Origin of the sequence: Variovorax sp. 350MFTsu5.1, assembly GCF_048302515.1 — a bacterium.
Classification (GTDB): domain Bacteria; phylum Pseudomonadota; class Gammaproteobacteria; order Burkholderiales; family Burkholderiaceae_C; genus Variovorax; species Variovorax guangxiensis.
On sequence record NZ_CP157620.1, the window covers coordinates 6,813,799 to 6,869,564 of the forward strand.

The following is a 55,766-nucleotide window of genomic DNA, read 5'->3' on the forward strand; positions in this document are numbered from 1 at the left end:
AGCGCGAGCACGACGGAAGACAGCGCGGCGACGCCGTAGCCGCCTGCGATAGCGGCTACGGCGCGCGAAGCCACGCTCAGGCGGTAACGAACGCCCGCGGTCACGACGTGCGCCGGACGGCGTGCGAGGTCGTTCGGAGATTCATGGAAAAGGGGAGGAGAGATCCTGGAAGATGAGAATGATACTCATCTGGAAAGAACTTTTCTCTACCGCCCCGCCTGCGATCCGGACATTGCCGCCCGGACGCGTCCGCGCCGCCTACTTCGCCTGCAGCAGCGCCCCCGCCTCCAGCAGCACCAACTCGTTGTCGTCCGCCTTGTTCGGCTCGCGGCTGCTCGAGAACGGCAGGTTGTTGTCGTTGCCGACCACGATGTGGGTGGCGTCGACCACGTCGACGTTCTCGATGGTGAAGAAGGGGAACTTCAGCACGCCGTCGTTCAGGGGCTTGCGTGCGAGCTTGTCCGGGTCGGTGATGTTCAGCAGGTCGATGTAGCCGATCTTGCGCACCGGGCCGCCCACGTTCGCGTCGCTCAGCTCGACCTTGTAGACGCGCTTGAACCTGGCGATGTCGTGGAAGCAGTCGGTGCGCTTCTGGCCTTCGGGGCAGACCTTGTCGCTGGTGCCTTCGCCGTTGTCGCGCTCGATGATGAGGCCCGTGCTGCCGTCGATCATGTTGAAGTCGCCGATGGCGTTGCCGTTGGCTTCGAGCACGTACTGCCAGTGGCGGCCCGTCCAGCGTTCAGCCTTGACGTCGAATTCCAAGACGCGCAGCGCTTCCTTGCCCTCGACCTTCTCGTAGTCCTTAGCCTCGGCGTTCCACACCGGGCCTTCGAGCAGCGCATACAGCTTGCTGCCGTCCTTCGACGAGGCCATGCCCTCGAAGCCCTTGGAGCGCTTGATCTGGAAGTCGACCGCGCCGCCCGGAGCGCCGGGCGTGGTCACGGCCGGATGGTCGGGCGAGCGCACGGCCTTGCCGTCGACCAGCGTGTCGTACACGGCGAGCACCTTGCCCTTGAGGTCGGCCTTGATGAGAAAAGGGCCGAACTCCTCGCCGATCCACAGTGCGCCGCCGGCGAACTGGAAGCTCTCGGGGTCGAAGTCCGAGCCCGTCAGGTAGCGCTGCTTCGTGCCTTCGTGGACGATGCGGAAGGGCACCTTCTTGTCGGGGTCGTGCAGGAAGACGGTCTCGATGCGGTTGAACTTGCCGCTCCTGAAGTCCACCTTGTAGTGGTTCAGGTAGAGCATGAAGTCGGGCGAGTTGGCCTTGGCGCCGGCGCCGTTGTCGGTGAGGATCCAGAAGCTGCCGTCGTCCATCTTCTTGATGCCGGAGTGGCCCTGCAGCGGCTGGCCCTTGAAGGGCAGCGACACGCCGGTGCCGCGGCCGCCCGAGAGGCCTTCGACCGCGCCCACGGCCTCGACGCGCTTGCCCGTGGTGAACTTGCCGCTGACCTGCAGGTCGGCCGGTGCATCCTTGGGCGCCGCGACGAAGCTCTGCGCTGGCAGCACCGCGTGGCCGGCGAGCGTGGCGGGAAAGGCGGTCTGCGCCTGGACTGCGATGCATGCGAGGGCGGCAGCAAGGGCGACGAAGGACAGGGGAGCGAAACGCGTCATGAGCGGGAAAGGTTCCAAGTCGAAAACGCGTGACCATGCCGGCAAGGAGTGACGCGGCCATGACATGCCCCGCGCGACTCAGGGCGCAATGTCGACCGTCACCTCGCGCGACTCGGCGCGCCCCTGGTCATCGACCGCGCGCAGCAGGTAGCGCCGCCCGGATGACGCGAGATCGGGCATCCATGTGATGCCTTCGCCCGGCGCGGCGCGGCCGATGAGCGCGTCGTCCGCGAACCAGTAGATCGCCTGCGTGCCGGCCCCGGCCTCGGCGCGCAGCACCAGCGGCTCGGGCTTCTTCGCGCGCAGCGTGTGGCGCACGCCGCGCAGCGGCGAGGTGATGAGGGGAGCACTTTCCGTTGCGTCACCGTCCGTTTTCTCGCAGCCGTCCGCGGGCGCACTCGCACGCGGCAGCCCGGCCTGCCGGAACAGCCGGCGCATGTCGCTGCCCCATTGCTCCACCACCTGCTGCCGCGCGTTGGGCTGCGGGCCGCAGACGACCTTGCCCGTGGTCTCGTCGACCCACACCGCGCGATGCAGGTTGCTGACCTGGATCGGCGACTTGCCCGCGATGAACCAGGTCATGGTGCGCACCGGGCACAGCGCATCGGGCAGGCCGCCCGTCGCCGCGCAAACCTCCACCTGGCGCAGGTCCGGCGGCCGGCGCGATGCCATCTCGCCCGGGTCCAGCCGCTCGGCGCGCAGCGCGTCGACCATGCGAAGGAAAAGCGGCGCCGCGGCATCCACGCCCACCAGCGCCGGATTGCTGCTGCCGTCGAAATTGCCGACCCACACCACCAGCACGTGGCGGCCGAACACGCCGGCCGTCCATGCATCGCGAAAGCCCCAGGAAGTGCCCGTCTTCCATGCGATGGCCGGGCGCGCGGGCAGCGTGGTGTCGGGGCGCGGCGTGTGGCGCAGCATGTCGAGCGTGATGAACGAAGCCTCTTCGCTCAGCAGGCGCAGCGGCTGCACGGGCTTCTCGTCGGGCTGTGGCTGCGTGTAGCGGATGGGCTGCGAGACGCCGCCGTTGGCCAGCGTCGCGTACATGCCGGCCAGCTCCTCGGGCGTGACCTCGCCGCCGCCCAGCACAAGCGCGAGGCCGTAGTGCTGCTCGCTCTGCAGCTTCTGCACGCCCGCCAGCCGCATGAAGTCGTAGAGGCCGGGCTTCGAGAGCTTCGCGGCCACGGCCACCGCGGGCACGTTGCGGCTGCGGATCAGCGCCTCCTGCGCCGGCAGCGGTCCGGCGAAACGGTGGTCGAAGTTCTCGGGCGTGTAGGGGCCGAAGGAGGTGGGCGCGTCCTTCAGCATCGTCTTCTGGTGCAGCAGCCCCTGGTCGAGCGCCAGCGCGTAGATGAAGGGCTTGAGCGTGGAGCCCGGCGAGCGCTTGGCCAGCACGCCGTTGACCTGACCCGAGATGGCGTCGTTGCGGAAGTCGGCCGAGCCGATCATCGCGCGCACCTGCATCGTCGATGCGTCGAGCAGCAGCGCGCTCGCGTTGTTCATGCCCACGTCGGCATGCGCGCGCAGGTACTGCGCCATCACGCGCTCGAGCGTGGCCTGCATGCGCAGGTCGATGGTGGTGCGCACCTCCTGCACGCCGCGCTCCTGCGCGAGCAGCATGTCGGTGGCGTGAGGTGCGAGAAAGGGCAGGCTGCCGCGCGACTGGGCCGACAGCGCGAGCTGCGCGTCGGGCGCATGCTGCTTCGCCGCGGGATCGCGCTCGGCCCACAGCGCCGACAGGCGCTCGCGCGCGGCCTGCAGTTCGGCATTGCGCCCGCGCTCGGCGATGCGCTTGACGGGGTTCTGCGGAATCACCGCGAGCGTCAGCGCTTCTGGAAGGCTGAGCTTCGCGGCGTCCTTGCGGAAGTAGATGAGGCTTGCGGCCTGCACGCCCTCGATGTTGCCGCCGTAGGGCGCGGTGTTGAGATACGCCTCCAGGATGTCGTGCTTGCTGAAGCGGGCCTCCAGCCACAGCGCCGCGAAGATCTGCGCGACCTTGCCGGTGGGCGTGCGGCTGTCGATGCCGTACACGCGGCGCGCGAGCTGCATCGTGAGCGTGGAGCCACCCTGCCTGCGCTCGCCGCTGGCGATGCGCCATGCGCTGCGCACCAGCGCGGCCGGGTTGACGCCGGGGTGCGCGTAGAAGCGGCGGTCTTCGTACAGCAGCACCGCATCGACCAGCGTGGGCGAGATGCGCTCCAGCGGCACCCAGAGCCGGTATTGCTCGTCGGCGGCGAGCGTGAGGCGCATCAGCTCGCCGCCTTGGGCGTAGACGGCGCGCGAGCTGCCGACGGTTTCGCTCAGCGGGGCGTGGGGCCACAGGCGCAGCAGCGCGAGCAGGAAGACTACGGCTGCGAAAGCGATGACTGCTCTCTTGCTCCCCCTCCCCCTGGGAGAGGGCTGGGGTGAGGGCATCGGCGACGGATCGAGCGCGGGGGTCATGTGAAGCGCCGCACCCTCACCCTAGCCCTCTCCCGCAAGCGGGAGAGGGGACAAGGCAAGAGCGCGTCATGATCAATTCGCCACCACCTGGAAGCGTGCACCCGCCGAGCGCGAGAACACGCGACGGTCGTACATCGCCTCGCCGTACGCCGCCGGCACCACGTAGTCGCCCACGTTGGTGGCGCGGGCCTTGTAGGTCACCTCGAGCAGGTCCTTGCCGACGCCGCCATAGAACACGACGCGGTCTTCGCGGATATCGGCGTACTGCACCTTCCACGATCCGCCGCCGCCCAGGCGCTTCTTCCAGATCGGTGCGTCGGCATTGGCATCGTCGTCGTCGCCCACTGCCTGCAGCACAGGCTCCAGGCCGCCGGGCAGCACGTCGACCAGCGCGACGTCGTTGATCTGCGCGCGCTCCAGGCTGCGCACGCGCACCCGCACCGTGACCTCTTCGCCGAGCTTGGCCTTTGTGACGGAATTGCCCTTGGCATCGAGCACCTCGTGGAAGATCTCCAGGCCCTTGTTCACCGGCGTGGCGGGCAGGTTGCGCTCGAAGCCCTGCTCGGCCCAGCTGTAGTAGAGGTTGAAGTCGCTGTCGTTCGACAGCTTCAGCTTCGCGGTGCCGGCCGGCACCGAGGCACGTGTGATCGGATTCACCGCACCCAGCACGAGCGCCGCGGCCTGGCCCTGGGCATTGACGGTGCTTGCCGAGAGCTTGCCTTCCACGTTCTGCCCCACGGCCTCGAAGTAGGAGTCGACCGCCAGCAGCATCGACGCCGACGACAGGCTGTTGTACCAACCCTCCCGCACCATCTGGGCCATGCCCTCCCACACCGCGGGCTTCAGCGTCTTCAGGCGCGAGGGGAAGTGGCGGCCCACCAGATGCAGCGTCATGCTGTCGTGCACCAGCGGGTCGTAATAGGCGCCCCAGGCGTTGCGGCGCTGCTTCTTCTCGGTGCGCGCGAGCAGATCGGACCACACCGGGTCGAGCAGCTCGTTGGCCACCTGCTCCTGCTTCACGAGCTGGTAGCTCGCGGCGAGGTACACGGCGCCGAGGTCGTCGCCCCAGCCCACGGCCTGCCGCGACATCTGGTTGCGGCGGGCCTCGCGCAGGTTGGCGAGCGCGGCCGGCGCGACGATGCCCTGGCGCGTCAGCAGGTAGGCGGCCTGCGTGCGCTGGCGCCAGCCGTCGAGCGTGTTGTCGCCGCTGCCGAGCCAGCCCTGCAGGTAGGTATTGGCCTTCTGCAACAGGTCCTGCGGCACGGGCAGCTTGTGGTCCTTCGCTTCAACGAGCAGCTGCACCGCGTAGAGCGTGGCGAAGGGGTCGGTGCCGGCACCGGGCCACAGCGAGAAACCGCCGTCGGCCGTCTGCCGCGCACGCAGCTGCACCAGGTAGCGCTCGAAGGTCTTGCGCGCCTCGGGCAATGGACCCTGCTCAGCGGTACGGCCGCGCGACATCTCCTTCACCAGTTCCGGGCGGCCCGACAGCAGCACGGCCGGGAAGGTCTGGCTGGTGATCTGCTCGGTGCACCCGTGCGGGTACGCCTCCAGGTACTGCATGAGGCCGGTCGCAAAGGCCCAGGGCGCGGCCGACACGGCCACGTCGCTCTGGCGGAAGTTCGGGTACAGATCGGCCTGGCTCGAGATTTCTCCCGCACGCTGGAAGCTGCCGGCCTGCACCAGCGTGACGAAGGGCGATGCCGGCCGCACGCTCACCTCGGTGGACAGGCGCGCGCTGTAGTTCTTGTGCGTCGATGTGAACACCAGCGCGGAAGAACCCAGCACCGCCTGCTCGCCCGGCTTGGCGCGCACGTTGAACTTGGTGCTGGCTTCGCCGCGCTCATTGACCTTGAGCGTCTGCGTGGCGTCGCCCACCACTTCGAGGCCGCCCGATGCGGTGAGCGTGAGCGCGATGGGAGCCTCCTTGCCCGAGCCGACGATGTTGTTGGCCAGCCCCACGCCCACCTCGACAGTGTCGCCGGGCGCCATGGCCAGCGGTGCGTTCGGCAGGATCACCATGTCGCCGCGCACCACTGTGCGGGCGCTCTTGGCGCCGGTGGTCTCGTCGTTCACCGCCACGGCCATCACGCGCAGGCTGCCGTTGAAGCTCTCGGGCACGGTGTAGCTGAACTCGCGGCTGCCGTTCACGTCGACCAGGCCCGACCAGTAGGCCACCGGCTTGTCGCGCTTGCGCTTGAAGGGGTTCAGGTGCTTGCCCAGTTCGCCTTCACCGTCACCGCCGGGAGCGGCGCCCTGCATGAGCTTCTTGAACTCCGGCAGGATCAGGTCGAGCGTCTGCAGCGTGCCCACCTCGAGCGCGCGCTTCTGGAAGAAGTGCTTCAGCGGGTCGGGCGTCTTGTAGCGCGCCACCTGCAGGATGCCTTCGTCCACCGCGAACACCACGGCGCGCGTGGGCTTGTCGCTGGTGAGCTTCATCTTCACCGTCTGCCCCGGCTTCACCAGCTCGCTGCTGGTGAGCTGCAGGTTGGCGGTGCGCCTGGCCAGCGCGGTGGCGAAGGGCACCACGCCGTACGACAGCGGGCTCATGTAGACCTCGTCGGAGGCCGGGTCGCGCACGAAGTGCACGTTGATGTAGCCGGTGCCCTCGAAGTCCTTGGGCAGGGTGATCTTCTGCACCGAGGCGGTCTTGTCGGTCTTGAACCATGCATGGGCATAGACCTTGTCGCGCTCGATGGTGATGAGGCCCGCGCCCACATACGGCGCGCGGATGCTCACCGAGATCTCCTGTCCCGGCTCGTAGTCCTTGCGGTCGAGCGTGAGCTGCAGCTCGGCGTTGCGGTCGAGCGAGCGCGACACGTTGGCGTTGCCGGCCACGCTGTACTCCACGCGGTTGAGTTCCAGCCCCTGCGCATTGCGCACCACGTAGGCGAAGTTGCCGGGCGCAGAGGTGTCCAGCGCCACGCTGTTGCCCGCGGCCGCGATGGCGAAGGGCTTCTCGTCGAGCACCATCTCCTTGAGGCGCGACTCGTAGCGGTACAGCCCGTTGTCCTGCTTGATGAGCACCGACAGCACCTTGCGCTCGACGCGCTCGATCTTCAGGTCGGCCACGGCCGTCTTCTTCGCGCGCGGGTCGATGGCGATCACCGTGGCGTTGCGCGTGGCGCCCTTGCTCACGTAGCTGGTGTCGCCATCGACCTTCACGCCGACGAGGTAGGGCAGGTCGCTCACCAGCGTCTGCGCCTCGGCCGACACGCTGCGTCCACCCTCTGGCTCGAAGGCCTTGGCGAGCACGTGCACCTGGTAGGTGGCGGCGTCGAAGCGCGACAGGCGCAGGTCGAACTCGGCCTTGCCGTCTGCGCTGGTCTGCACGCTGCCCAGGTCGTCCACCTGCTTCTCGGTGGCGCGCTGCGGGTCGAAGAAGGCGTAGTCGGTGAAGGCGCGGAACACCGGGAAGCCGGGGCTCAGCGTGAGCGTGCCTTCCACCTTGCGGTCGGGCGCGGGCGTGCCGAAGAGGTTCTGCACGTCGATCTGCGCCTTCAGGTCCTTGGGGCTCACCCAGCCTTCGGCGACTTCACTGCTGAGCTTCGCCGTGACCTTGGTTCGGTCGGGCAGGAACTCCTGCACCTTCACCGTCGTGCTGCCGATCAGCAGGCTCTCCACCTCGGGCGCGCCCGGCGACGACTGCCGCGGCAGGTAGAGGTTGACGGCGTAGTTGCCGGTGGGCGAGGTGTCCTGCGTGGTGTGGGCGATCTCGGCCGCGCCGCCGGGGCCGAGCCTGAGCTTCTCGCGCCGCACGCTGAGGCCGCGCGCGTCGATGATCTCGGCCTCCAGCGGCAGGTCGCGCAGCGAGGTTCCCCAGTTGCCGGCCTTCACCATCATCGCGATGTGCATGGTGTCGCCGGGGCGGTAGATGCCGCGGTCGCTGAAGAGGTAGGCCGTCATCTGGTTCGGCACGCCGGCCGCGCGCAGGCCGCCGACGTCGAAGCGCGAGATGTCCAGCGTGCGGTCGCTGCGGTTGAAGGGCAGGAAGCTCAGGTCGCCGTCCTTGCGCACCACCAGCACCACGGGCGCCTTCTCGCGCTGGTAGCCCGCCAGGTTGGGCAGCTTGGCCGCGCCGGTGGCGTCGGTGGACTGCGACGCGACGATCATCCCGTTGCGGCCCCACACCTCCACCAGCGCGCCCGCCACCGGCTGGCCGCTGGCGATGCTCTGCACGAACACGTCGCGCGTGCCGTCGAGCGACTTCTTGGCGACGATGCCCAGGTCGGTGACCAGCACCAGGCGCTGGTCGATCTGCTGCTCGGGGCTGCCGCCTTCGCCGTTGTCGCCGCTACCGTCCTCTTCGGAAGACTGCTCTTCCTGCTGCTGTGCCTCCTCGGGTCGAGCCTCGCCCTCGGGCTTCTTCTTCGCCTTCGGGTCGTAGCCTTGCACCTTGAGCAGGAACACGCCGCGGCGGTCGGTCGCGTCGCTGCGCAGGTACTCGGCGAAGTCGACGGTCTCGTAGTGCGCCTTGCCGGCGGGAATGCTCAGCGGAATCTCCTTCTGGAAGCGATCGACGAGGTTGTCCGACTGCAGGCCGCCGTAGAACTGCGGATGCGCGAAGTCGCCGCTGGTCTGCGTCACCAGGTGCTGCAGCTGCTGCGGCAGCAGGCGGCCGATTTCCAGGCGGATGCCGGGCAGGTCGCGCACCAGGATCGGCAGCTTGCGCTCGCCAGAGAGCGCGAGCAGCGAGCCCTGGCTCATGATGCTGAGCTCGGGCGCGAAGGTCTTGAGCAGGCGCACGTCCTGGAACGCGGCGCCCAGCTGGTAGCCGCCGGGCGTCTTCAGGCCCTTGGCCACGCGCACCAGCAGGTAGCGGCCGCCCTCGGCCTGCGGCATGCGGAAGCTGACCATCTCGGTCACCTCGCGCTCGCTGGCAATGGGCTGCAGGTTGAGCTTCTTCGCGCGTCGCAGCACGGCGTCGGTCACCTTCGCCGGATCGGCGGACCAGTCGAACTTCTCCTCGGGATCGCCCTTGGCTTCCTCCGTGGCGGGCAGCAGCCAGGCCTGCACCACGCGTGCCATCTCGCGCTCGTGTACCGGCATGGACGCGCTGACCTGCATCACGTGCTCGGGCTCGCCGTTCTCGCCGGTGACGATGGTGGGCTCGATGCCGGAGATGGAAAGGCTGTAGAGGCCGGGGATGTCGACCGCGCGAGACAGGTCGTTGCGCAGCGCCGGTCCGCCCTTCTGCGCGACCGCGCCGGCCGTGAGGCTGAGGATCGCGGGCCGGTTCTTCTCGGGAATCGGCAGCGGCTCCGACTGCAGCGTGGCGATGAGGCGCAGCTTGTCGTAGCTGACGGTGAACTTCTCGCTCGCGCACTTGCCCACGCTGAAGAAGGAGCTGCTGCAGGGCTGGTCGTAGGTCAGCACCAGGCGCTTCTCGAACTCGGCCGTGTTGACGGGGTGCGAGAAGCGCACCTGGAAGAGCGCACGCCGCACGTTGGCCTGGACCGGGTCCTGGTAGAACTCGGCGCCGATGAACTGCGCGGTGAACTCGGGAGAGGTGAACTCGTACTTGCGCTGCGCCAGTTCGATGTGCGGCGCGAGGGCGCTGTCGGCGATCTGCACCTTGTACGGCTGGCCAACGGGCCAGTCCTGCGCGGGCAGGAATTCGAGGCGGCTCTGGCTGGTCCACGTCCAGCGGCCGGCGATGGCGGGCTCGATGGTGACGCCGGTGGCCTCCTGGCCGATGCGAGCGATCGGCGCGACGGAGGCCGAGAAGTTGATGACGTAGGGGTTGGGGCCCTTGTCGAGTTCGATCTGCGTGCGCTGCGGCGCATCGGCCTTCGCGGTGGCGACCACCGGTTCCACGCGGTCGGGCGTGAGGCCGTGCCACCACTTCATCACATGGGGATGGGCGATCCAGCCGGCCAGTGCGATCAACGCGAGGAGTACCAGCCATGCAAGCCGCTGCTGCAGCCACTGCAGGCCCAGCAGAAGGAACGCGCCCACGATCTTCAGCCAGCCCGGTGGTCGCCAGGAACCGATGAGCCCGCGGGCCAGCGGACGCAGGAAGCCGAGCACGCGGCCCAGGCCGGCGAAGAGCGCGTCGCTGATCGACGCGAGTTTTCTGTTGGCGACTTGAAGCATGGAAACTCCCCACTGTTTTTGTTGGCGCCCGCGAGTGTGCGAGCCATCTGTGAAGCAATCGCGCTGTGTGTGAAGTCTTCGTGAAAACCGCACAGGCCCGCGCCAGGCCTTCGTTCATCGATCCGTTTCAGCGGCTCATAGCTGGGGCTTGTTCACCATCAGGTAGAACACGACCACCATGGCCACGAAAGCCGGATAGCCCAGCAGCTCCCACCAGCGCTGGTAGCGGCCATAAAGCGGCGGCAGCGGCACGGCGTCTCGATGCGCCTGCGCCGCGATCGCCGCCATGCGGATCTGCAGCCACACCACCGGCAACCAGCAGGCCCCCGCGAAAACGAACAACGCCAGCGACAGCGCGAGCCACGGCGTGGACAGTGGAAAGCCCGCCATGTGCGCCAGCGCGAAGCCAGTGGCCGGCTGCAGGATGACGGTGGGCGTGGTGAACCACCAGTCGGCGCGCACCACGAGCCGGCTCACCACCGCCTGCGCGGGCAAGCTGCCGCTGCGGTTGGTGAAGAACATGTAGAAGGCCGAGCCCAGCCCCGTGCCGACCATGAGCACGCTGGAGACGATGTGCAGCCACTTGAGGGCGAGATAGGTGTTCATGATGCGGCGCGTCTGTACAGATGCCAGAGCAGGGCGGCGATCGGGATGTTCTTGAGCAGCGGACCGAGCGGGTGCAGCCAAAGGCCGGGCTGCAGCACCGTCGCCACCAGTGTCATGACGAGCATGAGGGCCAGGGCTGCCGCATAGCTGGCGCGCCCGGGCCATCGCCACAGCGCGATGCCGACCGCAAGATCGGCCGCCGCGCCGCCGACGATCAGCCCATGCACCAGCCACTGCGGCGAGGCGATGCCCGCAGCGGCCAGCACCTGACGGCTCTGGCCGTCCAGCTCGGCGATGCTGGCGAGGGCGGTGAAGAGCCACACGGCGACGAGGCTGTAGCGCAGCAGGCGGTCGGTCTCGTCGGCGGTGCGGTTCATCTTGCAGCGGGGCTCAGGCTCTCTTCTTCGACCACGTCGGTCACCATGCCCCAGCGCGCGAACTCCGGCTCGAACTCAGGCAGTGCCAGCAGGCCCATGCAGGGATGCGCACCGACGGGCAGCGTCGCGTCGCCGTTCGCGAGCCGGCGCGCCAGCAGGATCGCGGCCATGCACGGGATTTCCGGCCCATGGTTGTCATCGGCCGCGATGTGCCAGGCGCGCCGCGCCGGCCGGCCTTGCGCATCGGTGCCGTCCACGCGCACGACCATGCCGCCCAGCGCCGTGCCCAGCGCGTCGAACACGCCGCCGGTGGCATGCAGCAGGGGCGCCAGCTTCTGCGGCGCCGGCAGCAGTCCCGCGCGGCGCATGAAGGCCAGGAAGGCGAAGGCGCGCTGCGTCAGTCCGACTTCGAGCGCGGCGCGGAACATCACCGACTGCACGCCTTCGTAGCGCGCGGGAAAGAGCTCCAGGTCGGGAATGTCGCAGAGCGCGCCGCGGCGCGGCTTCATGCGCGCGAACTCCACCCTCGCCGGATCGGCCCAGCCGGGCATATCGACCCAGCGGCCGTCTTGCCAGACGCGGATGGGCTCGCCGCAGTACGCGAGCACGCCCGCCAGCGTGGCCTCGCCGCGCGGCGCGCCCTGCGCGGGGGCGATGCAGATGTCGATGCTCCGGATGTGCTGCCAGCCGTCCGCGAGATGGTCGACCACGGCCGAAGACAGCGCGGGCACGGTGCTGGCGCCGCTCACCGCGGTGCGGCCGGCTTTGCGAAAGGCGGCGTCCAAGGCAGCTGGAAAGTCGCACACGAAGCGCCGTCCGTCGGCCAGGTCGATGTAGTGCGCGCCCGCGGCAGCGACGGCCTGCGGCACGCGGTAGTCCTGGTTCTGGAAGGGGCCTGCGGTATGGATCACGAGCTCCACGCCCAGGCCGCGCAGGGTGTCGGCGAGATCGGCGGCCTGCACGTCGATGCGCACGCCGCTCGCGGCCGCGTCCAGCGATGAGGCGAAGGCGGTGGCGCGCTGCGCATCGCGCCCCGCCACGAGCAGCTCGATGCCGGGGCTGCCGGCCAGCGCGCGGCAGATGCGCGCGCCGAAGTTGCCGTAGCCGCCGAGCACCAGTGTCTTCATGCCGCCGCCGCTGCGTCCGTTCCCGCGACATGCCCGCGCGTGAACGCCTCTTCGAAGATCGAATAGCCCGACCAGTCCGCGTGCGCGAACGACAGCCGGCCCGCCACCACGCTGCCGCGATGCTCGCCATCGGGCGCGCTGCGCTGCGGGCCGATCTGCGCCAGCAGGCCGGGCCTGGGGATGGACATGGCGTGGCCGTAGCGAGTGATCTCGATGCGCGAGACCAGCGAAGGCAGATCAGGGTGCGGCACCGACAGCTCGGCGAGCAGGTCGTCGCGCCAGCCGGTCCAGGGGCGCTCCAGCAGCAGCTTGCGGCCGTCGGCGGTGTCGTAGCCGCTAGGGCCCAGCGGGCGGTACCAGCTCAGCACGGTGCCGCGCGGCGTGGGGTCCAGCGCCTGGTGGCGCGCGTCCACGTAGCCGAGGCCCCGGGTGCCGTAGATCACGTTGTCCCAGCTGGGCGCGGCGCCCGGCCGGTCGGCCAGCGGGCCGCGCAGGTGGATGTTGGCCACCAGCCAGGGGGCGTAGCGCACGTGCTCGGCGGCGTTCTTCAGCACTTCGGGCGGGTTCTCGACTACGCGCGCGGCGATGAACACGGGCAGCGCGACGATGCAGCGCTCGGCCTGCCATCGCACCATGGATTTCGACGCCGCATCCCACGCATCGACCTCGACGCCGTCGCGCACTTCCGCGATGCGCGTGACGACGCTGCCGGTGCGCAGGCGCTCGCCGAGGGGCCTGGCGAGCTGCTTGGTGAGCCAGCCGTTGCCCTCGGGCCAGGTCAGGATGCCGTCGCGCTCGGGGCTCGAATCGTTGACGCTGCCCGTCGGATCGCCGGGCGCGTGGAAGCCGTGCCGGCTCGCGAAGTAATGGATGCCGGCCCAGGCCGATACCTGCCCGATGCCGGCGCCGTAGTCGTCGCGGCAGCAGTAGTCGAGGTACCAGCGCAACTGCGCATCGCTGAAGCCTTCGCTGTCGAGCCAACCCTGGAAGCTGACCGCATCGAGCGCCAGCAGCTCGGGCGTGATGGCGACCTTGAGCGTCGGAATCGCGAAGTGCGCGGCGTGCTGCAGCGCGTCGATGCGCTGCGCGAACTTGCGGTACTGCGCGAGCGTGGCTTCGTTCACGCCGTGCGCGGGCAGCAGCCCGTCCTGCCACTCGCCCTGGAAGAACAGGCGCTCCTGCGGGCTGTGGCACAGCGTGACCTCGTCGTATTCCCAGCGGCCGGCCACGCGACGGCGCAGGCCAAGTTCCTCCAGCAGGTCCTGTACCTCGCGCGCGTCGTCGCCCGGCACCGGCAGGTAATGCGCGCCGAGCGGGCAGGCGATGCCGTTGACCATGCCGCCGCGCGCGTTGCCGCCGGCCGTGTCCTCCAGTTCGAGCAGCGCGAAGTCGTCGACGCCCGCAAGCCGCAGCGCACGCGCTGCGGCAAGACCAGCCACACCGCCGCCGGCGATGACCACGCGCGTGCGCTTCACCGCGGCAGGCGCGGCGTTCTTCAGGGAGCCATCCCGCATCGCATGGCCGCGCGTGACGTCGATGCCGGTGAAGCCGCCATCGATGGGCGGTGGCGGGGCCTCGCAGCCTGCGAGCGCCAGAGCACCCGCCGCGCCCGCCGCCACGCCGAGGAATTCGCGCCTTTGCATGACGGGGCTAGTGAGCCATGACCTTGCCCCACTCTTGCTCGTAAGTGGTGACCAGGATCTGGTTCGACAGCCGGTTCACTTCCGCCGGCACACGCGCCATGTCGAGCGGAAAGTCGAACATCAGCGGCAGGGTGGTCGGCGAGAGAAAGCGCAGACCTGGCGGCAGCGCATCGGGCAGGCGGTAGGGCCTGCGGCTGGCGATGATGTAGCCCCATTCGCCGAAGCTGGGCACATGCGCGTGGTACGGCGTGGCGCGCAGGCCCACCGATTCGATGGTGGTCGCCACGGTCCAGTAGCTCTTGCGCGCCACCAGCGGCGAAGTGGTCTGGATCACCGCGTAACCGCTGGCCGACAGGCGCTTCTCGAGCAGCGCGTAGAAGCTGTTGGTGTAGAGCTTGCCGATGGCGAAGTTCGTGGGATCGGGAAAGTCCACCACGATCACGTCGAACATGTCGCCCGGCTGCTGCAGCCACTGGAAGGCATCGGTGTTGACGATCCTCACCTTGGGCGAAGACAGCGAATGCCCGTTGAGCGCGGCCAGCGTCTCGTGCTCGGTGAAGAGCCTGGTCATGTTTGGATCGAGCTCGACCAGCGTGACCGACTCGACCGACGGGTACTTGAGGATCTCGCGCACCGCCATGCCGTCGCCGCCGCCGAGCACCGCCACCTTCTTCGGCGCGCCCTGGGCGGCCATCACCGGATGCACCAGCGCCTCGTGGTAGCGGTATTCGTCGCGCTCGGCGAACTGCAGGTTGCCGTTGAGGAACAGCCGGTGCCCCAGCAGCCCGCGCGTGACCACGATGCGCTGGTAGGGCGAGGTGGCGCTGAAGACGATGCGGTCCTGGTAGAACTTGTCCTCGGCCAGCGTGGTGATGTGGTTGGCGCCGGCAAAGGCCGCCACCAGCGCGGCCAGCGCGAGAAAGCAGGCGACTGCGTGCGCGCCCACCCGGCGCAGTTCATGGCGGAAGAGCCACAGCGCCCACACCGCCACCGCCGCGTTCATGAAGCCGAACAGCAGGCCGGTGCGGATCATTCCGAGCTGCGGCACCAGGATCAGCGGAAAGGCCACCGACACCGCCAGCGCACCGAGGTAGTCGAAGGTGAGAACCTGCGACACCAGGTTCTTGAGCACGATGTTGCGCTTGAGGATGCGCATCACCAGCGGGATCTCGAGCCCCACCAGCGTGCCCACCACCATCACCAGGCCGTACAGCAGCAGCCTGAAGGCGCCGGGCACGTAGGCATTGGCCAGGAACAGGATCGCCGGCAGCGCGCCGCCGATCAGCGCCACCAGCAGTTCGATGCGAAGGAAGTGCGCCGGCAGCTGCCGCTCGAAGTAGCGCGAGAGCCACGAGCCCACGCCCATCGCGAACAGGTAGGTGCCGATGATGGTGCTGAACTGCAGCACCGAGTCGCCCAGCAGGTAGGAGCTGAGCGCGGCCGCAGTGAGCTCGTAGACCAGCCCGCAGGCGGCGACCACGAACACGCTGGCGAGCAGCGCGATCTCCACGGGCTGCGGCCCCCGCGCGTCCGGGGTGCGCGCGGGCAGGGCCGCGTCGTTCAATGGATTGCTGCGGCGACGATGATGCTGATGCCGAGGCTCATCGCGGCAACCACCAGCCCGAGCGCCACGTTCTGCTTCTCGACGATCTCGCCCCACAGGTCGTAGGGCGTGATCTTGTCGATGATCAGGAAGCACAGCCAGAAGATCACGACGCCGATCAGCGCGTACACGAGCGATCCGAGGACCACGCCCGGTTTCAGCCATTCAAATCCCATGGGGACCTCCAGTCGTAGTAATGATGAGAGACATCGCGTGCATCTTCGCCGTCATTTGTGGCCGCCGCCACTCGAATAGCCGCCGTAGGAGCCGCCCGAGCTCCGGTAGCCCGAGCCGCCGCTGCTGGAGCAGGTGCTCAGGATGATCAGCAGGATGATGATCACGACGATGATGAGGATGATGGTGCCGCAGCCCAGCCCCGAGGCGGCGCTCACGGGCAGCGCGTCGGCCCGCTTGAACATGTCCTTGCGCGCGTCGAGCTTGAAGGCAGTGGCGACCGCGCCGCTGTCGATCTTGCTGCCCGAGGACCACGTCAGCTCATTGGTCGAGCGCTCCATCGACAGCAGCGCGCCGCCGTTGGCGAAGTCGCGGTTGAAGGTCTTCTGGCCGCGCTCGACCTGCCAGTAGAACTCGCCCGCCACGTAGGTGGTCTCGGCGTTGTAGGCGTACTGCTGCTGGTAGCGCTTGCCGAGGTAGGTAGCGCTGCTGCCGTTCTCGGCCATCACCGGAGCGCCGGTGGTCGGCTTGACCATGCTCCAGCCGTCCTCGGCGTCCACCAGGAAGCTGAAGCCCCGCTTCTTGTTGTAGAGCAGGTACTCGTCCCAGCCGAAGTGCTCGTCGTCGCCGGGCTCGCTGCCCATGCGGTGCTGGAAGCCCACCACCTGCCACTGCGCGCCCTGCAGCTGGCCCATGCTGCCCAGCGCGATGAGCGGGCGCACCGGCTCGTCCTGCGTGGCGTGCTTGAGCTCGCCGCCGATGCCCTGCGACAGGTCGATGATGCTGTTGCACGAGCCGCAGGTGATGCTCTTGCTGTCGGCCAGGTTGACGGTGACGGGCGAGCCGCAGTTGGGGCAGTTGAAGCTGCGGCCCTTTTCGTCCTTGGCGGATTCGGCGCGCAGGCCGGTGAGCTGCAGGTCCTCGAGCTGCACCGAGCGGCCGAGGTAGGCGCTGGGCCTGGCCGTGCCGTAGTCGATGCTGAGCACCAGCCCGCGGTCGTTGCGCAGCTCGACCATCGCGAACGGTCGGCCGAGCTCGGGCAGGTGCGGCAACTCGCCCTGCGCCGAGGTCAGCGCGACCTGCTCGTTCGAGGTGACGGTGTAGCTCTGGCCCGCGAAGGCGCTGGTGGCGCCAACGCGCAGGTCGACCGGCGCAGGCGCGGTGCGCTGCAGATCGAAGGGCAGCGCGAAGACGTAGGCGCCGTTGTCCTCGCTGAGGATGCCGGTGCGGTCGCCGTCGAGCGCCGCGATCCATTCGGTCCAGCGCCCGCCGGGGTAGGTGTACTGCAGCCGGCCGATCAGCGTGAAGGGCTTGTCCTGGATGCGGCCGGCGGCGAACAGCTGCAGCGGGCTGAAGTCGTCGAACAGCTCCGCCATCTTGCCGGTGCGCGCGAGCGTGTCGCCCTGGCGCACGACGGTGCTCTGGCAGTAGGGGCAGACCGCGTGCGTCGATTGCGCAGAGCGGAATTCGACCGGCGCGCCGCACCCGGGGCAGGGCGCTCGGTAGTAGCGTTGGTTGCCGGTTTCCTCAGCCATGGCGTCTCATCGGCCATGGCACGGACGGCCACGAGTCTTTCAAGCCAACGAGGCTTCCGACGCCCGTCGAAGGGGCGCCAGGCGCTATGCGGAACATGGCGCCGCGTCAGACCAGTTTTTTCAGCAGTTCGGCCTTCTTGGCGTCGAACTCTTCCTGGGTCAGGATGCCCTTCGTCTTCAGCTCGCCGAGTTTTTCCAGCGTCGTCATCACGTCGGCGGCGCTCACCACGGCCACCGCCGGTTGCTGCTGCTGGGCTGCCGCGGCTGCCGCCGCGTTGGGGCTCAGGCCCTGCGCGAGGTTCTGCGCCAGCACCTGGCCGAGCGCCACGCCGGCGCCAAGGCCCATCGCGTCGCCGGCGACACCACCGCCGCCGGCAGCGCCCTCGGCGAACTTGGGAATGGCCTGCGCCGTCTGGTACTGCATGAACTTGCCCATGTCGTTGCCGACCATGCCCATGCCGATCTTCTGGTCGAGGATCTTCTGGAGCTCTTCGGGCAGCGAGACGTTCTGGACGGTGATGTTCTCGAGCTTGATGCCGATCTTCTCGAACTCGGGCACCAGCTGGGCGGCGAGCGCCTGCGCGAACTGGATCTGGTTGGCCGCGAGGTCGAGGAAGGGCACGCCGCTGGAGGCGATGGCATTGCTGATGTTCTGCAGCACCAGGCCGCGCAGCTGGCCGTCGAGGTCGGCCACGGTGTAGGTGTCGCGCGTGCCGGATATCTCGGTGTGGAAGGCCTTGGCGTCGCCGATGCGGAACGAGTAGTTGCCGAAAGCGCGCAGGCGCACGGCGCCGAAGTCCTTGTCGCGGATGGTGATCGGCTGGGGCGTGCCCCACTTCTGGTCGACCTGCTGGCGGGTGCTGAAGAAGTAGACGTCGCTCTTGAAGGGCGACTCGAAGAGCTTGTCCCAGTTCTTCAGGTACGTGAGCACGGGCAGCGTCTGCGTCGTGAGCTTGTACATGCCGGGGCCGAACACGTCGGCCACCTTGCCCTCGTTGACGAAGACGGCAACCTGCGACTCGCGAACGGTGAGCGAGGCGCCGTTCTGGATTTCCATCTCCGCCATCGGGAAGCGCCAGGCCAGCGTGCCGTCGCCGGTCTCGGTCCACTGGATGATGTCGATGAACTGCTTCTTGATGAAATCCATCAGGGCCATGGTCGCTCCTCGTCAGGTTTTTTCAGGTTTTGTCCGAACTGTGCATATTGCCACAGCGATCTGAAGAAACACCCGTGCTATTGGTCATGGGAGCCCCTGGCCATGCGGCCTAGGGCGTCATGCGCGAGGTCTACAATCGGCGCCCCCAGAAGAAGCGCCACCAGGAGCTACGGCACATGTCAGATTCGACCCCCTCGACCTCATCGACTCCCACGCCCGAAGACAAACGCGCAGAACTGCGCCGTGCCGCCCTCGAGTACCACGAGTTTCCCGTTCCCGGCAAGATCGCCATCGCGGCGACGAAGCAGATGGTCAACCAGCGCGACCTGTCGCTGGCCTACTCGCCCGGCGTGGCGGCTCCCTGCGAGGAGATCGTCAAGGACCCGGCCAACGCATTCAAGTACACCTCCCGGGGCAACCTCGTGGCCGTCATCAGCAACGGCACCGCCGTGCTGGGCCTGGGCGACATCGGCCCGCTGGCTTCCAAGCCGGTGATGGAAGGCAAGGGCGTCCTCTTCAAGAAATTCGCGGGCGTCGACGTGTTCGACATCGAGATCGACGAGAAGGACCCGGCCAAGCTGGTGGACATCATCGCTTCGCTGGAGCCCACCTTCGGCGCGGTCAACCTGGAAGACATCAAGGCGCCCGACTGCTTCTACGTCGAGCGCGAGCTGCGCAAGCGCATGAAGATCCCGGTCTTCCACGACGACCAGCACGGCACGGCCATCACCGTGGCGGCGGCCATGGTCAACGGCCTGAAGGTGGCGGGCAAGAAGATCGAAGAGGTCAAGCTGGTGGCCTCGGGCGCGGGCGCCGCGGCGCTGGCCTGCCTGAACCTGCTGCTCAAGGTGGGCCTGAAGCGCGAGAACGTGTTCGTCACCGACCTGGCCGGCGTGGTCTACGAAGGCCGCACCGAACTGATGGACGACGACAAGCGCCAGTTCATGCAGAAGACCGACGCGCGCACGCTCGGCGAGGTGATCGAGGGCGCGGACGTGTTCCTGGGCCTGTCGGCCGGCGGCGTGCTCAAGCCCGCCATGGTGGCCAAGATGGCCAGGCGCCCGGTGATCTTTGCCCTGGCCAACCCCAACCCCGAGATCTCGCCCGAGGACGCCCACGCGGTGCGCGACGACGTGATCATGGCCACCGGCCGCACCGACTACCCGAACCAGGTCAACAACGTCCTGTGCTTCCCGTACATCTTCCGCGGCGCGCTGGACTGCGGCGCGACGACGATCACCGACGAGATGGAGATCGCCGCAGTGCACGCCATCGCCGACCTGGCGCAGGCCGAGCAGAGCGAGCGCGTGGCCGCCGCCTACGTCGGTGAAAAGCTCAGCTTCGGCCCCGAATACCTGATTCCGAAGCCCTTCGACCCGCGCCTGATGATGAAGATCGCGCCGGCCGTGGCAAAGGCGGCCGAGGAAAGCGGCGTGGCGCAGCGCCCCATCAAGGACATGGACGCCTACCGCGACAAGCTGCAGAGCTTCGTCTACGCCTCGGGCACCACGATGAAGCCCATCTTCGACGCCGCCCGGCGCGCGAGCAAGAAGCGCGTGGCCTACTCGGAAGGCGAGGAAGAGCGCGTGCTGCGTGCAGCCCAGATCGTGGTGGACGAAGGCGTGGCGCGCCCGACGCTGATCGGCCGGCCGGCCATCATCGCCCAGCGCATCGAGAAATTCGGCCTGCGCCTGAAGGAAGAGCTGGACTACGACGTGGTCAACGTCGAGCAGGACCACCGCTATCGCGAGTTCTGGCAGACCTACCACCGCATGACCGAGCGCAAGGGCGTGACGGTGCAGGTCGCCAAGATCGAGATGCGCCGGCGCCTGACGCTGATCGGCTCGATGCTGCTGCACAAGGGCGAGGTCGACGGCCTGATCTGCGGCACCTGGGGCACCACCGCCAACCACCTGCACTACATCGACCAGGTGATCGGCAAGCGCCCCGGCGGCTGCGAAAGCACCCCGCAGGACGTGCCGGTGTACGCCTGCATGAACGGCCTGCTGCTGCCCGACCGCCAGGTGTTCCTGGTCGACACGCACGTCAACTACGACCCTTCGCCCGAGGAGCTGGCCGAGATCACCACCATGGCGGCCGAGGAAATGATGCGCTTCGGCCTGAAGCCGAAGGCTGCGCTGCTGTCGCACTCCAACTTCGGCACCAGCAACGGCCCCAGCGCCATCAAGATGCGCAAGACGCTCGACCTGCTGCGCGTGCAGGCGCCCTGGCTCGAGGTGGACGGCGAAATGCACGGCGACGTGGCGCTCGACAGCAAGCAGCGCGCGGTCGTCATGCCGCACAGCGCACTCGCGGGCGACGCCAATCTGCTGGTTTTCCCGAACATCGACGCGGCCAATATTTCCTACAACCTGCTCAAGACGGCGGCAGGCGGCAACATCGCGATCGGCCCGGTTCTGCTCGGGGCGGCCAAACCTGTGCACATTCTCACGGCCAGCGCGACTGTTCGGCGCATCGTGAACATGACAGCCTTGACAGTGGCAGACGCAAACGCCGAGAGATAAGCTCTCTGGCGAGAGTGGCCGCCAACTTGAAAAGCCATTCGATACCCTCGCGACTGCTCAAACTTTGGGCAGTCGCTTGCTATTTTCGCCAGCGTGGTGCACACTCGCGGGCTTGAATTTGCGGGTTAACCCCGACGTTGATCGCCGATTCGACCCCCCGCTCTTTTCTTGTGGTGCCCCATGGCGGCTTACGCCTCGATCACGTCCTCTGTCACAAAGTTTGCGCTCACCAGTCTAATGCTGGTGGCGTTGACGACGGGGGCCGAGGCCCGCGGATGGTTCGGCGCCGGAAAGGCCTCCGCCGAGGAAACCATCGCACTGGCCGACCTGCCGGCGCAGGGCCAGCGGACCTACCAGGCCATCCTCAATGGCGGTCCCTTCCGGTATGACAAGGACGGCACGGTGTTCGGCAATCGCGAACGTCTGTTGCCGCCCGCCCGCCGAGGCCACTACCGTGAATACACGGTCACGACGCCCGGTTCGCGCGACCGCGGAGCACGGCGGATCGTCTGCGGCGGCGAACAGCGCACCGCGCCCGAGGCCTGCTGGTACACCGCGGACCACTACGCGAGTTTCAGACGGATTGCGCCATGAGCGATGAAAACGACCTGAGCGGCGCCTCGAAGCGCCCCGACGAAATGATGATGACTATGGAAAGACCAGCGGAGATGACCTTATCCCTTCGTGCCGTACGCCCGAACATCGTGCAATCGATCCGCGCGTTCCGCGTGAACGACCTGCAGGACGCAGCGAATGCGGCCGGCCAGCACTTCCTGTATGCCAACCTGGGCAACGCCCAGACCAAGCAGGACGTGCTCGACCTGATCGCCCAGCAGTTCACGTTCCCGGCCCACTTCGGGAAGAACTTCGACGCGCTGTACGACTGCATGACCGACCCGTTGCATAAATCGGGCCCGCAGCCGGGTTTCGTCATCGTGCTGGAACAGATCCCGGCCAACGCCAAGTTCGACAAGGAAGCCCGCGAGCAGCTGCTCGACATCTTCCGCGACGCCTCGGACTACTGGGGCGACCGCAAGGTCCCGTTCCGGTGCTTCTATTCTTTTCTGTAGCCCGTTCTGCATCCACCAGCCAAGCAGAACGGGCGAACGAGGCTCAACCGAACGTTGAAACCCTCGATGGCATCGAAGTGAACACCGCGGCGGCAGCAGCAGCTGCCACCGAACCGGCCGGCGAAAAGATGCCGACCGACAAGCTGGTCGACGTGTCGCCGCTGGCGCTGCGCATGAGCAGCCCCTTCAACGCGGGTTACTGGCTCGCCGCCGCCTGATCGGAAAAAGTCGGCCGAGCATGCCGGCTGACGAAAGGCGATCGAGCAAGTGAAAAGAAAGCGCGCCATCGGCGCGCTTTTTTCATTGGGGCACTGCCTGGGCCAGCGCCACGTAATCGGCCACCGGCACTTCCTCGGCCCGCCGCTGGGTGTCGAAGTCGCCGGAAAAGCCATGCTCCTGGAGCCACTTGCCCAGCGTGTGGCGCAGCAGCTTGCGGCGTTGGCTGAAGGCGACCTGCACGATCTCGCCCAGGCGCTTCTCGTCGACGGCCGGCGGCGTCGCCAGCGGCACCATCCGCACCACGGCGCTGTCGACGCGCGGCGGCGGGTCGAAGCTCTCGGGCGGTACGAACAGCACGTTTTCCATCTCGTAGCGCCATTGCAGCATCACGCTCAGGCGGCTGTAGTCGGAGGTGGCGGGGCTGGCCACCATGCGGTCGATCACTTCCTTCTGCAGCATGAAGTGCTGGTCGGCGACCAGATGGGCGTGACCCAGCAGATGGAACAGGATGGGCGTGGAGATGTTGTAGGGCAGGTTGCCCACCACACGCAGCGGCTTGCCGGCAGGGAACTTCGCGGCGAGCTCGGCGAAGTCGACCTTGAGCACGTCCGACTCGATCACGTCCAGTTGCGGATGCTCTCGCAGCCGCTTCGCCAGGTCGCGGTCGAGCTCGATCACTGTGAGCCGGCCCAGCCGCTCCACCAGCGGCTGCGTCAGCGCGGCGAGCCCCGGACCGATCTCGACCATGGCATCGCCGGGCTGCGGCGCGATCTCGCGCACGATCGAATCGATGATCCCGCCGTCGGACAGGAAGTGCTGCCCGAACCGCTTCCTCGCGATGTGCTGCGCCATCAGCTCAGGACTGGGGCGGGTCGCGGTATTCGACGTAGGCGCGCGCGCGCACTTCCTGCACCCAGGTGGTGAAGGCTTCTTCCACGCGCTGTTCGCGCAGCGCGGCGCGCGCGGCTTCGCGCTGCTCCGACTGGCTGAGCTTGGAATCGCGGCGGGCCACCACCTGGATCAGGTGCACGCCGAAGCGCGAGACCACCGGGTCGCTGATCTGGCCGGGCGAGAGCCGGTCCATGGCTTCCTCGAATTCGGGTACGAACTGACCGGGACGCGACCAGCCGAGGTCGCCACCCTGCTTGGCGCTGCCGTCCTGCGAGTTGTCGCGGGCCAGGCCCGCGAAGTCGGCCGAGCCGGCCTGGATGCGGCGCTTGAATTCGGCCAGCTGCGCGACCGCCTGCGCCGTGGTGCGCTTGGGATCGTTGAGCAGCAGGATGTGGCGCACCTGCGTCTGTGTGACGGTGGCGTCGCCGGAGCCGATCTGGGCCTTGGCCAGCACCTTGAGCACGTGGAAACCGGCGCTGGAGCGCACGGGGCCGGCGATACCGTTCACGGCGGTCGATTGCGTGGCCTCGACGAACAGCGACGGGTAGCGGTCGGCGCTGCGCATGCCGATGGCGCCGCCGTTGGCGCGGTCGGGCGAGTCGGAGTTCTCGCGCACCAGCTTGGCGAAGTCTTCGCCGGCGCGGGCGCGCTGGGCGATGTCCTGGGCCTTCTTCTGGGCGGCGGCGATCTGCGCATCGGTGGCGTTCTCGGGAACGGCCACCAGCACCTGCGCGAGGTTGAGGTTTTCCAGCGCCACGTTCTTCACGGACTGGTTGCGCTGGTCGCGCAGGTACTCGTCGGCCTCGGCGTCGCTGACCTTGACCTTCGACTCGACCTCGCGGTCACGCAGGCGCGTGAGCAGCAGCTGGTCGCGCAGGTCGTTGCGGAAATCCTGCTGCGCGATGCCTTCGGCGGCCACGCGGCGGCGCAGCTCGACCAGGCTGATCTCGTTCTGGCGAGCCACGGTCTGCTCGGCCTGGTCGATGGCCACTTCGTCGACCTTGATGCCGTTTTCCTTCGCGAGCTGCAGCTGCGCACGCTCCGTGATCAGGCGCTCCAGCACGAGGCGCGTGAGCTCGCCGCGGGGCACGCGCTCGGCGTCGGGGTTCTCCTTGATGAGCCGCGTCACGCGCGACTGCACGTCGGTGTTGGTGATCGGCTCCGAGTTGACCAGCGCGACGATGAATTCGGCCGAACGCTGCACCGGCGCCGCCGGGGGCGTGGTGGACGGACGCGCGGCCGGCGGGCCCAGGCGCGGGCCGGCGCGCATGATGTCCGTGATGCCGGTACCGGGGCGATAGCCCTGCGCGCCCGCCGTGGCGGCGATTGCCGCGAGGCAGCCCAGGGTGATGATGGAACGGATGTTTTTCATGGCGTCGCTCGCTCGCTCAGTCAGAGTCAGTCGTCTCAGTCGTAGTTTGTGAAGCGGCTCGGCGCTTCGCCCGGTTGGCGCAGGGGTTCGTAGCGCTGGATGTTCTGCCGCAGGGTCTGCATGGGGCTCGAGCCGATGCTGGAGAAGCCCACGAATTCGAGCTGGAACATGATGCGGGTGTTCGCCGTCACCTGGCCGGTGGTGATGCGCTGCATCACCACGCGACCGATCCAGCAGCAGCCGTCGTATTCGAAGCCGAGCACGCCGTCGGTGAGCTTCTTGTCCTGCAGGCTGTAGTTGAGCCGGCCGACCGCATACCAGCGTCCGCCGCCCTGGCCCTTGCCGGGGCCGAGGTTCTTGCCCTTGTCGCCCCACAGGTCGTTCAGCGGCCACTGCCAGCCCACGTCGATCGACTTGTTGCCGTCGGTCGCGGTCGGGGTGGTGGGCGCCTGGTAGCGGAAGGCCGCGCTCAGGTTGTGGTACGGCTCGGGGTTGTAGCGGGCGCTGATGGCCGAGCGCTCCGACCTGCGGGTGTCGGGGTTGTACTGGACCAGCGTGTCCAGGCTCCACTTGGGCGTCCAGTTGATGGTGGCGCCCAGCAGCAGGTCGCTCGCGCGGTCGGTCACCGGCGTGCCGCCCGGCAGCGTGACCTTCTGGTCGCTGAAACGCAGGCGCTGCGCGATGCCGAAGCGCGCGGCCTCGGCGCCGGTGTCGGGGTCGATCAGGCGGGAGGTCACGCCCAGCGTGAGCGCGTTGGTGTCGGAGATGCGGTCGCCGCCCGAGAACGCGTTCTCGGTGTAGATGGTCGCGAAGCTGAAGTCGTTGGCCGCCGAGTCGTAGTTCGGCAGCATGCTCTGGTTGCGGTACGGCGTGTAGACGTAGTAGGCGCGCGGCTCCAGCGTCTGGCGGAAGGCGCGGCCGAAGTAGCTGGCGTCGCGCTCGAAGGTCAGGCCGCTGTCGAGGCTGAAGGTGGGCACCACGCGGTTGCTGGACGTCGGGAAGAAATACAGCGAGCTGGGGTTGTAGACCTGGCCGTTGACGTACTGGACGCCGTTGACCGTGAGCTTCGGGATGTCCGCCTGCGGCAGGTAGTAGTTGTACGAGGCCGCGTTCAGGATCAGCTTCGGAATGACGTACGTGCTCGGCGTGATGAACGGCCGGCTGATCGTGGCCACGGCCATGGCGCGGTCGCCGTCGGGCTGCGACTGCTGGTTGACGTCGTAGCCGAGCTGGGTCGAGGAGAGCCTGTTCACGCGGAAGCGCGTGTAGTCCAGGTTCAGCGCGACGTCGAAGCCGTGCCAGTCGTACTTGTTGTAGTTGGCCGTGATCTGCGGCATCCGGTCGTACGCGGGCACGATCGGCGACAGGTTGTACTGCAGGTTCTGGTACTTGAGCGTGCGGATCATGCCGCTCCAGTCGCCCTTGCTCCAGTTCAGCGAGGCGTCGTTCGGCAGCTGGCGCTGCGCGAGCGAGGGCGTGCGGGTGAAGTCGCGCCAGTAGTCGTCGTCGCTCACCCGGTTGATGGTGACGTTGGCCGAGAGCGAATCCAGGCCCAGCGCCTTGGCGTCGAAGTCCTGGTGGTGCGTGAGCCACAGGCCCCAGCGCCGGGTGTTCTTCGGCGGGTTGGTCAGGCTGCTGGCGGTGATCTGTCCGTTGGCCAGCTGCTGGAGCTGGCTGGCGCGCAGTTCGTTGTAACGGTCGCCCACGAGCCGGTCGCTGCCCATCAGGTCGAAGCGGATCTCGCCCTTGTATTGCTTCTCGAGGTAGCGGAACTCGTTGCTGAAGTTGACGCCGCGCTTGCTCATGATCGTCGGCGTGAACGTGGCGTCGCGGTTGGGCGCGATGTTCCAGTAGTACGGCTGCGCGATCTCCAGGCCGTTGGTGTTGTCCAGGCCGATGGTGGGCGGCAGCAGGCCGCTCTTGCGTTCGTTCGACAGCGGGAAGCTCACGCTCGGGATCGGCGGCGTGGTGATGCCCATGAAGCTCAGGCGCGCGTTCTTGGCCACGCCCTCGTTTTCCTCGGTGTCGGTGGTGATCGAGGCCGCGGTCAGCAGCCAGGCGGGCATCCAGCCGGGGAAGTCCTCGCGGCGGCAGGTGGTGTAGGTGGCCTCGCGGGCGATCGATACGTTGGCGTCGACGAAGTCGATGCGCTTGGCCTCGCCGTGCGCCTCGTTCGCGAGGAACTTGTAGCGCACGTTGTTGAAGAAGCCCTCGAAGGTCTCGAGCTTGAGCTGCAGCTCGGGGCCTTCGTAGACGTTGCCGGCCTGGTTGACCCGCACGTTGCCGGTGGCCTTGGCGCGGTCGTCGGGCTGGTAGTACTCGAGCCGGTCGGCGGTGATGGACACCGCGCCGCGGCGCAGCGTGGCATTGCCCTCGACCACGGTCTCGAGGTCGGGCCGGCCGGAGATGCGGTCGCCGGTGACCAGGCTGGGCATCTGGCTGCGGTCGGCGGGCGTCAGGATTTCGGTGAGCTGGGGCGTGCGCTTCAGCGTGAGCGGGGCGTCGAAGCCGCCAGCCGTCTGGGCCGAGGCGCCGTGCGCATGGATCAGCGCCAGCGACAGGACGGCCAGTGGCAGCGGCGGCGGGCCCGGGCGCCGCAGACGCGGGGCGGCGGCACGACGTCGGCTCATCAGGCCTCCCGCCCGGCCGTTCCGAGGAAAGCCGGCGACTCTCCCGTGGAGAGCAGCGAGCGCACAAGGTGCCAAGCGTGAGGGCTTTGGGTCGTAGGCATCGGTTCGGAACGAAATGTCGTCGGGGAAGGCGCGGCAGGCCGGCAGGTTGCAGGGGCCTGTGGCGATCCGCATCGGCCGGAGGCCGGCCAAGGGGGATTGCCGCGCCAGGCGGATTTGTAGAATCGATTATCCATGACAGCACCCCCGCCCCCGGCCGCATTGGCCCCAAGCCGCCCCGCCGAACCCCTTGCCTGGACGGATCCGCAGCGGGCCGAAGCGTTCCGCAGCTGGCTGGCCGCCGTCGCGCCCCGGCACCGGCTGCTGCCCGAAACCGTGAGGCTCGCCTCGGCCGACGCGAGCTTCCGCCGCTACTTCCGGCTCGACACCGCCGAAGCCGCCGCCCCCTCGCGCATCGTCATGGACGCCCCGCCCGACAAGGAGAACAGCGCCCCCTTCGTGCAGGTGGCCGGGCTGATGGCCACCGCCGGCGTGCTGGCCCCCACGATCCTCGAATGGGACGAGCCCAACGGCTTCCTGCTGCTGGACGACCTGGGCCGCCAGACCATGCTGGACGTGATCGACCCGGCCCGCCCCGAGGCCGCCCGCCCGCTCTACGACCAGGCCATCGACGCGCTGGTGCGCTGGCAACTCTCTTCCAGGCCCGGCGTGCTGCCGCCCTACGACCGCGCGCTGCTGGAGCGAGAACTGGCCCTCTTCCCCGAGTGGTACATCGGCCGCCACCGCGGCATCGCCGTCGAGGGCAAGCTGAAGGAGCGGCTGGAGCGCAGCTTCAAGCTGATCGTCGAGAGCAACCTCGCGTCGCCCGGCGTCTACGTGCACCGCGACTTCATGCCGCGCAACCTGATGGTGGGCGAGACTCCCACGCTCGGCGTGCTCGACTTCCAGGACGCGGTGTACGGCCCCATCACCTACGACATCGCCAGCCTGATGCGCGACGCCTTCCTGAGCTGGGACGAGGAGTTCGTGCTCGACGTCACCATCCGCTACTGGCAGGCGGCGCGCAAGGCCGGGCTGCCGGTCGACGAGGACTTCGGCGCCTTCTACCGCGCGGTCGAGTGGATGGGCCTGCAGCGCCATCTCAAGGTGGCCGGCATCTTCGCGCGCCTCACGCTGCGCGACGGCAAGCCCCGCTACCTGGCCGATACGCCGCGCTTCATCGCCTACATCCGCGCCACCGCGAGCCGCTACTCCGAGCTGACGCCGCTGTCGCGCGTGATCGACGAGATCGAGGGCACTTCGGCCATCACGGGCTACGCCTACGGCCGTGTCTGAAGACAAACTGAAAAAGCACCAGCCTGCGGCGCCCGCGCAACGGCCGTTCGCAGCCATCGACTCCAGAGCATGCCGCGTTTCCACTGTTCCGTGCCGCTGAGCGCCGGCGCCAGCCTGGCGCTGCCGGCCGGTGCCGCGCGCCATGTGCAGGTGCTGCGGATGCAGCCCGGAGACGCGCTCACGCTGTTCGACGGCGCGGGCGGCGAGTACGCGGCCACGGTCGAGCGCATGGGCCGCAGCGACGTTTCGGTAACGGTCGGCGCGCATCTTCCGGTGGAGCGCGAGGCGCCCCGGGCGGTGCATCTCGCGGTCGGCATGCCGGCCAACGAGCGCATGGACTGGCTGGTCGAGAAGGCCACCGAGCTCGGCGTGGCGAGCATCCAGCCGCTGGCCACGGCCCACGGCGTGCTGCGCCTGGCGGGCGAGCGCGCCGAGAAGAAGCGGGCGCACTGGGAAGCCATCGCGGTCGCGGCCTGCGAGCAGTGCGGGCGCAACCGCGTGCCGGTGATCCACCCGGTGCAGCCTTTCGCCGGCTGGCTCGAAACCCAGGGCGGGCCCGCCGTGCGCCTTGTGCTGAGCCTCGCCGAGGGCACGCGCAGCCTCGCCGACATGGCAACGGGCGAGCAGCAACAGGGCGTGACCGTGCTGAGCGGCCCCGAAGGCGGGCTGAGCGCCGGCGAAGAGCAGCAGGCCATCGCCCGGGGCTTCGCGCCCGTCACCCTCGGCACGCGCGTGCTGCGCGCCGAAACGGCGGCGCTGGCCGCGCTGGTTTCGCTGGCAGGCGTCTAGATAGACAAGGCTCCGGCCTCAGGCCCGACGCCATCAGGTGGGTGTTTTCCGCGACGCGCGCGTGGCAAGCCTGCGAAACAATCGTTACTTCTTTAAGACAAAAGAAGGACTTTTGCGCCCATGTCCAAGCTGCCCGGTCCGCTGCGCCTCGCCCCTTTGGTCCTCGCCGCACTGTTTTGCACTACCCGGGGCGCGCTTGCCCAACCCCAGGCCGTCGCCCCGACACCCGCGCAGGTCGGCCCCGAGGTCGACCGGGCATTCACCCAGCTGATGGCATCGCCCGCCGTTCAGAAGCTGCTGGACGCGCTCAGGGCCGACCACGAGCGCTCGCTCGAGGAGCTGAAGGCGCTCACGGAGATCGAGGCCCCGCCCTTCAAGGAGCACAAGCGCGCCGAGGCTTTTCTCGCCCGCGTGAAGGCTTTCGGGCTGACGAACGCGAAGATCGACGCCGAAGGCAACGTGATCGGGCTGCGCAAGGGCACGGGCAATGGGCCGAAGCTGCTGATCTCGGCCCACCTCGACACGGTGTTTCCGGCCGGCACCGACGTGAAGGTGAAGGAGCGCGACGGCCGGCTGCACGCGCCGGGCATCGCGGACGACACGCGCGGGCTCGCAGTGCTGCTGTCTTGGCTCAAGGTGCTGAACGACAACAAGGTGCAGACGGTGGGCGACCTGATGTTCGTCGCCAATGTGGGCGAGGAAGAGCTCGGCAACCTGCGTGGCATGAAGGCGATCTTCCGCGACCACCTCGACATCGACGGCATGGTGGGGCTGGAGCCTTCGGCACCGGGCTCGGTGCTGGTGCTGGGCACCGCGAGCCATCGCTACGAGGTCAGCTTCCAGGGACCGGGCGGGCACAGCTTCGGCGCATTCGGCCAAGTGCCGAGCGCGATCCACGGCATGGGCCGCGCGATCGCGAAGATCGCCGACATCCGCACGCCGAGCTTTCCGAAGACGACGTTCACCGTCGGCACGGTCGGTGGCGGCACCTCGGTCAACACCATCGCGCCCGATGCGCGCATGGCCATCGACATCCGCTCGGACGACATGGCCTCGCTGCTGGAAACCGAGAAGAAGATTCTGGCCGCCATCGACGAAGCCGTGGTCGAGGAGAACAGGCGCTGGAACGTCAGCACCCTGAGCGTGAGCACCCGGCTCATCGGCGAGCGGCCCGGCGGGCGCACGCCGCCCGACTCGGTGATCGTGGAGGCCGCGATCCGCTCGAACGCCGCCTTCGGCAACCGGACGCTGCTGCGCGGCGGCAGCACCGATGCCAATGTGCCGATCTCGATGGGCATCCCGGCCATCGTCGTGGGCGGCGGCGGCAAGGCCTCCGGATTCCATTCGCTGAGCGAGTCCATCGACATGACAGATGCGTGGAAAGGCGCGCAGAATTCGCTCGTCACCGTGCTCGGGCTGGTGGGCGTTCAGGGGGTCGCTCCCGCGCTGCTCCCCAAACGGGCGGCACGTATCAAGTAATTTGTCACGTTGCCAATTCGAAAGTGGGCATGCCACTTTCGGCTTAAGGTCCGCGGCATTTAACAATGTTGGCGGTTCTGTCACACACCAAGGAAACAGTCATGGGATTGCTCGATTCGGTACTCGGTCAGGTGCTCGGAGGCGCTGCGCAACAGCAGCAACCGCAAGGCGGAGGCCTTGGCGGGCTGGGCGATCTGGGAGGCCTGGCCGGCGCGCTGGGCGGCCTGCTCGCCAACAACGGCAGCGTGGGTGGCCTGGGCGGCCTGGTCTCGAAGTTCGAGCAGGCCGGCATGGGCGACGTCATCGGCTCGTGGATCGGCAAGGGTGAAAACCAGCCCGTCTCGGGCGACCAGCTGCAGAACGCGCTGGGCAGCGACACCATCGCGAGCATCGCGTCCAAGCTCGGCATCAACGCGCAGACGCTGCTGCCCATGCTGGCCACCATGCTGCCGGCGCTCATCGACCAGCTCACGCCGCACGGCAAGATCCCCGACCAGGGGCTGGGCAACCACGACGACCTGCTGGGCTCGCTCAGCGGTCTGCTGCAAGGCAAGCAGTCCTGAACCGGACTGCCTTCTCCAGTGTTCGAGCGCCCGCGAGGGCGCTTTTTTTTGGTCCGCGCGTGTTGGCCGACAATCCCTGCGGCATCAATGGAGAGCAATGGCATGGCGGGCAATCGCAAGTCGAAGGGGGAAACAGAGAAGAACGAGGAGAAGAAGGAGGGCGGCCTCGACGCGCGCCCCGACGGCAAGGTGCGGTGGACCAAGAACATGCGCGAGGCGCTCGCGAAGTTCAACGACCGGCCCTGCGGCCGGTGCGGCGGTTTGCTCTCGGAGGAGCGCAGCCTGGCCGACAGCCTCGACTTCTTCCGCCGCCATCGCTCCAGCTTCTATCCGCCGCGCGCAGCGCGGCTGCGCATGCTCGAGATGCACGGCGCCGCGGCGGCCGAGCTGCTCTTCGAGCCCTCGCCGCACAAGGAAGCCGTCACCGACCTGCTGGCCATCCATGACGCGGAAGTGGTGCGCTTCTTCGTCGCACAGGTCAAGCAGATCGACTGCAAGAACGCGCTGGTGAAGCAGGCGGCGCGCTGGCCGCTCTTCGTGCTGCGCGAGCTGCTCTCGGCGAACCCGGCGCGGCACCAGGCCGGCGCGGCGCTCGTCCTGGAGCTGCTCGCGGCGAATCCCGAGTGGCAGGAGCCGCTCGAAGCCTCGTGCGACGAAGCCCAGCGCAAGACGCTCGCGCGCCTGCAGGAAGACGGCTCCGCCGGCGTGGCCGACGCCCCCGCCGCCGACTGGCCCGCGCTGCTGCGCCGCCCACCGTGGAAGAACCGGCAGGCGCTGCCCGTCATCCCGGTACTGGCGCTGCAGCCGCTGCCGCCGACGGCCCGGCTCCATTGGACCGACCTGAAGCCGCCGCAGTACCTGCAGGCCACAGGCGACCTGTCCGACTGGCTGGCGCGCGAGGTCCGGGTTTCGCGCGATCGCTCGAACCAGTGGATGACCGAGTTCCCGCGCCACCAGCCCGATGCGCCGGACGCCATCCGCGAAGGCGGCAACCTGCACAAGGCGCTGTGGATGCTGGGCCTGCGCCCCGAGCTCATCGACGACGTCATCGCCGGCCGCCACGAGATCACCAGCCCCGAGGACTTCGGCCAACTGCCCGGCTCGCGCTGGGGCGTCGCCGAATACATCTGGCAACTGCCCCCGCCGCTGGCCGTGGCGGCGTTCACGCACGGGCCGGCCGTCGATCACTTCATGGGCGACGTGGCACGCGTGCGGCCCATCCTCCACGCCCTCGGCACGGATGCGCTGCCGGGACTGCCGCGCTTCCTCAAGCAGGGCTCGCGGGCGATGTTCGAGCTGGCCTCGGTCATCGAATGGGACCCGCTCGCCGGCTGGATCGCCAAGGGCTTCCACACCAACCGCTGGGTGCGGCGCGAGGCGGCCGCATGGCTGGAACGCTACCCCGACACGGCCGCGCGCGGCCTCGTCCCCGTCGCGCTGGGCGAGCCCGGCCCCGCGCACGAATCGGCGCAGGCCGCGCTGCGCTGGCTGCACGACAACGGCCATGCCGATGCGGTGCGCGCCCAGGCACAGGCCTACGGCGCCGAAGCGGCCGACGCGGTGGCGCAGCTGCTGTCCATCGCGCCCGAAGACGTTCTGCCCGACAGCCTGCCCGTGGTGCCGAAGACGCTGCCCCTGCCGTCGCTGCCCCGCCTGATCCTCAAGGAAGGCGGCCTCGCGCTGCCGCAGGCCGTGGTGCCCGACGTGCTGATGGCGATGATGCTCGGCAAGCCCGACGCGCCATACCCGGGGCTCGCCCCGCTGCTGGACGCGCTCGCGCCCGACTCCCTCGCGCGCTTCGGCCGCGCGCTGCTGGCCTGGTGGATCGGCAACGGCCGGCCGGCCAGGGAGCGCTGGATGTTCGCGCTGCAGGGCCGCCTCGGCGACGGCGAAACCGCACGCCAGCTCTACAGCCTGCTGCGCCAGTGGCGCGCCGGGCTCGACCGCGTGCGCGCCTACGACGCCATGGCCATGCTCGGCGAGATCGGCAGCGACGCCGCGCTGATGCACCTGGCCGAACTCGCGCGCCAGACCCGCTACGACGACCTGCGCACCCGCGCCGACCGTATGCTCGGCGAGGTGGCCGAGCAGCGCGGCCTGAGCCTCGACCAGCTGGCCGACCGCACCGTGCCCGACCTCGGCCTGGACGCCCGCGCGCGCCTCACGCTGGACTTCGGCCCACGCAGCTTCGAGGTGCGCATGGACGACAGCTTCCAGCCCGTGGTGCACGATGCCCGCGGCAAGGCACTCAAGACACTGCCCAAGGCCGGCGCGAACGATGACGCCGGCAAGGCCGCCGCCGCGGCCACGCAGCTCAAGGAACTGCGCAAGCTCGCGAAGACAGTCGCCACCACGCAGATCCGGCGGCTGGAGGCCGCGATGTGCGCGCAGCGCCGCTGGGGCCCCGACGAGTTCATGCCCTTCTTCGCGAACCACCCGGTGCTGCGGGTGTTCAGCCGGCCGCTGGTCTGGGGCCTGTTCGATGCCGACGACAAGCTGCAGGGCACCTTCCGCGTCACCGCCGAAGGCGAGCTGGCCGACCTGCACGACGACCCGGTGAAGCTGCCGGAGAACGCGCGCATCGGCCTGCCGCATCCGCTGGACTTCGCGGCGCTCGATGCGTCGCTCGTCACCGCATGGGCGCCGGTGCTCGCCGACTACGAGATCCTGCAGCCCTTCGAGCAGCTGGCGCGCCAGTCCTTCGTGCTCGATCCGGCGCTGCGCGCGGGCCGCGAGCTGCCGCAGTGGGCCGGCCGCGCGGTGTCGAACGCCGCGCTCATGGGCCTGGAGACGCGCGGCTGGGTGCGCGAGATCGGCGACGGCGGCATGGTCAACAGCTTCAACAAGGGCGTGCCCGGCGAGGGCCAGGTCTGCCTGCGGCTGGAAGAGGGCTGGTTCGTGCAGGACAGCCCCGACGGCAAGGTGCTGCAGACGGTGCACGGCGTGGCGCTCACCGGCACCGAGCGCACGCTGGGCGACCTGCCCGCCATCGCATTCAGCGAGATCGAGCGCGACCTGCAGCGCGCGGTAAGGGAGACAAGCGCATGAACCGCAATCTGTGGCTGCTGGCCATCTGCCAGGGCCTGCTGCTGACGAACAACGTGACCTTCATCGCCATCAACGGGCTGGTTGGCCTGGCCATCGCGCCGCGCGGCTGGATGGCGACGCTGCCGGTCATGAGCTACGTGATCGGCGGCGCGCTCTCCACCGGGCTGGTGGCGCGCACGCAGCAGCGCTTCGGCCGGCGCGGCTCGTTCCAGACCGGGCTGGCGGTGGCGCTGGTGTCGGCCCTGCTGTGCTGCTTCGCGGCGGTCACGAAGAACTTCTGGCTGCTGTGCTTCGCCACCGTCATCGCGGGCTACTACAACGCCAACGCCGGGCTCTACCGCTTCGCGGCGGCCGAACTGGCGGCGCCGCAGTGGCGAGAGAAGGCGGTGTCGATGGTGATGGCCGGCGGACTGATCGGTGCCGTGGCCGGGCCCAACCTCGCCAAGGCCACGCGCGAAGCCTTCGCCGTGCCCTTCGCCGGCGCCTACATCGCGCTGGCGGCGGTGGCGCTGCTGTCGATGGCGGTGATGCACTTCATCCAGTTCCCGCCCGCGCCCGCGCGCAAGGAAGCGGCGGGCGGACGGCCGCTTTCGGAGATCGCGCGCCAGCCGGTGTTCATCGTCGCGGCGGCGGCCGGCGCGCTGGGCTACGGCGTGATGAACCTGCTGATGGCCGCGACGCCCATCGCGATGCAGATCTGCAGCCTGCCGTTCTCCGACGCCGCGCTGGTGCTCGAATGGCACGTGATCGGCATGTTCGCGCCGGGCTTCTTCACCGGCCACCTGATCCGCCGTTTCGGCGCGCTGCCGGTGATGGGCGCGGGGCTGCTGCTGAACCTCGGCTGCATCGCCATCGCGCTCTCGGGCGTGGAGCTGCATCACTTCATCGTGGCGCTGTTCCTGCTGGGCGTGGGCTGGAATTTCCTTTTCACCGGAAGCACCACGCTGTCGCTCACCGCCTACACGCCCGAGGAGCGCGACCGCGCGCAGGGCGCGCTCAACTTCTGCGTGTTCGCCACGCTGGCGCTGACGTCGTTCGCCTCGGGCGTGCTGGTGACCACCCAGGGCTGGCGGCTGCTGAACTTCGGCTCGCTGGTGCCGGTGGTGCTGACGGGCGCGGCGCTGCTCTGGCTGGCGCGCAAGCGCGCTGTCAGGCCCGCTGCGGAAAGCGCCGGTTGAGCCAGCGCTGAAGGGCTTCGAAGACCGGATCGGCTTCAAGCTCGTTGAAGATCTCGTGGTACAGCGTGTCGAAGCATTGCGCCTCGACCTTGCCGCTTGGCGCGGCGGCTGCGGCAAAAGCGCGGCTGGCCGCGGGCCGCACGAGGCGGTCGTCGCCCGCGTAGAGCAGCAGCGTGGGCACCGGCCAGTTCGCGGCGCGCTGCTGCACGGCTTCTCCTTCGTAGGCCAGGAAGCGCGCGAGCCGGCCGCCGATGCGGTCGTGCGTGAGCGGATCGTCGCGATAGGCCTGCACCACCGCCGGGTCGTGCGATAGGTAGTTGTCGTCGAGGCCGTTGCCCACGCGAAGGTCGGGCGCGATGCGCGGCAGCACCGCGAGCAGCAGCTTCTGGAAACCGTTCAGGCCGGGATCGAGCCCCGGCGAGGACAGCACTGCGGCGTTGACGTGCCGCACGCCGCGCGCAATCAGGCTCGCCACGACAAGCCCGCCGAGGCTGTGGCCCAGCAGCACCACCGGCAGGCCGGGGTTCTCGCGGCGCGCGTCGTCGACGACCAGCGCGAGGTCGTCCACCAGCCGCAGCTCGCTCGGCAGGCCGCCGCGCGGGCCGCTGGACTCGCCGTGCCCGTAGTGGTCGTGCGCCCATACCGCGAAGCCCCATTCGTGCAGGCACTCGGCCAGGCCGTGGTAGCGGCCCGCATGCTCGCCGAGCCCGTGGACCACGACCACCACCGCGCGCGCCGGGCCGGGCGCCGGCAGCCGGCGCAATGCGAGCGTTTCACCGTCGGGCGTGGACAGCGACACGCGCTGCGGCAGGGGCAGGACCGCGCTCAAGCCGCCGCCGGCTCCGACGACGCCGCGCGGTGCGCGGCCGGCAGCGCGGCGATCACCTCGGCCACGGCCGCGGTGAGCTTCTTGGCGTAGGGCACGTGCAGGAACTCGTTGGGGCCGTGCGCGTTGCTCTTGGGGCCGAGCACGCCGCAGACCATCATCTGCGCCTTCGGGAAGCCGGCGCTGAGCATGTTCATCAGCGGGATGGTTCCGCCCTGGCCGATGTAGCCGCAGGAAGCGCCGAAGTGCGCCTGCGAGGCCTTGTTGAGCGCGTCCTCGAACCACGGCGTGATGGCGGGCGCGTTCCATCCGGTGGCTCCGCCGTTGCTCTCGAAGGTCACGCGGGCCTGGTAGGGCGCGTTGTCCTCCAGCAGCGTCTTGAGGTTCTGCACCGCCTCGGCCGCGTCGACCAGCGGGGGCAGGCGCAGCGACAGCTTGAAGGCGGTGTAGGGGCGCAGCACGTTGCCCGCGTCCTTCAGCGCCGGGAAGCCTTCGGCACCGGTTACCGACAGCGTGGGTTTCCAGGTGCGGTTGAGCAGGGCCTCGACCGGGTCTGTGGTGGTGGGCAGAGCGAACACGGTCGAGCCGCCGCAGTCGTAGTGCGCCCACGGGAAGCGCTTGTAGACCTCGTCGCCGAGGATGGCGGCGGTGGCCTTGGCCTGCGCGAGGCGGTCGGCCGGCACTTCGCAGTGGAAGCTCGCGGGCAGCAGGCGGCCGGTGGCGCTGTCTTCGAGCCGGTCGAGCACCTGCCGCATGATGCGGAAGCTCGAGGGCACGAGGCCCGATGCGTCGCCGGAGTGGATGCCCTCGGTCAGCACCTCGACCTTGAGCGTGCCGCTGGCCATGCCGCGCAGCGAGGTGGTGAGCCACAGCTGGTCGTAGTTGCCGGCGCCGGAGTCGAGGCAGATCACGAGCTCGACGTTGCCCAGGCGCGGGCGCAGTGCGTCGACATACGGCAGCAGGTCGTAGGAGCCGCTTTCCTCGCAGGTCTCGATCAGGCCCACGATGCGCGGGTGCGCCGCGCCCTGGTTCTTGAGCGCCTGCAGCGCGGCGATGCTGGCGTACACCGCGTAGCCGTCGTCGGCGCCGCCGCGACCGTAGAGCAGGCCGTTCTCGTACTTGGGCGTCCAGGGGCCGAGGTCGTTGCGCCAGCCGGTGAACTCGGGCTGCTTGTCGAGGTGGCCGTACATCAGCACGGTCTCGCCCATGTCGGTGCCGGTGGCCGGCACTTCGAAGAACAGCACCGGGGTGCGCCCTTCGAGCCGCACGATCTCCAGCTTCAAGCCCTCGACCTTCTGCGCCTCGACCCAGGCGGCGGCATTGCGCAGCACGGTCTCGAGATAGCCGTTGGCCGACCAGTCCTTGTCGAAGCCGGGCGACTTGGCCGGGATGCCGATGTAGTCGGTGAGTTGCTTGAGGATGTCGCCGTCCCATTGGGCGGTGACGTCGGACAGGGCGCGCTCGGCGTCGAGCGTGCCGGCGGGCATTTCGCGGTGCAGGGGGGCGTTCATCGGTGGGTTCTCCGCGGGTGACGAAAGAAAGGACGCATTTTGCGCCCGGCAGCGTCCGCGCGTAGAGTGCGGGCGATCTCAACCCGGAGGGCCACGTGAGCAAGGCAAACATCAAGGTGGGCATCGGCGGCTGGACCTACGAGCCCTGGCGCGACAACTTCTATCCCAAGGGGCTCGCGCACGCGAAGGAACTCAACTACGCGAGCCGCAAGGTCAGCGCGATCGAGATCAACGGCACCTACTACAGCACCTTCAAGCCCGAGACCTTCCGCAAGTGGCACGACGACACGCCCGACGACTTCATCTTCTCGATGAAGGCCTCGCGCTTCGCGACCAACCGCAAGCTGCTGTCGGGCGCGGGAGACTCCATCAAGCGCTTCATCGACAGCGGCGTGGCCGAGCTGGGGGACAAGCTCGGGCCCATCGTGTGGCAGTTCATGCCGACCAAGCAGTTCGACGCGGAGGACTTCGAGGCCTTCCTGGCTCTGCTGCCGAAGAAGGAGGGCAGCCGCGTCCTGCGGCACGTGATGGACGTGCGGCACGAGAGCTTCATCGTGCCCGCCTACAAGGCGCTCGCGAAGAAGTACAAGGTGTCGACGGTGTTCACCGACGCCGATAAGTTTCCGTCCTTCGAGGAGCCCGAAGGCGACATCGCCTACGCGCGGCTGATGATGGCCGATGGCAAGCTGAAAGCGGGCTATGCGCCCAAGGCCCTCGACACATGGGCCGAGCGCGCGCAGGGGTGGGGCGCGTCGCCGAAGAAGCGTGACGTGTTCGTCTACTTCATCAACGGCGCCAAGGAAAAGGCACCGGCGGCTGCCGGTGCCTTGCTGGAGCGTCTTGGCTGGACCGCACCTACCGCGTGAAAGACGCCTGCGGGCGCCGCCGGGCCGCTCCCAAGGCGGCCCGCAACCCCTCGGGGGTGGACTTATACGCAGCGAAGCGGAGTGAAAAGCCGGGGGGCCTGTTTCAGGCAGCGGCCTGAAGCGAGGGCTTGGCGGCGCCGAAGCTGATCTCGCCGGAGATCTGGCCACCTTCCTCGATCACGATCTTGCCGTAGCGGATCTTGCCAGTGACCTTGCCGGTCGAGTGGATGACGAGCTTCTCGCGCACCGTGAGGCTACCGTCGAACACGCCGCGGATCTCGGCGATGTCGATCTCGGCCGAGCCCTTGAACGCGCCCTGTTCGGCGATCTGCATCAGGCGCGAGTCCATGGTGGCTTCGACCAGGCCTTCGACCACGAGCGTGTCGCAGTCGGTGATCTCCACGCCCTTGAGCTTGATGTTGGGGCCGACGGTGAGCTTGCTGCCGCCTTCCTTGGCCACGGGCGCGGCCGCTGCGGCGTTCAGGCCGCCTTGCTGTGCGGTGAGCGAGGAGGGATTGACGGGGGTTCCGGAGAGGTTGGTGCCCGAACCGACGAGCGGCGCGGGGCGCGATGTCAACGAATCGGTGTCACGATCACGCTTGCCGAAGAAGGGGGACTGTGTAGCCAAAGGGGAGCTCCTCAAGAAAGGGGACTATCGTAAGAACGCACTCACGGCCTGCGGCACTTCATTGCGCAAGAAGCGTAACTGAATAAGTCGATCGGGCGCATGACAATGTGGCGCCATGAGCTCTCCAAACGTCGAACGGAACACCACATCGCGCGCGATGTCGTCCAGCACCGACTCGCGCTTCGACAAGCCCGCGCACGGCTGGCGGCGCACTCTCTTCACCGTGATCTTCGAGGCCGACACGCGCGCGGGCCTGATGTTCGACCTCGCGCTGATCGCGGTGATCGTGGCCAGCGTGCTGGTGGTGATCCTCGACAGCGTGCAGTCCATCCGCGAACAGTGGCGCCCGGTGTTCAACGTCCTCGAGTGGATGTTCACCATCCTCTTCACGCTGGAGTACATCGCTCGGCTGAGCTGCGTGAACAAGCCGCTGCGCTACGCGACGAGCTTCTACGGCGTGATCGACCTGCTGGCGCTGCTGCCGACCTTCCTCGTGGTCTTCGCGCCGCAGATGGGCCTGGGCTACCTGATCGACGTGCGCATCCTGCGTCTGCTGCGCGTGTTCCGGATCTTCAAACTATCGCGTTACTCCGTGGAGTACCGCGCGCTGGTCTCGGCGGTGGCGGCGAGCCGGCGCAAGATCACCGTGTTCGTGGGCTTCGTGATGCTGGTGGTGCTGGTGATGGGAACGCTGATGTACGTGGTCGAAGGGCCGCAGCACGGCTTCACCAGCATCCCGGTGGCGGTCTACTGGGCGATCTCGACGATGGCCACCGTGGGCTTCGGCGATCTCGTGCCCAAGACCGACCTGGGCCGCGCGATCGCGTCGGTGATGATGCTGGTGGGCTGGGGCGTGCTCGCGGTGCCGACCGGCATCGTGACCGCCGAGATGGCGCGCCGCGGCGGCGACGACGAACCGGTCGCGGTGCCGGTGGCGCAGCGCGGCGTTCTCGCGATGGTCGAACCGGCACCGGCGGTCCCGGCCAAGAGGCTCACTCCCGCTGCCAGACGACGCGCCCTTGCGCAGCATCGCCGAGGCGCACGATGAAGGCATCGGCCTCGGGCTCCGGCAGCGAGAAGGCGAAAGCCACGTCGTCGCCGTGCTGCACGCCTTCGAGCACCGCGCCGGCTGCAGCGAGCTCGCGCCGCACCAGCCCTTCGAGCGCATACGGCACCGAGCAGCGCAGGCTTCGCTGGCGCAGCAGCGGCACCAGCGTGGCGCCGAGCAGGGCCTGCGCGATCGCATCGGTGTAGGCCCGCACGAGGCCGCCCGCGCCCAGCTTCACGCCGCCGAAATAGCGCACCACGGTCGCGAGCGCGCCTTCGACCTGCTGGTGGCGCAGCACTTCCAGCATCGGACGTCCTGCGGTGCCGCCGGGCTCGCCGTCGTCGTTCGCGGCCGACTGGCCGCCCGCCATGAGGGCCCAGCAGACATGCGCGGCCGTGGGATGCTCGGCGCGCAGCGAGGCGACCACCGCCAGCGCCGCAGCGCGGTCGGCCACCGGCTGCACGCAGCCGATGAAGCGGCTCTTCTTGATGACGAGCTCGCTGTAAACCGGCTGTGCGAGCGTGAAGCTCATTGCGCCGTCAACCGCCGCCGCGCTCGAACTTGAACACCGCCGTGCTGGCGCGCGCATTGGGCAGCCAGCGCACGTCGCGGCCGTCCTGCAGGCCGAAGGCGTCGAGGATGCGCAGGTTGTTCTTGCCGGCCAGCACCTCGAAGTCCTTGAAGGTGCCGACGCGGATGTTGGGCGTGTCGTACCACTGGTAGGGTAGGCGGCGCGTGACGGGCATGCGCCCGCGCGCCACGCTCAGGCGGTTGGGCCAGTGCGCGAAGTTGGGAAAGGCGACGATGCCGATGCGGCCCACGCGCGCGGTCTCGCGCAGCATGACTTCGGCATTGCGCAGGTGCTGCAGCGTGTCGATCTGCAGCACCACGTCGAAGGAGGCGTCGTCGAACATCGCGAGGCCTTCGTCGAGGTTGAGCTGGATCACGTCGACGCCGCGGCGAATGCACTGCAGCACGTTGCCGTCGGCGATCTCCACGCCGTAGCCGGTGCAGCCGCGCTCGCGCTGCAGCAGGTCGAGCAGGGCGCCGTCGCCGCAGCCGAGGTCGAGCACGCGCGAGCCCTGCGGCACGAGCTCCGCGATCAGACGCTGGTGTTCGAGGTCGCTCATTGCTGGAACTCCTTGGCGACGCGCTCGAAGTAGGAGCGCACCACGCCCATGTAGCGCACGTCGTCGAGCAGGAAGGCGTCATGGCCGTGCGGCGCGTCGATCTCGGCGTAGCTCACGTTGCGGCTGTTGTCGAGCAGCGCCTTGACAATCTCGCGGCTGCGCGCGGGCGAGAAGCGCCAGTCGGTCTTGAAGCTCACGAGCAGGAACTTGGCGCGCGCCTGTGCGAGCGCGGCGCTGAGCTTGCCGCCGTGGTTGCGCGCGGGGTCGAAGTAGTCGAGCGCGCGGGTGATCAGCAGGTAGGTGTTGGCGTCGAAGTACTCGCTGAACTTGTCGCCCTGGTAGCGAAGGTAGCTCTCGATCTGGAACTCGACGTCCTGGGTGGAATAGCGGTAGTCGGCGCCCGCCACCTCGCCATTGTTCTCACCCTCCACGGCGCTGCGCAGGATGCGGCCGAACTTGGCGTTCATCACGTCGTCGCTGAGGTAGGTGATGTGGCCGATCATCCGCGCGATGCGCAGGCCGCGCTTGGGCACCACGCCGTGCTCGTAGAAGTGGCCGCCGTGGAAGTCGGGGTCGGTCACGATGGCGCGGCGCGCCACCTCGTTGAAGGCGATGTTCTCGGCCGTGAGGTTGGGTGCACTGGCCACCACCACCGCGTGGCGCACGCGCTCGGGGTACTGCAGCGTCCAGGAGAGGGCCTGCATGCCGCCGAGGCTGCCGCCCATCACGGCGGCGAGCGTCTCGATGCCGAGCGCGTCGAGCAGCGCGGCCTGGGCGTCGACCCAGTCCTCGACCGTCACCACCGGGAAGTCGGCGCCGTAGACGCGGCCGGTGGCAGGGTTGACGTGCATCGGGCCGGTCGAGCCGAAGCAGGAGCCAAGATTGTTAACGCCGATCACGAAGAAGCGGTCGGTGTCGAGCGGCTTGCCCGGACCGACCATGTTGTCCCACCAGCCCTCGGAACGGGCCTGGCCTTGGTAGACGCCCGCGACGTGGTGTGAGGCGTTGAGCGCATGGCAAACAAGCACGGCGTTGCTGCGCTCGGCGTTCAGGGTGCCGTAGGTTTCGTAGGCGAGCGTGTAGTCGCTGATCGATGCGCCGCTGCGCAAGGCCAGCGGGCCTGCGAACTGCATCGACTGCGGAGTGACGACCAGAGGTGGTGACGACGACATGAATGAAAAAACCCGGCCTCGCCAAAAACGAGCCGGGTCTGCCGCGCCTGTCTTTAGCTGAATTTGTAAAGCGCCCGCAAGCTGAAGCAAATCGGCGCAGAGCGAGTATATCCCCCAGGCTTCGCGCACTGCGTGTCGCTTCGCCAACCCCCTTGGGAAGGGGGCAACACCTGCGGCCCGGCGGAGCCGGTTCCGCGGTGTTCCTGGAAAGGGAGATGGGGTCTCGCTTTTTTTTATATGCCGACGATCATCAGGACGCCGAGCACCAGGAAGATCGCTGCCGAGATGCCGTGCACGAGCTTGATCGGCACGCGGCGCACGATCTTCTCGCCGAGCCACACCACGGGCGCATTGGCGAGCATCATGCCCAGCGTGGTGCCCATGACCACCCAGAAGTAGTCGTGCGTGAAGCGGGCGGCGAGCATGACGGTGGCGATCTGGGTCTTGTCGCCCATCTCGGCGAGGAAGAAGGCGACGACCGTGGTGCCGAAGACGCCGAACTTCGATGTGCCGGGGGCATCGTCGTCGTCGAGCTTGTCGGGGATGAGCATCCAGACGGCCATGGCGATGAAGGAGCCGCCCAGTATCCACCGCAGCACCTCGGGCCCGAGCCAGCGCGTGAGGTAGTTGCCGACCGCGCCCGCGAGCGCATGGTTGATGACGGTGGCGGCGAAGATGCCGAGGACGATGGGCCAGGGTTTCCTGAAACGCGCGGCCAGAAGAAGGGCCAGGAGCTGGGTCTTGTCGCCCATTTCCGCGAGCGCGACGACGCCCGTTGCTACGAGAAAAGCTTCCATGATGACGTGGGGTTCCTTGGGCCGAAGGACGCAATTGACCGTGCAACACCTTCGGCCATATTCCCGAAGTTGCACGGTCAAAGGTCTCGCCAGGTGTGTTCACTGCACGCGCCATATCCTGGTGGGACAGGACAAGTCTGTTGACGCGGGCCCCTCTCGCAGATCGGAAGGCGGCTACTCCCCAATGACGGGCGGAATTCTACATGCACGCACGGATGTAGGGCGAAGGACCTCGCTCAATCATGCAAGTAGGCACTAGCTTTCGAATAGTTTTGACAGGTGCTACCTCAAGAAGCAAATTCCCGCTTGCAATTCGGATATTTCACCCATAATGCACGAGCCTCCCTCTTCACTTTGGTCGGGGGGCAGTTCGGTGATCGGTCAGTTTCGCGCGACTCGACGCTCTCGTTTGAGTGATGCTTTCGGGACTCCATCGCTTTTCTTGATGTGTTTATAGGAGTCCCTTGATGGGCAACAAACTGTACGTCGGCAACCTGCCTTACTCGGTGCGCGACGGAGATCTCGAACAAGCCTTCGGGCAGTTCGGCGCCGTGACCAGCGCCAAGGTCATGATGGAACGTGACACCGGCCGCTCGAAGGGCTTCGGCTTCGTCGAGATGGGCAGTGACGCGGAAGCACAGGCCGCAATCAACGGCATGAACGGCCAGCCCCTGGGCGGCCGCAGCGTCGTCGTCAACGAGGCACGTCCGATGGAAGCGCGTCCCCCGCGCAGCGGCGGCTACGGCGGCGGCGGTGGTGGTTATGGCGGCGGTGGTGGCGGTGGCTACGGCGGCGGCGGTGGTGGCGGCTACGGTGGTGGCGGTCGCTCCGGCGGCGGTGGTGGCGGCTACGGCGGCGGTGGCCGCAGTGGCGGCGGCGGTGGTGGTGGCGACGGCGGTTTCCGCAGCCCCTACGGCGCTGGTCCCCGTGGCGGCGGCCGCTCGGGCGGTGGCGGCGGTGGTTACGGCGGCGGCAACAGCGGCTACTGAACCCTGCGACTCTCCGAACGAATCACACTCAGACAGGCAAAAGGCTCCCTTGGGAGCCTTTTTCTTTGGGCGGTCGGCGAAGCTGGCCCGATCAGGCTTCGCCGCTGCGCTTCTTCCGTTCGCGCCCCTGCACCGCCCGGTCGAGCACGGCGTTCGGCAGCATGCGCATGATCTTGGCGACCACGCCCATCTGCCAGGGAATCACGCGATAGCTGGTGCCCGCCTCGATGGCGCGCAGCGCCTGGTTGGAGAAGTCTTCCGCCTTCATGAGGAAGGGCATGCCATAGCGGTTGCCCTGCGTGAGGGGCGTGTCGATGTAGCCCGGGCACAAGGTGACGACTTTCACGCCGCTCCCGCGCAGCTCACCGCGCAGGCTCTCGCAGTACGCCACCACGCCGGCCTTGCTCGCGCAGTACGCGCCGTGCCCCGGCAGCCCGCGGATGGAGGCCACGCTGCCGATGCCGACGAGCCGCCCGCTGCCACGCCGGACCATCGCGCGCACGAAGGGATGGAAAGTGGCCATCAGGCCCACGTTGTTGGTGGCGAAGGTGCGCGCCATCACGTCGATGTCCTCGCGCTCCCCCGTGTCGATGCCGACGCTGATGCCCGCGTTCGCGATCACCACGTCGGGCAGTCCCTGCTGCTCGATGCAGGCATTGCCGGCGGCGACGATGCTGTCGGTCTGCGCCACGTCGGCGCCGTAGACCCGGTAGCGGTCGGCGCCCAGCTGGCGGGCGCTCGCCCACGATTCGATTTCCCCCGTGCGCCGCGCGACCAGCGCCAGCCGGTAGCCGGCGTCGTAGAAGCTCGCGGCCAGCGCCTGGCCGATGCCGCTGGAAGCGCCGGTGATGAAGACGAGCGGGGAGGTCGTCATGCGGGAGATGCCTTCCTCAGCGCTTCCTGGCGGGAGCAGGAGCTGCCGCCGCCGACGGAATCAGCACGCCGCGCACCCGGCCGTTGAGATTGGCCACGCCGCTCAGGTTGTCGTAGTCGAGCGTGTCGCCGGTGAACTGGTCGGTGCCACGGATGAGCGTGACCGGCTTGTTCGAGGTGACGCGCTCCGTGTCGACGTAGGCATGCAGGAAGTCGCCGCGGAACTCCAGGCGCGGCGTGGGCTTGCCGTTCGGTCCCACCGACGGGTCGCGGATGACGATCGCGTTGCCGAAGAGCTGGATTTCGCTGCCGTCGGAATTCGACAGTCCCCGGTCGGCGCTGCCGCGCGTCACGAGCCCCTCGGGGGACACCGAGCGCATGCGCACCTTGTCGATCTCGATGGTGTCGGTGTCGGGGTAGTGCCGGCCTTCGACGCCGTGCAGTTCGCTGCGCAGGTCGCCATTGGGCAGGAAGTTCTTGATGACGAAGTCGCGCATGAAGTAGTCGGGCTCGTGCGTGGGCGCGACCTTGGGAGCGGGCTCCAGCAGCTTGGGCGCGTTGCGCACCAGCCAGTAGGTGCCGAGCGCGACAGCGGCCGTCAGGATGATCGGCAGGTAGATCGTGGCGCGGTCGAGGACGTCGCGCGCCATGCCCCATGCGCGTTTCACGCCGCTCATGCGCCAGGCCCCCGCGCCGCGTCGAGCATGACGCGGTACTGGCCGCAGGCGGTGAGCAGCAGGTCGCACAACTCGCGCGCAGCGCCCTCGCCGCCGCGCGCCCTGGTCACGTAGCGCGCGATGCCGCGCACTTCCGCATGGGCATTGGCCGGCGCCGCCGGGAAGCCGACGCGCGAGAGCACCGGCAGGTCGGGCCAGTCGTCGCCGATGGCCGCGGCCTGTGCCCAGCCGAAGCCGAGCTGGTCGAGCATGGCCTGGGCGGCCGGCAACTTGTCCTCGGTGCCATAGCGCACGTGCTCGATGCCCAGCGCCTCCAGGCGCACGCGCAGCGGCTTGGAGTCGCGCCCGGTGATCACGGCCGGCACGATGCCCGCCTTGCGCAGCAGCTTCAGGCCGTAGCCGTCGAGGATGCTGAAGCGCTTGAGCGTCTCGCCGTGCTCGGTGAAATACACGCCGCCGTCGGTCAGGACGCCGTCGATATCGAAGAAGACGATGCGCACGTCCTGTGCGGCGAGAAGCGTCTCGGCCTGGAACTCGAGGGGCATCAGATGACCTTCGCGCGCATCAGGTCGTTGGTGTTGATCGCGCCGACGACCACGCCTTCGCCGTCGATCACGAACAGCCGGGTGATGCCGCACTGTTCCATGAGCTCGGCGGCTTCCACCGCCAGCGCGTCGACGCGGATGGTGCGCGGATTGCGGTGCATGACGTCGACCGCCTTGGGGCTGCGCAGGTCGGCACCGGCCTCGATCAGCCGGCGCAGGTCGCCGTCGGTGAAGATGCCCGAGGCGCGGCCGTCGGGCTCCACCACCGCGGCGGCGCCGAAGCCCTTGTTGCTCATGGCACGCATCAGCTCGCTGATGCTGGCGTCGGGCGCCACGCGAGGAACGTCGTCGCCCGAGCGCATGACATCGCTCACGTGGGTGAGCAGCTTGCGCCCGAGCGCGCCGCCCGGGTGCGAGCGAGCGAAGTCTTCCGAGCCGAAGCCGCGCGCGTCGAGCAGCGCCACGGCCAGCGCGTCGCCCATCGCCATCTGGGCGGTGGTGCTGGCGGTGGGGGCGAGGTTGAGCGGGCAGGCCTCCTTCGACACGCCCGCGTCGATCACGATGTCGGCATGGCGGGCGAGGGTGGATTCGGTGCGGCCGGTCATGGCGATCAGGGGCACGCCCTGGCGCTTGACGACCGGCAGGATGACGGTGAGCTCGTCGACCTCGCCGCTGTTGGAGATGGCGAGCACCAGGTCGACCGCCTTGATCATGCCGAGGTCGCCGTGGCTGGCCTCGGCCGGGTGCACGAACATCGCGGGCGTGCCGGTGGAGGCGAGAGTGGCGGCGATCTTGCGGCCGACGTGGCCGCTCTTGCCCATGCCCATCACGACCACGCGGCCGCGCACTTCGAGGATCTTGCGCACGGCCTCGACGAAGCTGGGGCCGACGCGGTTCTTCAGGCCGGAGACGGCTTCGGCTTCGATGTCGAAGGTGAGGCGTGCCCGGGCCAGGATGGCTTCGGGGTCGACCACGGGGGCCGGGGCGGGACGGGAGCTCATCGCCGGATTTTACGGGCCAGCGGCTTGCCCCCGCGGCCGGCCCCCTCGCACCTGGGCCCATCCCGGAGCCGGCGCCGCGGCGCTGCCCGGTGTCCTCCCTGAGACGCCGCGCACGGCTCTTGCTCTAGCATCGGCGCATATGTCTTCGTTCGATCTCACGCTGTTGTACCTGCTGGCCGCGGTGATCGGCGTGGTGGCGTGCCGCTCACTCAAGCTGCCGCCGATGCTCGGCTATCTCTCGGCCGGCGTGCTGATCGGGCCGCACGCCTTCGCGCTGGCCCAGAACACCGAGGGCATCCAGCACCTCGGCGAATTCGGCGTGGTGTTCCTGATGTTCGTGATCGGGCTGGAATTCAGCCTGCCCAAGCTGCGCGCGATGCGAAAGCACGTGTTCGGCCTGGGCCTGCTGCAGGTGCTGCTGACCATGGCCCTCGCCACCATCGGCGCGCTGCTGCTGGCGCGGCTGCTGCCGGCGGCCTGGCACCTGGGCTGGCAGACCGCGCTGGCCCTGTCGGGCGCGCTCACCATGAGCAGCACCGCCATCGTGGTCAAGCTGATGGCCGAGCGGCTCGAGCTCGAGAGCGAGCACGGCAAGCGCGTCATGGGCGTGCTGCTGTTCCAGGACCTGGCGGTGGTGCCGCTGCTGGTGCTGATCCCCGCGCTGGGCGCCCCGCCCGAGGCGCTGGCCAAGGCGCTGGGGCTCGCGCTGCTGAAGGCGAGCTTCCTGATCGGCGTGCTGCTGTACGGCGGTCCGCGCGTGATGCGCTGGTGGCTCACGCTGGTGGCGCGGCGGCGCAGCGAGGAGCTCTTCATCCTGAACGTGCTGCTGATCACGCTGGGGCTTGCCTGGCTGACCGAGCTGGCCGGCCTGAGCCTGGCGCTGGGCGCCTTCATCGCGGGCATGCTGGTGTCGGAGACCGAATACAAGCACCAGGTCGAGACCGACATCCGCCCCTTCCACGACGTGCTGCTGGGGCTGTTCTTCATCACCGTGGGCATGTCGCTCGACTGGCACATCGTGGTCGAACGCTGGCTGCTGGTGGCCGTGCTGCTGCTGGTGCCGCTGGCCTTCAAGCTGGCGCTGGTGACGGTGCTGGCTCGGGTGCTGGGCGCCACCTCGGGCGTGTCGCTGCGCACCGGCCTGTACCTCGCCCAGGCCGGCGAGTTCGGCTTCGTGCTGCTGACGCTGGCCCAGGAGCGCAGCCTGCTGCCGCCGTGGCTGGCCAACCCGGTGCTGGCGTCGATGGTGCTGTCGATGCTGGCGACGCCCTTCATCATCATGTACAGCAATGCCATCGTGCGGAAGCTGGTGGCCAGCGACTGGCTGCAGCAGTCGCTGCAGATGACGACCATCGCGCGCAAGACCATCAACACCGCGCAGCACGTGATCATCTGCGGCTACGGGCGTTGCGGCCAGAACCTGGCGCGCATCCTGGAGCGCGAGGGCATCCCCTACATGGCGCTCGACCTGGACCCCGACCGCGTGCGCCAGGCCGCCGCCGCCGGCGACTCGGTGGTGTTCGGCGACGCCGCGCGGCTGCAGGCGCTGATGGCCGCCGGCCTGGCGCGCGCCAGCGCGGTGGTGGTCACCTATCTCGACGTGCCCGGCGCGATGAAGGTGCTGGCCAACACGCGCGCCCACGCGCCGCACGTGCCGGTGATCGTGCGCACGCAGGACGACCACGACCTCGAGAAGCTGCAGGCCGCCGGCGCGACCGAAGTGGTACCCGAGGCCATCGAGGGTTCGCTGATGCTCGCGAGCCACGCGCTGGCGCTGGTCGGCGTGCCGATGCGGCGCGTGATCCGCGTGGTGCAGGACCAGCGCGATGCCCGCTACAACCTGCTGCGCGGCTACTTCCACGGCGCGGACGACGACAACGCCGACGAGATCGATCACGAGCGGCTCAACAGCTTCACGCTCGATGCAGGCGCCCGCGCGATCGGCCAGACGCTGCAGGGACTGGCGCTGCAGACGCTGGGCGTGCGCATCGCGAGCCTGCGCCGGCACGACGGCCAGCCGCGCCCGCTGGCCGACGACACGGTACTGTCGGACGGCGACACGCTGGTGCTCTCGGGCAAGCCCGCCGCGCTGGCGATGGCGGTCGAGCGGTTGCAGAAGGGCTGAGCGGCGGCGAGCCGCCTTCCGCCTCCGCGCTCAGTTCATGAGCGTCGGGTTGCGCTTTTCTTCCTCGATGCGCTGCTGACGGCGCACCGCCTCGCACTGCGCATGGGCCTTGTACTCCGGCTTCAGGCACTGCGCCGCCATGCATTGCGCCCTGGCGATGAAATTGCGGTCGCCGCACATGGCCGCGGGCTCTGCCGGAGCCGCCGGTGCGGGTGGCGGAGCAGGCGCCGCGACGGGAGCAGCAGTCTCCGCAGCTGGCTGGGGCGCCGCAGCGGCGGCCGGCTGCTTGCGCGCCTGCTTGGCGGGCTTGGGAGGCGGGGGGGCTGCCGGCGCGGCTTCCGCCGCAGGCGATGGCGCGGCCTGCTCGGCAGGCTGTGCATCCGTCGCGGCGGGCTCGGCGGGCGGCGGTGATGGCGGTGGTGGTGACTCGACGGCAGGCGCCGCAGCGGCGGGAGCCGGCGCTGCGGCGGGCGGGGCGGTCTCCTCGACGGCAGGAGCCGTCTTTCGCGTTCCGTAGCCGGACCAGCCCGCCACGATCATCGCCACAGCCACCGCGAGCAGGCCCACCCACAGCAGGATCGCGCGCTTGCGCGGCGGCCGGTCGACCGGAGCGGGCTTGCGGATCCTGACCCGGGGCTTCTTCACCCTTTCGGGCGACGGCGCCCAGCTCGATTCCAGCCCCTGCGGGGTGGCCGGCGGTGCGGGCACGCGCGGCGAGCCGTCGTCGTGCAGCATGAAAACGGTCTGCTCGTCGTCGTCATGCCGCGGCGCGGAGGCAGGCGAGCGGCTGAAGAAGGACTGGCGCGCGGGCGACGGTGCCGGCGGGAGTTCTTCGAGGGGCGCCGGGATGGTCGGCGCGCGCAGTTGGGCGGGCGCCGTGGTGGCCCATTCGCGTTCGGGGGTCGGTGGCGGCGGGATCCGGTCTCCCGCGGCGGACAGCTTGATGCCGCAGTTCCTGCAGAAATTCGCGCCGTCACGGTTCTCCGTGCTGCAGACCGGACAGATCGAGGCCATGGCTTGCTTGCTGACTACTTCTTGCTTCTCGGCGTCCTGAACTGAAATGGCTGGCCTGCATCCGTAGGATCGATCCGGTGGCGGGCGAGTGAGGAGGCCTTCCCGATCAGGTCACCGCGACGCGCTTGGAGCGGTGCGCCATGCGCTTGGCGATCACGGCGCCCAGGGCCATCGCGATCTCCAGCGCCATGTTGGGCTGGCGGTTCGACATCTCGGCGAAGCGGATCGCGGTGAGCCGCCAGACGCGGCCCGCACCGGTGACCACCACGTTGGCAGAATGCGGCTGCCGCGAGAAGAACGAGCCTTCGCCGACCACCGAACCCGCGGTAAGCACGGCCAGCTTCATCTGTTCCTTGCTGCTGACGCGGTGCACGCTGATGGCGCCGCTCTCGACGAAGAACACCGAACGGTCGGGCGTGCCCTGCTCGATCAGCACGTCGCCGACGCCGGTCTCGATGGGTTGCAGGTAACCCGCCAGCGTTTCCCACTGCTGGACGTTGAACGTCAACGCGAACGCGTCGGTGTTGATGTTCTCCGCGATGGCGCGGCTCAGGTTCTGGATTGACATGTGTTTCTCGGCCCCCGCATGTGAGCCGAAGTATCCGCGATGGCCGCGAACTTCGGCTACAAGTGTTTACGTTTTTCGAGGGTGGCTGCCGCTATCTGTGGCTATTTACCAATGCAGAAGCGCGAAAAGATGACGCCCAGCAGGTCGTCGGCGCCGAACTCGCCGGTGATCTCGTTCAGCGCGTTCTGCGCGAGGCGCAGTTCCTCGGCCAGCAGGTCGAGCAGCTGTGCCTGTGCCTCCAGGTGGCTTGCAGCCAGCGCCAGGTGCGTTTCGACCCGGGCCAGCGCCTGCACGTGGCGCGCTCGCGCAAGGTACACGCCCTCGGGCACTGCCTGCCAGCCGGCCATGGCCAGCAGCTGATCGCGCAGGGCCTCGATGCCCAGCCCGGTCTTGGCGGAGAGGGCGATGCCCTGTTCGGGATGGGCCGTGGGTGCCGCGTCCTGCTTGTTCCAGACGTCGAGCACCGGCACGCTCGCGGGCAGCTTCTGCTGGAGACCGGCCAGTATCTCGGCGTCGGCAGCGGCGTAGTCGGTCTGGCTCGCGCGCGTCAGGTCGTGCAGGAACAGCACCGCATCGGCGCTCTCGATCTGCCCCCAGGCGCGTGCCACGCCGATCTGCTCGACCTCGTCGCTGGTCTCGCGCAGGCCGGCGGTGTCGGCTACGTGCAGCGGCACGCCGTGGATCTGGATGGTCTGCGAGACCACGTCGCGCGTGGTGCCCGCCACGGCACTCACGATGGCCAGCTCCGCGCCGGCCAGCGCATTGAGCAGCGAGCTCTTGCCGGCGTTGGGCTGGCCCGCGATCACAACCTTGATGCCCTCGCGCAGCAGGGCGCCCTGGCGCGCGCGCTGCTGCACCGCAGATAGCTGCGACCGCAGCTTCGCCAGCTGCCCGGCCGCGTCGGCCTTCTGCAGGAAGTCGATCTCCTCCTCGGGAAAGTCGAGCGTGGCCTCCACCAGCATGCGAAGGTGGATCAGCGCGTCGCGCAGCGTGTGGATCTCGCGCGAGAAGGCGCCCGACAGCGAGCGCCCGGCGCTGCGCGCGGCCGCCTCGGTGCTGGCGTCGATCAGGTCGGCGATGGCCTCGGCCTGCGCCAGGTCGATCTTGCCGTTGAGGAAGGCGCGCTGGCTGAACTCGCCGGGCTCGGCCACGCGCAGGCCGGGCAGGCGCGGGCGGCCGGTGACCGGGTCGGGCTCGGCCGCCGCTTCCAGGCAGCGCGCCAGCAGGAGCTGCAGCACGACCGATCCGCCATGGGCCTGCAGTTCGAGCACGTCCTCGCCGGTGAAGGAGTTGGGCGAGGGAAAGTGGATGGCCAGGCCGTGGTCGACCGGCTCGCCGTCCGCGTCGCGGAACGGCAGGTAGGTGGCCTCGCGCGGCTTGAGCGCGCGGCCGCAGATCGCGTCGACCAGCGGCGCCAGCCTGGCGCCCGACACGCGCACGATGCCGACCGCGCCGCGCCCCGAGGCGGTGGCGATGGCGACGATGGGGTCGGAGGTGCGGGCGAGCATGGTGCGGATTCTTTCAGTCTTTCAGCAAAAAGGGCCGCTTGCGCGGCCCTTCGTGGGATGGCTTGGAGCGATCGGCCGGCTTACTTGGCGCCGAGCACGCCCAGGCGCTTGTTGATGAACCACTGCTGCGCGATCGACAGCACGTTGTTCGTGATCCAGTACAGCACCAGGCCGGCCGGGAAGAAGATGAACATCACGCTGAACGCGAGCGGCATGATCCACATCAGCTTGGCCTGCATCGGATCGGGCGGCGTCGGGTTGAGCCAGGTCTGGAAGAGCGACGTGGCCGTCATCACGATCGGCAGGATGTACCAGGGGTCGGGTGCCGAGAGGTCGGTGATCCAGCCGATCCAGGGCGCGTGGCGCATCTCGACCGACGACAGCAGCACCCAGTACAGCGCGATGAACACCGGGATCTGGATCAGGATCGGGAAGCAGCCGCCCATCGGGTTGACCTTCTCGGTCTTGTAGATCCGCATCATTTCCTGCTGCATCTCTTGCGGCTTGTCCTTCAGCCGCTCGCGCATTTCCATGATCTTCGGATTGATGGCCTTCATCTTGGCCATGCTGGCGTAGGCCTTGGCGTTGAGCCAGTAGAAGGCCGCCTTCAGCAGCACCACCAGCGCGACGATCGACCAGCCCCAGTTGCCCAGGAGGCCGTGCAGCTGGGTGAGCAGCCAGTACAGCGGCTTGGAGATGATCGCGAAGATGCCGTAGTCCTTCACCAGGTCCAGGCCCGGGGCGATGGCTTCGAGCTTCTTTTCTTCCTCGGGACCCGCGAACAACGCACTGTTCACGACCTGCGTGGCACCCGGGGCGATCTTCGGCAGCGTGGCCACCATGGCGATGGAGAACTGGTTGTCGCCCAGGTCCTTCACGCGGAACTCGCGGCGCAGCTGCTCGCTGGCCGGGTCGCCCTTGAGCAGCCACGCCGAAGCAAAGTAATGCTGCACCATCGCGATCCAGCCGTCGTTGGCCGGCGGCGGCGGTTCGATCTTGCCCTTGGCGATGTCCTTGAAGTCGAGCTTGTGGAACTTCTTCTCGTTGGTGTACGCCGCAGGGCCTGTGAAGGTGTTGGTGCCGAACATGGTGCTGGCAGCCACCGTGCCGTGACGCAGCAACTGCAGGTACAGCTGCGCGTCGCGCGGCTGGTCGCTCACGTTGACCACTTCGTGGCGCACGCCGATAACGTAGTCGCCACGGTGAAACACGTAGGTCTTGATGTACTTCAGGCCGCCGGCGGGGGCGCTTTCGAAGCTCACTTCCAGCGTGTTCTGGCCGTCGGCCATCTCGCGCGGGCCGGGCCTGGGCGTCATCTGCGTCAGGTGGTTCGGGAAGCGCTCGCCGGTGTCGACCTGGTTGAGCAGGCCGGTCTGCGCGACATAGCGGGTGGCGGGCGAGCCGTTTTCGAACAGCACCACGTGCTTGGTGCGGTCGGCTTCGTCGTACTTGCGCAGTTCGAGGTGGTTGACCGTGGCGCCTTCGCTGTCGATGCTGGCCTGGAACAGGTCGGTGGTCACCTTGACCTGCTCACGCGGAGCCGCGGCCACCGCTTGCGTGGGCACGGCGCCGGCATTGCCGCTGCCGGAGGCAGCCGGTACGCCGTTGCTGTTGGCCGCGGGCGCGGTGGTTGCGGGAGCGGCGGCCGTGGCGGCCGGCTTGGTCGACGGCAGGAAGGTCGGCTTGTTGCCGTTGAAGACCTGCCATTGGTCCCACAGCAGTACCAGCGAGAAACCAAAAATCACCCACAGTATCGTGCGGCGGATATCGTTCATGACGAAGACTTCTTGTCGGAAGAGAGAAGAGACGAAAACAGCGATCCTGACCTGTCAGTGCGACGCTGGGATTTCGGCGGAACCGGATCGTGGCCGCCCTGGCACCAGGGCTGGCAGCGCGCGATGCGGTGCAGGGTGAGATAGCTGCCCTTGAGCGCGCCATGCACTTCCAGCGCCTCGATCGAATACACGGAGCAGGTCGGCGTGAAACGGCACGACTGGCCGAGCCAGGGGCTCAGCAGCAGGCGGTAGGCCTTCACGATGCCGATCAGCAGGCGTTTCATGGCGAGGAGGAAGGGGCTGCGGCCGGCGCAGGGGCGCGCGCGGCCCGTGCCAGCAGCTGCTGGAGTTCGGCGCGCACGGCGGCCTTGAGCTTGTCCGAAGAGGCGCTCACGAACTCCTTGCGGTCGAAGCCCGCGCGCAGCCGCACCACGTGCGCGGCGCGAGGCAGTGCTGCACCGGATGCGGCGCTCACCGAATAGATCTGGCGCTTGATGGCGTTGCGCGTGACGGCGCGGCGCGCCCAGCGCTTGGGCACCATGGCACCCAGCCAGACGTCGTCGGACGCGAACAACGGCTGTGCGCTCGATGCGAGATCGAGCGCACAGCGATGCAATGCGAAATGAGCAGTGCGCGCCACGGTGGCACCTGCGAGGACGGCCTGGAATTGCGCGCGGGACTTGAGCCGCTGCATGGAAGCCGGGCCGCTTGTGTCATGCCGGCCCGGGCCAGAAGCCCTGGCGGATGGAGCTGGCGCTGACGGGTCGGCTGCTGGCAACGGCAGGTGGACTGCCGTCAGACGGCCAGGCGCTTGCGGCCCTTGGCGCGGCGTGCGTTGATGACGGCACGGCCGCCGCGGGTCTTCATGCGGACCAGGAAGCCGTGGGTACGGGCGCGGCGGACTTTGGATGCTTGGTAGGTGCGTTTCATGGTGATTTCCTAATTCCCTGTTCGCGCTGGCCCTTCGCGCTTTCGTACTGAAAGCATGAAGTTCCTGCGGGGCGCCGGGGCGGGCGTGTTTCGGATGGCCCCCGAAAGACGCAAAGAGGTTTTCAGGGAAACCCGCAATTATCGCAAACATTGGGGCCCTGAACAATCTTCGAGCAGATTTGCGGGCCTTTCGACACACTCGCCGGCGTGTGGATAAGGTTTTGACAAGTTAGAATGCCGGGCGCCTTCCAGCAGAGAATATCCACAATACCTATACCAAGAAATGCCCGAGGGTCCCTTCACTTTTCCCCACGCCC

General features: G+C 68.5%; 47 protein-coding genes and 1 riboswitch (1 of these 48 running past the window's edge). Of the genes, 14 read left to right on the forward strand and 33 right to left on the reverse strand.

Features of this window, described 5'->3' with window-relative positions:
* The 12 genes from ABL843_RS31145 to ABL843_RS31200 form a co-directional block, all read right to left on the reverse strand.
* Positions 1-104: the beginning of a DUF3649 domain-containing protein gene (locus ABL843_RS31145; RefSeq protein WP_418118544.1), read on the reverse strand. 202 nt of this gene lie to the left of the window's left edge; 104 of the gene's 306 nt are visible here — the first part of the coding sequence; its start codon is at positions 102-104; its stop codon lies beyond the left edge, outside the window.
* A 154-nt stretch (positions 105-258) separates the two neighbouring features.
* Complete coding sequence (locus ABL843_RS31150; protein ID WP_418118545.1) at positions 259-1,611, reverse strand: esterase-like activity of phytase family protein; 1,353 nt, start codon at positions 1,609-1,611, stop codon at positions 259-261.
* 78 nt (positions 1,612-1,689) lie between these two features.
* Positions 1,690-4,053 carry a penicillin-binding protein 1C gene (gene pbpC / locus ABL843_RS31155; RefSeq protein WP_418118546.1) on the reverse strand — a complete coding sequence of 788 codons (2,364 nt, stop codon included), beginning with the start codon at positions 4,051-4,053 and terminating at the stop codon, positions 1,690-1,692.
* A 72-nt stretch (positions 4,054-4,125) separates the two neighbouring features.
* The gene (locus ABL843_RS31160; protein ID WP_418118547.1) at positions 4,126-10,146 is read right to left on the reverse strand and encodes an alpha-2-macroglobulin family protein; all 6,021 of its coding nucleotides are present in this window, start codon (positions 10,144-10,146) and stop codon (positions 4,126-4,128) included.
* A 135-nt stretch (positions 10,147-10,281) separates the two neighbouring features.
* Positions 10,282-10,752 (reverse strand): DUF2269 family protein, encoded by a 471-nt coding sequence (locus ABL843_RS31165; RefSeq protein ID WP_418118548.1) that lies wholly within the window; start codon positions 10,750-10,752, stop codon positions 10,282-10,284.
* On the reverse strand, positions 10,749-11,129 hold the full coding sequence (locus tag ABL843_RS31170) for a DoxX-like family protein (RefSeq protein ID WP_418118549.1): 381 nt from the start codon (positions 11,127-11,129) through the stop codon (positions 10,749-10,751). Before ABL843_RS31170 ends, ABL843_RS31165 begins: the two co-directional genes overlap by 4 nt.
* Positions 11,126-12,256, reverse strand: coding sequence for a saccharopine dehydrogenase family protein (locus ABL843_RS31175; protein ID WP_418118550.1), 1,131 nt, complete (start codon positions 12,254-12,256; stop codon positions 11,126-11,128). The genes ABL843_RS31170 and ABL843_RS31175 overlap by 4 nt, the downstream gene beginning before the upstream one ends.
* On the reverse strand, positions 12,253-13,899 hold the full coding sequence (locus ABL843_RS31180; RefSeq protein WP_418118551.1) for an FAD-dependent oxidoreductase: 1,647 nt from the start codon (positions 13,897-13,899) through the stop codon (positions 12,253-12,255). Before ABL843_RS31180 ends, ABL843_RS31175 begins: the two co-directional genes overlap by 4 nt.
* A 7-nt stretch (positions 13,900-13,906) precedes the next feature.
* Positions 13,907-15,463, reverse strand: coding sequence for a polyamine aminopropyltransferase (locus tag ABL843_RS31185; protein ID WP_418118552.1), 1,557 nt, complete (start codon positions 15,461-15,463; stop codon positions 13,907-13,909).
* A complete protein-coding gene (locus ABL843_RS31190; protein ID WP_019653703.1) occupies positions 15,460-15,678 on the reverse strand; it encodes a DUF350 domain-containing protein in 219 nt (72 codons plus the stop codon). The genes ABL843_RS31185 and ABL843_RS31190 overlap by 4 nt, the downstream gene beginning before the upstream one ends.
* Before the next feature lie 51 nt (positions 15,679-15,729).
* On the reverse strand, positions 15,730-17,211 hold the full coding sequence (locus tag ABL843_RS31195) for a DUF4178 domain-containing protein (protein WP_126020910.1): 1,482 nt from the start codon (positions 17,209-17,211) through the stop codon (positions 15,730-15,732).
* A 106-nt stretch (positions 17,212-17,317) separates the two neighbouring features.
* Positions 17,318-18,367: an SPFH domain-containing protein gene (locus ABL843_RS31200; protein WP_126020908.1), complete on the reverse strand. Its 1,050-nt coding sequence runs from the start codon at positions 18,365-18,367 to the stop codon at positions 17,318-17,320.
* Positions 18,368-18,543: 176 nt separating this feature from the next.
* On the opposite strand from ABL843_RS31200, the gene ABL843_RS31205 reads away from it, so the two are divergent.
* The 4 genes from ABL843_RS31205 (at position 18,544) to ABL843_RS31220 (ending at position 22,180) form a co-directional block, all read left to right on the forward strand.
* Positions 18,544-20,892, forward strand: coding sequence for an NADP-dependent malic enzyme (locus ABL843_RS31205; RefSeq protein WP_126020906.1), 2,349 nt, complete (start codon positions 18,544-18,546; stop codon positions 20,890-20,892).
* A gap of 180 nt (positions 20,893-21,072) precedes the next feature.
* Positions 21,073-21,486 carry a ribonuclease domain-containing protein gene (locus ABL843_RS31210; RefSeq protein ID WP_126020904.1) on the forward strand — a complete coding sequence of 138 codons (414 nt, stop codon included), beginning with the start codon at positions 21,073-21,075 and terminating at the stop codon, positions 21,484-21,486.
* 50 nt (positions 21,487-21,536) lie between these two features.
* A complete protein-coding gene (locus ABL843_RS31215) occupies positions 21,537-21,962 on the forward strand; it encodes a barstar family protein (RefSeq protein ID WP_086011111.1) in 426 nt (141 codons plus the stop codon).
* A 77-nt stretch (positions 21,963-22,039) separates the two neighbouring features.
* A complete protein-coding gene (locus tag ABL843_RS31220; RefSeq protein WP_165909564.1) occupies positions 22,040-22,180 on the forward strand; it encodes a hypothetical protein in 141 nt (46 codons plus the stop codon).
* An 82-nt stretch (positions 22,181-22,262) separates the two neighbouring features.
* On the opposite strand, the gene rsmA is transcribed toward ABL843_RS31220, so the two are convergent.
* Genes rsmA through ABL843_RS31235 form a run of 3 tightly spaced genes read right to left on the reverse strand, consistent with a single transcriptional unit; the run spans position 22,263 to position 27,074 of the window.
* Positions 22,263-23,033 (reverse strand): 16S rRNA (adenine(1518)-N(6)/adenine(1519)-N(6))-dimethyltransferase RsmA, encoded by a 771-nt coding sequence (gene rsmA, locus ABL843_RS31225; protein WP_418118553.1) that lies wholly within the window; start codon positions 23,031-23,033, stop codon positions 22,263-22,265.
* A 4-nt stretch (positions 23,034-23,037) separates the two neighbouring features.
* A complete protein-coding gene (locus ABL843_RS31230) occupies positions 23,038-24,444 on the reverse strand; it encodes a peptidylprolyl isomerase (RefSeq protein ID WP_126020901.1) in 1,407 nt (468 codons plus the stop codon).
* A gap of 35 nt (positions 24,445-24,479) precedes the next feature.
* The gene (locus tag ABL843_RS31235) at positions 24,480-27,074 is read right to left on the reverse strand and encodes an LPS-assembly protein LptD (protein ID WP_184639167.1); all 2,595 of its coding nucleotides are present in this window, start codon (positions 27,072-27,074) and stop codon (positions 24,480-24,482) included.
* Positions 27,075-27,308: 234 nt separating this feature from the next.
* Between ABL843_RS31235 and ABL843_RS31240 the strand changes: the two genes are divergently transcribed.
* The 6 genes from ABL843_RS31240 to ABL843_RS31265 all read left to right on the forward strand — a co-directional run bounded on the left by ABL843_RS31240 (position 27,309) and on the right by ABL843_RS31265 (position 35,466).
* A complete protein-coding gene (locus tag ABL843_RS31240; RefSeq protein ID WP_418118554.1) occupies positions 27,309-28,409 on the forward strand; it encodes an aminoglycoside phosphotransferase family protein in 1,101 nt (366 codons plus the stop codon).
* Positions 28,410-28,478: 69 nt separating this feature from the next.
* Positions 28,479-29,198 (forward strand): 16S rRNA (uracil(1498)-N(3))-methyltransferase, encoded by a 720-nt coding sequence (locus tag ABL843_RS31245; RefSeq protein WP_418118555.1) that lies wholly within the window; start codon positions 28,479-28,481, stop codon positions 29,196-29,198.
* Between the two features lie 120 nt (positions 29,199-29,318).
* The gene (locus ABL843_RS31250; protein WP_418118556.1) at positions 29,319-30,677 is read left to right on the forward strand and encodes a M20/M25/M40 family metallo-hydrolase; all 1,359 of its coding nucleotides are present in this window, start codon (positions 29,319-29,321) and stop codon (positions 30,675-30,677) included.
* 101 nt (positions 30,678-30,778) lie between these two features.
* A complete protein-coding gene (locus ABL843_RS31255) occupies positions 30,779-31,240 on the forward strand; it encodes a YidB family protein (RefSeq protein ID WP_206169463.1) in 462 nt (153 codons plus the stop codon).
* Between the two features lie 102 nt (positions 31,241-31,342).
* Positions 31,343-34,288: a DUF4132 domain-containing protein gene (locus ABL843_RS31260; RefSeq protein WP_418118557.1), complete on the forward strand. Its 2,946-nt coding sequence runs from the start codon at positions 31,343-31,345 to the stop codon at positions 34,286-34,288.
* Positions 34,285-35,466, forward strand: coding sequence for an MFS transporter (locus ABL843_RS31265; RefSeq protein ID WP_126020887.1), 1,182 nt, complete (start codon positions 34,285-34,287; stop codon positions 35,464-35,466). Before ABL843_RS31260 ends, ABL843_RS31265 begins: the two co-directional genes overlap by 4 nt.
* Here the strand turns inward: ABL843_RS31265 and ABL843_RS31270 are convergent.
* Both ABL843_RS31270 and ABL843_RS31275 read right to left on the reverse strand, forming a co-directional pair.
* The gene (locus tag ABL843_RS31270) at positions 35,438-36,295 is read right to left on the reverse strand and encodes a lysophospholipase (protein ID WP_418118558.1); all 858 of its coding nucleotides are present in this window, start codon (positions 36,293-36,295) and stop codon (positions 35,438-35,440) included. The two genes, ABL843_RS31265 and ABL843_RS31270, sit on opposite strands and share 29 nt — an antisense overlap.
* Positions 36,292-37,803: a M20 family metallopeptidase gene (locus tag ABL843_RS31275; protein ID WP_369660253.1), complete on the reverse strand. Its 1,512-nt coding sequence runs from the start codon at positions 37,801-37,803 to the stop codon at positions 36,292-36,294. The genes ABL843_RS31270 and ABL843_RS31275 overlap by 4 nt, the downstream gene beginning before the upstream one ends.
* A 95-nt stretch (positions 37,804-37,898) precedes the next feature.
* On the opposite strand from ABL843_RS31275, the gene ABL843_RS31280 reads away from it, so the two are divergent.
* A complete protein-coding gene (locus ABL843_RS31280; RefSeq protein ID WP_126020880.1) occupies positions 37,899-38,669 on the forward strand; it encodes a DUF72 domain-containing protein in 771 nt (256 codons plus the stop codon).
* Positions 38,670-38,772: 103 nt separating this feature from the next.
* Here the strand turns inward: ABL843_RS31280 and ABL843_RS31285 are convergent, their stop codons facing one another.
* Positions 38,773-39,297 carry a bactofilin family protein gene (locus ABL843_RS31285; protein ID WP_126020878.1) on the reverse strand — a complete coding sequence of 175 codons (525 nt, stop codon included), beginning with the start codon at positions 39,295-39,297 and terminating at the stop codon, positions 38,773-38,775.
* A gap of 115 nt (positions 39,298-39,412) precedes the next feature.
* Between ABL843_RS31285 and ABL843_RS31290 the strand changes: the two genes are divergently transcribed.
* Positions 39,413-40,345 (forward strand): ion transporter, encoded by a 933-nt coding sequence (locus ABL843_RS31290; RefSeq protein ID WP_418118559.1) that lies wholly within the window; start codon positions 39,413-39,415, stop codon positions 40,343-40,345.
* On the opposite strand, the gene ABL843_RS31295 is transcribed toward ABL843_RS31290, so the two are convergent.
* The 4 genes from ABL843_RS31295 to ABL843_RS31310 all read right to left on the reverse strand — a co-directional run bounded on the left by ABL843_RS31295 (position 40,290) and on the right by ABL843_RS31310 (position 43,444).
* Positions 40,290-40,877 carry an IMPACT family protein gene (locus tag ABL843_RS31295; protein WP_418118560.1) on the reverse strand — a complete coding sequence of 196 codons (588 nt, stop codon included), beginning with the start codon at positions 40,875-40,877 and terminating at the stop codon, positions 40,290-40,292. The two genes, ABL843_RS31290 and ABL843_RS31295, sit on opposite strands and share 56 nt — an antisense overlap.
* A gap of 7 nt (positions 40,878-40,884) precedes the next feature.
* Positions 40,885-41,475: a methionine biosynthesis protein MetW gene (gene metW / locus ABL843_RS31300; protein WP_126020873.1), complete on the reverse strand. Its 591-nt coding sequence runs from the start codon at positions 41,473-41,475 to the stop codon at positions 40,885-40,887.
* Entirely contained in the window at positions 41,472-42,647 is a 1,176-nt protein-coding gene (metX, locus tag ABL843_RS31305) for a homoserine O-succinyltransferase MetX (RefSeq protein WP_418118561.1), read from the reverse strand. Before metX ends, metW begins: the two co-directional genes overlap by 4 nt.
* Positions 42,648-42,880: 233 nt before the next feature.
* Positions 42,881-43,444, reverse strand: coding sequence for a TMEM165/GDT1 family protein (locus ABL843_RS31310; RefSeq protein WP_126020869.1), 564 nt, complete (start codon positions 43,442-43,444; stop codon positions 42,881-42,883).
* Between the two features lie 17 nt (positions 43,445-43,461).
* A riboswitch (yybP-ykoY riboswitch) is annotated at positions 43,462-43,639 on the reverse strand.
* A gap of 272 nt (positions 43,640-43,911) precedes the next feature.
* Between ABL843_RS31310 and ABL843_RS31315 the strand changes: the two genes are divergently transcribed.
* Positions 43,912-44,433 (forward strand): RNA recognition motif domain-containing protein, encoded by a 522-nt coding sequence (locus ABL843_RS31315; RefSeq protein ID WP_126020867.1) that lies wholly within the window; start codon positions 43,912-43,914, stop codon positions 44,431-44,433.
* A 91-nt stretch (positions 44,434-44,524) separates the two neighbouring features.
* On the opposite strand, the gene ABL843_RS31320 is transcribed toward ABL843_RS31315, so the two are convergent.
* From ABL843_RS31320 to ABL843_RS31335, 4 genes are read right to left on the reverse strand one after another with little or no spacing between them, the layout of a single operon-like run.
* On the reverse strand, positions 44,525-45,307 hold the full coding sequence (locus ABL843_RS31320; protein ID WP_418118562.1) for an SDR family oxidoreductase: 783 nt from the start codon (positions 45,305-45,307) through the stop codon (positions 44,525-44,527).
* Positions 45,308-45,323: 16 nt separating this feature from the next.
* Positions 45,324-45,983, reverse strand: coding sequence for an LPS export ABC transporter periplasmic protein LptC (lptC, locus tag ABL843_RS31325; protein WP_184639139.1), 660 nt, complete (start codon positions 45,981-45,983; stop codon positions 45,324-45,326).
* The gene (locus ABL843_RS31330) at positions 45,980-46,528 is read right to left on the reverse strand and encodes a KdsC family phosphatase (protein WP_126020863.1); all 549 of its coding nucleotides are present in this window, start codon (positions 46,526-46,528) and stop codon (positions 45,980-45,982) included. The genes lptC and ABL843_RS31330 overlap by 4 nt, the downstream gene beginning before the upstream one ends.
* Positions 46,528-47,529, reverse strand: coding sequence for a KpsF/GutQ family sugar-phosphate isomerase (locus ABL843_RS31335; protein WP_126020861.1), 1,002 nt, complete (start codon positions 47,527-47,529; stop codon positions 46,528-46,530). The genes ABL843_RS31330 and ABL843_RS31335 overlap by 1 nt, the downstream gene beginning before the upstream one ends.
* Positions 47,530-47,668: 139 nt before the next feature.
* On the opposite strand from ABL843_RS31335, the gene ABL843_RS31340 reads away from it, so the two are divergent.
* Positions 47,669-49,654 carry a monovalent cation:proton antiporter-2 (CPA2) family protein gene (locus tag ABL843_RS31340; RefSeq protein ID WP_418118563.1) on the forward strand — a complete coding sequence of 662 codons (1,986 nt, stop codon included), beginning with the start codon at positions 47,669-47,671 and terminating at the stop codon, positions 49,652-49,654.
* Positions 49,655-49,684: 30 nt separating this feature from the next.
* On the opposite strand, the gene ABL843_RS31345 is transcribed toward ABL843_RS31340, so the two are convergent.
* From ABL843_RS31345 to rpmH, 7 genes are all read right to left on the reverse strand, one after another.
* Complete coding sequence (locus ABL843_RS31345) at positions 49,685-50,668, reverse strand: zinc ribbon domain-containing protein (protein ID WP_418118564.1); 984 nt, start codon at positions 50,666-50,668, stop codon at positions 49,685-49,687.
* A 106-nt stretch (positions 50,669-50,774) separates the two neighbouring features.
* On the reverse strand, positions 50,775-51,236 hold the full coding sequence (locus ABL843_RS31350) for a Crp/Fnr family transcriptional regulator (RefSeq protein ID WP_126020855.1): 462 nt from the start codon (positions 51,234-51,236) through the stop codon (positions 50,775-50,777).
* 101 nt (positions 51,237-51,337) lie between these two features.
* Entirely contained in the window at positions 51,338-52,744 is a 1,407-nt protein-coding gene (gene mnmE / locus ABL843_RS31355; RefSeq protein ID WP_418118565.1) for a tRNA uridine-5-carboxymethylaminomethyl(34) synthesis GTPase MnmE, read from the reverse strand.
* 80 nt (positions 52,745-52,824) lie between these two features.
* On the reverse strand, positions 52,825-54,519 hold the full coding sequence (gene yidC / locus ABL843_RS31360) for a membrane protein insertase YidC (protein WP_126020851.1): 1,695 nt from the start codon (positions 54,517-54,519) through the stop codon (positions 52,825-52,827).
* Entirely contained in the window at positions 54,516-54,803 is a 288-nt protein-coding gene (gene yidD, locus ABL843_RS31365) for a membrane protein insertion efficiency factor YidD (protein ID WP_126020849.1), read from the reverse strand. Before yidD ends, yidC begins: the two co-directional genes overlap by 4 nt.
* Complete coding sequence (locus ABL843_RS31370) at positions 54,800-55,213, reverse strand: ribonuclease P protein component (protein ID WP_184639131.1); 414 nt, start codon at positions 55,211-55,213, stop codon at positions 54,800-54,802. The genes yidD and ABL843_RS31370 overlap by 4 nt, the downstream gene beginning before the upstream one ends.
* 101 nt (positions 55,214-55,314) lie before the next feature.
* Complete coding sequence (gene rpmH, locus ABL843_RS31375; protein WP_007834827.1) at positions 55,315-55,449, reverse strand: 50S ribosomal protein L34; 135 nt, start codon at positions 55,447-55,449, stop codon at positions 55,315-55,317.
* Positions 55,450-55,766 lie beyond the last annotated feature (317 nt).

Coding starts and splice junctions, on each gene's coding strand:
- ABL843_RS31150 (WP_418118545.1), bottom strand. CDS start 1,611: ATGACGCGTTTCGCTCCCCTGTCCTTCGTCGCCCTTGCTGCCGCCCTC.
- pbpC (WP_418118546.1), bottom strand. CDS start 4,053: ATGACCCCCGCGCTCGATCCGTCGCCGATGCCCTCACCCCAGCCCTCT.
- ABL843_RS31160 (WP_418118547.1), bottom strand. CDS start 10,146: ATGCTTCAAGTCGCCAACAGAAAACTCGCGTCGATCAGCGACGCGCTC.
- ABL843_RS31165 (WP_418118548.1), bottom strand. CDS start 10,752: ATGAACACCTATCTCGCCCTCAAGTGGCTGCACATCGTCTCCAGCGTG.
- ABL843_RS31170 (WP_418118549.1), bottom strand. CDS start 11,129: ATGAACCGCACCGCCGACGAGACCGACCGCCTGCTGCGCTACAGCCTC.
- ABL843_RS31175 (WP_418118550.1), bottom strand. CDS start 12,256: ATGAAGACACTGGTGCTCGGCGGCTACGGCAACTTCGGCGCGCGCATC.
- ABL843_RS31180 (WP_418118551.1), bottom strand. CDS start 13,899: ATGCAAAGGCGCGAATTCCTCGGCGTGGCGGCGGGCGCGGCGGGTGCT.
- ABL843_RS31190 (WP_019653703.1), bottom strand. CDS start 15,678: ATGGGATTTGAATGGCTGAAACCGGGCGTGGTCCTCGGATCGCTCGTG.
- ABL843_RS31195 (WP_126020910.1), bottom strand. CDS start 17,211: ATGGCTGAGGAAACCGGCAACCAACGCTACTACCGAGCGCCCTGCCCC.
- ABL843_RS31200 (WP_126020908.1), bottom strand. CDS start 18,367: ATGGCCCTGATGGATTTCATCAAGAAGCAGTTCATCGACATCATCCAG.
- ABL843_RS31205 (WP_126020906.1), top strand. CDS start 18,544: ATGTCAGATTCGACCCCCTCGACCTCATCGACTCCCACGCCCGAAGAC.
- ABL843_RS31210 (WP_126020904.1), top strand. CDS start 21,073: ATGGCGGCTTACGCCTCGATCACGTCCTCTGTCACAAAGTTTGCGCTC.
- ABL843_RS31215 (WP_086011111.1), top strand. CDS start 21,537: ATGACTATGGAAAGACCAGCGGAGATGACCTTATCCCTTCGTGCCGTA.
- rsmA (WP_418118553.1), bottom strand. CDS start 23,033: ATGGCGCAGCACATCGCGAGGAAGCGGTTCGGGCAGCACTTCCTGTCC.
- ABL843_RS31230 (WP_126020901.1), bottom strand. CDS start 24,444: ATGAAAAACATCCGTTCCATCATCACCCTGGGCTGCCTCGCGGCAATC.
- ABL843_RS31235 (WP_184639167.1), bottom strand. CDS start 27,074: ATGAGCCGACGTCGTGCCGCCGCCCCGCGTCTGCGGCGCCCGGGCCCG.
- ABL843_RS31240 (WP_418118554.1), top strand. CDS start 27,309: ATGACAGCACCCCCGCCCCCGGCCGCATTGGCCCCAAGCCGCCCCGCC.
- ABL843_RS31245 (WP_418118555.1), top strand. CDS start 28,479: ATGCCGCGTTTCCACTGTTCCGTGCCGCTGAGCGCCGGCGCCAGCCTG.
- ABL843_RS31250 (WP_418118556.1), top strand. CDS start 29,319: ATGTCCAAGCTGCCCGGTCCGCTGCGCCTCGCCCCTTTGGTCCTCGCC.
- ABL843_RS31255 (WP_206169463.1), top strand. CDS start 30,779: ATGGGATTGCTCGATTCGGTACTCGGTCAGGTGCTCGGAGGCGCTGCG.
- ABL843_RS31260 (WP_418118557.1), top strand. CDS start 31,343: ATGGCGGGCAATCGCAAGTCGAAGGGGGAAACAGAGAAGAACGAGGAG.
- ABL843_RS31265 (WP_126020887.1), top strand. CDS start 34,285: ATGAACCGCAATCTGTGGCTGCTGGCCATCTGCCAGGGCCTGCTGCTG.
- ABL843_RS31275 (WP_369660253.1), bottom strand. CDS start 37,803: ATGAACGCCCCCCTGCACCGCGAAATGCCCGCCGGCACGCTCGACGCC.
- ABL843_RS31290 (WP_418118559.1), top strand. CDS start 39,413: ATGAGCTCTCCAAACGTCGAACGGAACACCACATCGCGCGCGATGTCG.
- ABL843_RS31295 (WP_418118560.1), bottom strand. CDS start 40,877: ATGAGCTTCACGCTCGCACAGCCGGTTTACAGCGAGCTCGTCATCAAG.
- metW (WP_126020873.1), bottom strand. CDS start 41,475: ATGAGCGACCTCGAACACCAGCGTCTGATCGCGGAGCTCGTGCCGCAG.
- metX (WP_418118561.1), bottom strand. CDS start 42,647: ATGTCGTCGTCACCACCTCTGGTCGTCACTCCGCAGTCGATGCAGTTC.
- ABL843_RS31310 (WP_126020869.1), bottom strand. CDS start 43,444: ATGGAAGCTTTTCTCGTAGCAACGGGCGTCGTCGCGCTCGCGGAAATG.
- ABL843_RS31315 (WP_126020867.1), top strand. CDS start 43,912: ATGGGCAACAAACTGTACGTCGGCAACCTGCCTTACTCGGTGCGCGAC.
- ABL843_RS31320 (WP_418118562.1), bottom strand. CDS start 45,307: ATGACGACCTCCCCGCTCGTCTTCATCACCGGCGCTTCCAGCGGCATC.
- lptC (WP_184639139.1), bottom strand. CDS start 45,983: ATGAGCGGCGTGAAACGCGCATGGGGCATGGCGCGCGACGTCCTCGAC.
- ABL843_RS31330 (WP_126020863.1), bottom strand. CDS start 46,528: ATGCCCCTCGAGTTCCAGGCCGAGACGCTTCTCGCCGCACAGGACGTG.
- ABL843_RS31335 (WP_126020861.1), bottom strand. CDS start 47,529: ATGAGCTCCCGTCCCGCCCCGGCCCCCGTGGTCGACCCCGAAGCCATC.
- ABL843_RS31340 (WP_418118563.1), top strand. CDS start 47,669: ATGTCTTCGTTCGATCTCACGCTGTTGTACCTGCTGGCCGCGGTGATC.
- ABL843_RS31345 (WP_418118564.1), bottom strand. CDS start 50,668: ATGGCCTCGATCTGTCCGGTCTGCAGCACGGAGAACCGTGACGGCGCG.
- ABL843_RS31350 (WP_126020855.1), bottom strand. CDS start 51,236: ATGTCAATCCAGAACCTGAGCCGCGCCATCGCGGAGAACATCAACACC.
- mnmE (WP_418118565.1), bottom strand. CDS start 52,744: ATGCTCGCCCGCACCTCCGACCCCATCGTCGCCATCGCCACCGCCTCG.
- yidC (WP_126020851.1), bottom strand. CDS start 54,519: ATGAACGATATCCGCCGCACGATACTGTGGGTGATTTTTGGTTTCTCG.
- yidD (WP_126020849.1), bottom strand. CDS start 54,803: ATGAAACGCCTGCTGATCGGCATCGTGAAGGCCTACCGCCTGCTGCTG.
- ABL843_RS31370 (WP_184639131.1), bottom strand. CDS start 55,213: ATGCAGCGGCTCAAGTCCCGCGCGCAATTCCAGGCCGTCCTCGCAGGT.
- rpmH (WP_007834827.1), bottom strand. CDS start 55,449: ATGAAACGCACCTACCAAGCATCCAAAGTCCGCCGCGCCCGTACCCAC.